We start from the raw sequence: 54,274 nt of genomic DNA on the forward strand, positions 1-54,274 counted from the left end.
ATCCGTGACCCGGATTCTCGGCGGGACGTTAGATCTGGGCGCCGGACCTTGTCCGGGCGAGGCGCGGAACCCCGTGCTCTGGGCACCTCGCCCCGTCCCCCATCAGGGCCTTTCCCTCTGGAGCCGCCGATGTCGCCGACTTCCGCCATGCCCGCGTCCCCGTCCGCCGAGCAGCGCGGCAAGCGCCGCCTCGCCCTCGTGGGAGGGTCGCTGGGCAATCTCGTCGAGTGGTACGACTGGTTCGTCTACGCCAGCTTCGCCCTCTACTTCGCCGACTCCTTCTTCCCCGGTGACAACCCGACCACCCAGCTGATGAACACCGCCGGCATCTTCGCGGTCGGCTTCCTCATGCGTCCCGTCGGGGGCTGGGTACTGGGGCGCGCCGCCGACCGGCACGGCCGCAAGAGCGCGCTGACCCTCACCGTCACCATGATGTCCGTCGCCGCCCTGCTGATCGCGATCGCCCCGACGTACGGTCAGGCCGGCTACGCCGGCGCACTCGTGCTGCTGCTCGCCCGGCTGCTGCAGGGCATGAGCATCGGCGGTGAGTACGCGGCCAGCGCGACCTACCTCACCGAGGCGTCGGCCCGCAACCGGCGCGGGCTCGGCTCGTCCTTCCAATACGTGTCGATGACGGCGGGACAGCTCCTGGGCCTGGCGATCCTGATCACGCTCCAGCACGTGCTGACCACGGACCAGTTGTACGACTGGGGCTGGCGCGTGCCCTTCCTGCTGGGCGCGGTCTTCGCCCTCGTCGTCTTCTGGATCCGGCGCAGGCTCCAGGAGACCGACGCCTTCGCCGAGGAGGCCGGCACCCAGGACGACGCCCGCGGCTCGCTCCGGCTGCTGTGGCAGCACCGGCGTCAGGCGCTGCTGGTCATGGCGCTCACCCTGGGCGGCACCGTCGCGTACTACACCTACACCACCTACCTCACCAAGTACCTCATCGGCAGCGCCGGCATGGCCAAGAACACCGCGACGCTGGTCAGTTTCACCGCGCTCTTCGTCTTCGCGCTGCTCCAGCCCCTGGCCGGTGCGCTGTCGGACCGGATCGGCCGCCGGCCGCTGCTGATCACCTTCGCCGTGGGATGCACCTTCGGCACCTACCCGATCATGACGGCGCTCGGCTCGGCCTCCTCGTACTGGCCCGCGCTCGGCCTCTCGCTGCTCGCGCTGGTGATCGTCACGGGCTACACCTCGATCAACGCCGCCGTGAAGGCCGAACTGTTCCCCACCCGGGTACGGGCGCTGGGCGTGGCGCTGCCGTACGCGATCGCCAACGCCCTGTTCGGCGGCACCGCGGAGTACGTGGCGCTGTGGTTCAAGGACGCCGGTCACGAGTCGGCCTTCTTCTGGTACGTCTCGGCGTGTGCGCTGGTCTCCCTCGTCACCTACGTCCTCATGCCCGACACCAGGAACGCCGCGCTCAGCCGTGCCGAGGAGGCGGCCGGCGACCCGGCGCCGCGGGCCGCGCGGTCGCCGGCCGAGGGTGTGGTGCCGCAGGCGTAGTACCGCCCCCACCGAGGTGTGCGGCTCCCGATCCCGGACACGGCGCCGGGATCGGGAGCGCGGCGGTCGGTCAGCGGCGGACGACCTGCGGGGCTATGTCCTCGGTGAACGTCCCGCCCTCGGAGGACTTGGCGGTGAGGGCCTTGGCGGGGGTGGTGCCGCAGAAGGCGGCTTCCAGCGTGCCGCCGAGGATGGTGTTGACGGTTCCGTTGTTGGAGGTGTTGGCCATGGACGTCATGCTGCGCTTGCCGTCGGCGGTGGTGAACGCGTAGGTGTAGAAGCCCTGGACGGTGCCGGTGTGGCCGTACACGGTGACGCCGCAGGACAGCTTCCTGGCGCGCAGGCCCAGCCCGTAGGACTGGGTGCCGTCGGCGTTGACCGGGACCATGGTCATCATCTGCTGCAGTTGGGCGGCGGGCACGAGCGTGCCGGAGACCAGCGCGGAGAAGAACCGGTTGAGGTCGTTGGCGTTGGAGATGACCGCGCCGGCGGACTGCGCCCAGGAGACGGTCTGTTCGGTGGAGTCCACCAGCGGCAGCGTGGTGTCGTCGGGGCGCAGGTAACCGTGGGCGTAGGAGCCGGAGATGGTGGTCTGCGGGTGGACGTAGGTGGTGTTCTTCAGGTTCAGGGGCTCGAAGATGCGCTGCTGGTACTGGGTGGCCATGGGCACGCCGGTGACGTGCTCGATGAGTTGCCCCAGGACGACGAAGTTGGTGTTGGAGTAGCTGTAGGCCGCGCCGGGCTCGTTGGTCGGCTGGTGGGCCGTCGACAGGTCGATCAGTTCCTGGTAGGTGAACACCTTGTTCCGTACCGATTCGAAGCCCGGGACGGTGAAGTAGAACATGTCGTTGGTGTAGTCCCACAGGCCGCTGCGGTGGCTGAGCAGATGCCGCACGGTGATCCGGTCGTCCGGCAGCGGCTGGGCCAGGTAGGTGTTCGCCGGTGCGTCCAGGTCGATACGCCCCTCGGCGACCAGTTGCATCAGCACCACCGTGGTGAAGGACTTGCTGACGCTGCCCACCCGGAACCGGCGGTCGGCGTCCATCGCGGTGTGGGCGACGGTGTCCGCCTGGCCGGAGGAGATGCGGTAGCTCGTGCTGCCGGAGTCGATACGGGTCAGCGCCCCCGGGGCGCCGTTGGCCATCGCCTGCTTCTGCACGGCCAGGACGGCGCCGACGGAAGGGGCGGGCAGGGATGAGGTGGCGGCGCCGGCGGGGGAGGCGGCCAGGACGGCCGTCGCGGTGCAGCCTGCGAGCACGATGCCCGCGTTCTTGATGCGCATGGTGGACTTTCTGGTCGGGGAACAGGTGACCGGTGGGGGGCGTCGCCTTATGCGGCGACTGCGGGCCCGGGAACGCGGGGACCCGGATCGTGCCGGGTCCCCCGCCGGTGGCCAGGCGTCAGCCGACGGCCAGGGTGGCGAGGGGGCGGTGGCCCGCGTCGAAGACGGTGACACTGCGTATGAAGGGGCTCCCCTGCTGCGGGAAGGACGAAGGGAGCGGGCTGGTGGCGTACCAGGCGCCCCAGCGGGGGTGTCCGGGCAGCCGGACGACGCTGCCGGTGACCGTGCCGAGGCCGGTGACGACCCTGACGGTGGCCGCGTCGGCGGCGTCGTCCGGGGTGACGTACACCCCGGACAGGAAGTACCGGTCGCCCACCGTCTCGGCTTGCAGGCTCACGCTGGGCCGAGTGGGATCGATGTTGCCGTCGACCACGCTGCGGAACTGGTCCGGCTGGTCGGGCGTGGACCAGTGCTTGCCCTCCTCGGTGAGCCACAGGACCACCCCGGGAGCCGCGTTGACGCGCTCACCGGGCGACACGACCCGCGCCCACCCGCCCCTCGTGGCGGGGGCGCGGGCGGCCGCGGTGGCCTGTGACGTTCCCGTGGGCGCCGTGGACGCCGTGGACGGCGCCACCGCGTAGGCCACTGCCGGCACCCCTGCCAGAAGGGCCGCCGTCATCGTGGCCGCCGCTAACTTCTTCATCCGGGTCATGGATGAGACTCCTTGCAGACTGTCAAACGAACGCACCGGGGGCTCACATGCCCCCTCCACCTCTCAGACCACGGTTCGGCGAAGATCGGTTGACAGAACGCGCAGACTTTCCGGGTCGGTGGTGGTGCGCCACCTGCCGCGTCGGAACCGCCACTGCATGGACAGGGGGAGATCCACGGATGCACGCGCTACCGGTCGAGGACGCCGACCGCATGGCCCACGCATCCGGCACGGCCCTCGCCGCCAGCGCGGCCATACGTGAGCAGGGTCGGCCGGGCCCTGGATGCCCTGCGGTTCGTGCACGAGGCGGAGTTCGACCTGCTCGACCTCGAACCGCCGGACCCGGACCGGCTGAAGCTGCGGCGAATGGCCCCCGGTCATCGGCCTGGTCGTCGCGGGTGTGGGGATCGCGTTGGCACCCGAGGGCCGGCACTTCCCGTCGAGTTCATGCTCCGCGGCCGCGCTCCCGTTGCGGCGCCGCGTCGACTCGTCTCTCCCGGGGCACACGCGGCCGGCCAGGCCGCCCGTCGCTTCCTCGAACACGTCCGCGGCAGCCTCCGTACCCCGGACGGTCGTTGGGGCGTCCCGCGGCGGTCAGCGGCAGAGTGCCCGCAGCACCATGTCCGCGTAGCGGTGCCAGACCGACGGTTCGCGTTCCTCGAGCCGCACCAGCTGCAGGGCCGCGCCGCACAGGAGCACCCGCAGATCCAGCGGCGTGGTGTCCTCGCGCAGCGTCCCCGCCGCACGCGCGGTCTCCATGGCCTCGGTCAGCGACTCCAGGACCGACACGGCGGCCGGGGACGCTCCGTCCGCCAGGCGCTCGGCGAGCAGACGGTCGTGGGCCAGGACGTCGAAGAGTGCGCACACATGGCGGCGGAAGACCTCGTCGGGGCCGGGCTCGTCCCGGGCCGCTGCGGTGCGCCGTTCGAGCTCCTCCAGGCTCAGCCGGGTGATCGTCTCCAGCAGGTCCTCCTTGGTGGGGAAGCTCCGGTAGACGGTCGCCTTGCCGACCTGGGCCCGCGCCGCGATCTGGGGGACGGTGGCCAGGGTGCCCCGTTCGCGGAAGACGTCGACCGCGGCGGCGACCACGCGTTCGTGGTTGCGGCGGGCGTCCGCCCGCCGCGGTGACGTGGACGTCTGCCGTTCCGGGTCGGGCGGGTGCGCAGGGCTCATGGGACGGCTGGCCTGTCTGGGTTCGATGAGGGGCTCGGCCCCCTGGGTCCGGTGGCCATGGTATCGGACCCGGGAGTCCGTTTCCTTGCGGTGAGTGTGTGCGTACGCAAGTACTGGGTGCCTCCATGGCGCGCGCCGACCTCCGCCGGCGGATGCGGGTGGTGCCGGTTCGCAGGCCCCGGTGGGGAACGACCGTGCAGGCAAGCCGCGCCGCTCGGCCTCGTGGGGCCGGTTCGCTGATGACGTCGATCCGGAAGCCGGCCGCGGTGAACGCGTCGGTGATCGCGTGCAGCGGTCGTCCCGGAAGGCCATCAGGTGCTTGGCGCCGCCGAGTTCCCTCATCCCGGACGAGCCCCGTCAGGGCGTTTCGGGCTTGCGGGCCAGGAGGCAGGCGTGCGGTCGGTTCACACGTCCGCCGGGCTGCTGTTCCAGTTTCGCGGTGACGACGAGTCCGGCCTGCTCCAGCAGGTCGACCATGCGGTCCAGGGGCAGGAGGTACGACTTGTAGGACACCGGACGGCCATAGCGGTGGGTCGGCTGCAGCCGCTCATCGCCGACGTAGTCTCCCCAGAGCAGGCAGCCGCCGGGCGCGAGCGTGCGGTGGAACTCGGCGAACACATCCGGCAGCCACTGCGGGGGCGTGTGATGGGTGGAGTACCAGGCCAGGATGCCGCCGAGCTCGTCGTCCCCCATCTCCAGCGCGGTCATCGAGCCCTCGGTGAACCGCAGGTCCGGGTAGGCGTGCCGGGCCAGCCCGACCATCTTCGGCGACAGATCGACGCCGAAGGCGGACACCCCCAGCCCGGCCAGGTGCGCCGTCACGCGCCCGGGGCCGCACCCCAGGTCCGCGACCGGCCCCAGACCGGCCGTCCGCACCAGTTCGGCAAATCCCGCCAGCATCGCGCGTGACAGCGGGTCCATGGCGTCTGGAGGCGGGACGCGTTCGACGTAATCGGCGGCGACCGTGTCGTACGACTCGCGGACGGAGGTCAGGAAGGAGGGCTCGGCCATGCGGGCGACCCTAGACCAGGCAACTGACAGACCATGGCACGACCTTCAGCTCGTCTGGGCGACATCCGCCGCGGTCGCCACCCAGCCGTCGCACCACGCCGCTGATCGTTCGCGGTCACGGCACCGTCGCCGGTGCGCCCACGCCGGCACCGCCATCCCGGACGGCTCCCGGTGCCGGACCGGGTCGCCCTGGCGGGCGTCGATACGCCCCAGGCGATCGCCGAAGGCGAGTCCCCACCGTGAACTCCCGCGGCCCCGACTGTCCTGGCAGCCCACCCGCTACCTTCCTCACATGGAACGGGCCATCATCCTGGGCAGCCTCGCCGCGGGCGGAACCGACACCGCCCCGCAGCGACTCGCCGAACTTGCCGCCGAACTCGACATACCGGCCGCCGACCTTCTCGTTGTCGCAGGCCGGCCGGTGCCGACGGAACTCCTGCCCCCGGAGCGCGACGCCAGGGTCATGAGGCAGTTCGCATACCGCGTCAGTCACTGCGACCACTCCCAGCTCGCCGCGCTGGAGGCATGCGTGCGCTCACTGCCCCGCGTCACCGCTCCAGGACCCTTCGTTCAGCCGGCGTGGCCGGGCCGCCGTCCCGCCGAGACCAGGTTCGCCGCCGTGTTCGGCGCGCTGATCCGCAATCGCGGCTTCGGCATCCGTGAACTGCCGTTCATGGGACTGTCCCTCAGCACGCTGTACCGGATGGTGTCGCGCTGGGACCCGAGTCCGCACCGCCGGCAGCAGCTATCGGCCGTAGCGGGTCCGCTGGGCTGGACCCTGCCCGATCTCTTCGCGGTCGCCGATGAGCCGTACTCGGAGGAACTCCGCCCGCTGCTGCACTGCCACCACCTCGGGCGGGTCTTCGCGGCGGCCGTCCCCTTGACCACCGCCCAGCTGATCAAGACCGCGGAGGAGGCGGATCGACTGAGCGTGCGTGAGGACCACGGCGCATGGCAGCCCGTCTCGCAAGGCTTCGCCGAGGAGTGCCCGGACTTCCCCTGACGGCAAGGGCCGCCTCGGTGCCTTGGCATGAGCGCTCGCTCGGACGCCTCCGTCGAGAGGCCCACCGCGGCCGCGACGCGGTCCCGCGAGACCGGTCCGGCCGTGACCGGCATCCTGTACACGCTGTCTTCGACGCAGAGGGCGTCATCTGTCCCGGGCAGGTGAATCCCTTCCGGGGAGCGCCGTGCATCGGGGTCTGACAACGTTGTCTAACCGAAGTGCCATGCGTGCGTTCGCAATCAAAGGGAAGGTGGGCGGCCGACAGGTCCAACCCTGTCGGCCGGGGGGTGTGGGGGATTCAGACCATGGGGCGGACCCTGCCGCTGCGGGACGCCGCTGTGGCGACCGCCGTCATGCAGGGGGTGCAGTACTCGTCGCGGTAGTCGTCGTCGGGTGCCGGAACGGGCCTGCCGGCGAGCGCACGGCCGCACAGGGTGCTTCCGTCAAGCCGGAGTACGTGCCACAACTGGGCGGATCCGGTTTCCGTCGCTATGGGTTCGGCGCGCATGTCGTACATCGGCGACCTCCCACTCGAACGCGTATGCGGTCACGCTCATGAGACGCCGCCCGCCCCGAAGCCGCGACCGAGAGGCCGCCGAACGGGTGAATCGCGCAGGGTGACGGGACGAGCGTGGGATCAGCCGCGCCGGACCAGCGCCAGCAGATCCGTGACGAGTTCGAGCGAGGCGTCGACGTGGGGGAGGGACATGGACTCCACCATGAAGTGCTGGATGCCCGTCCGGTCGGCGAGCGACTTGATGGCGTCGGCGACCCGGGTCAGCGGGGTCCCCTCCACGACGTTGACCCGCATGACCGTGTCCAGCAGCGAAGGGTCGCGTCCCGCCGCACCGGCGAACTCGTTGATCAGGGCGCGCTGCGCCAGCACCGTGTCGGCGTCCACGAAGACGGGCACGACGCACGCCGGCAGCCAGCCGTCCGCACGTTCACCGATGCGCTTGAGCGCGGCGGGGGCCCCGCTCGGCGCACCGAGGTAGAAGGGAGGGCGGGGCTTCTGCGCGGGCTTCAACGGCGCGTACTGCAGCGGAAGCTCCAGGTGGCGGCCGTGGTACTCCACCGGGTCCCGGGTCCAGAGCAGCTCGAGTGCGTCCAGCATCTCGTCGGTACGGGCGCCGCGCTTGGTGAAGTCCACGTTCGCCGCCGTGAATTCCTCGGGCGACCAGCCGACGCCGAAGCCGGGGATGAGCCGCCCGCCGCTGATCCGGTCGATCGTGGTCAGACTGCGGGCGAGCTGTGCGGGTGCGTAGACCGGCGCGATGAGGACGTTGGTGCCCAACTGCACCTGCTCGGTCGCGGCCGCCGCGACACCGAGCAGAACGAAGGGGTCGGCCGCGGTCCGGTACTCCACCGGGATCGTGGTGCCGGGGCCGGTGGCCCCGATCGTGGGGTTCAGGGCGGCGAAGTGCCGGTCGCCCGCCCACAGGCTTGCCGCACCGGCCTTCTCCGCCTCCCGGGCGAACTCGGCCGCCCGGTCGACCTGGTGGGCCACGTTGTGCAGGTACGGAAGCGCAAACCCGATCTTCATGGAAACCCTTCGTTCGCCTCGGGGGCATGCCGGACACGGCCGTTGCCCACGTCAGGAGCCCGCGACGAAGCCGTAGGCCGTGCCCAGCCTGCTGTCCCGCCGTCCGGGGGTGAAGGCACTGGTGTTCCTGGGAGTGCCGGGACCACCCGGCACCTTCATGACGAGGCGACTGGTCCCCCCGCTCCCAGGACCGCCGGGGCACTGCCACCGGGGGCCGGGGGCGTGCACAGTGGGGTTCCCCCAGGGAAGCGGTGTTCAGGCGGCCGGAACGGGCTCCAGGGTCTGCTCGGCCCAGATGGTCTTGCCGACCAGCGCGTACCGGGTGCCCCAGCGATGGGAGCACTGCGCCACCAGGAAGAGCCCGCGTCCGCCCTCGTCGGTGGTGGCCGCCCGGCGGATGTGGGGCGACGTGCTCGCCGCGTCGCTGACCTCGCAGATGAGCGTCCGGTCGAGGATCAGGCGCAGCCGGATCGGGTCGTGCCCGTGCCGGATGGCGTTGGTGATGAGTTCGCTGACGATGAGTTCGGTGGCGAAGGCCAGGTGTTCCAGCCCCCACAGGTCGAGCTGCCGCAGCACCAGCGAGCGCATGTCGCCGACGGCCGCGGGGACGGGGGGCACGGTCCACGTGGCCAGCTTCCCCGGGTCGAGGGGGCGGGTCCGGGCCAGCAGCAGGGCCAGGCCGTCCTCCATCGTGAGCTGGGCGGCGACCAGGTCGGAGATGGCACGGCACGTCTCCTCGATCGGGCGGGCCCGGTCGGCGACGACGGTGCTGAGGCGGGCGGCGAGCGTCTCGGACGTGTCCGTGGCGCGCTGGAGGCTGTGGCTGGAGAACACCAGGGTGCTGCCTTCGGCGAGTTCCAGATCCAGCGGCTCGAACACCGGGTCCCCCTGGCCGAGGGGGTTGTTGACCGGCACATCGGGGATCACCACGTCCCCGCTCCGGCCGACGACGGCCGGCGGGGGATGTCCGGCACTGGCCATCACGCACCGCCGCGAGACGGGGTCGTAGACGGCGTACAGGCAGGTCGAGCCCTTGAGCGCCTCCACCACGGGCGCGGACCCGGTGGCGTGTTCGCGCTCCAGGAGCCGCGGCACCATGTCGTCGATCTGGCCGAGCAACTCGTCCGGTGTGAGGTCCACTTGGGCCAGCGTGCGGATCGCGGAGCAGATGTGCCCCATGCACGCGGCCGCCTGGAACCCCGTGCCCGGCACCGCGCCCACGACCAGGGCGACCCTGGCACCGGACAGCGGGATCACGTCGAACCAGTCGCCGCTCACGCCTGCGTGCACCCGCGACGGCCGGTAGTGCTGCGCCACCTCGACCGCGCTCTGGTCCGGGACGCTGCGCGGCAGCATGCTCGCGTGGAGGGTGAGGGCGGCGGTGTGCTCGTTGGTGTAGCGGCGGGCGTTGTCCAGGCAGACGGCGGCGCGCGCGACGATGTCCTGGGCGAGGACGAGGTCGTCGGGTTCGAAGGGTTCCGTGCCGCGCCCCCGGTACAGGTGCACCAGGCCCAGGGTCGCGTCCCGCGCGCGCAGCGGTGCGAGGATCAAGGAGTCGATCCCGTACCTGAGCATCGCCTTGACCCGCTGGTCGGCGGTGTCCCGCAGCCAGGGGGCGCCGGGGTCGACGACGGGGATCAGCCGCGGCCGGCCGTCGGCGAGGCTCTGCACGTGCGGCGAGTCGGGGGGATAGTCCTGCAGCTCCCCGGGTTTCCGGAGCCCGCTGATGACGTCCGGGTCGACGGCCGTGCGGGCGAGGGAACGCAGCGCGACGGGCCCGGAGCCCATCGGCTCCGGTTCCGCACCCTCCATGACGTCGTCGAGGAGGTCGATCGTCGCCACGTCGGCGAGCCTCGGAACGAGCACGTCCACGAGTTCCTCCGCCGTGCGCCGCACGTCCAGCGTCGTGCCGATGCGCATCGCGGCCTCGTCGAGGAGCGCCAGACGCTCCCGGGTCCTGTGGCGGTCCGTGATGTCGATGATCAGATCGGTGACCCCGAGGACGTCGCCGTCCGGTGCCGTCAGGACGACGGAGGAGACGTGCCAGACGTGGTCCCGGTGCGGGTCGGCGGAGGTGCGCCCTTGGTGGACGGCGTTGACGACCGGCCGGCCGCTCTCCAGGACCCCCTTGAGCCTGCGCTCGATCGCCGCGGCGTCGAGTCCGGGGAGGACCTCGCTGACGGGCCGGCCCAGGGCCTTCTCCGCGGGGAACCCGTGGATGCGTTCCAGGGCGGCGTTGACCCGAACGAAGCGCAGGTTCCGGTCGTACACGGCGATGCCGATGGGCGCCTGGGTGAAGAGGGCCTCCAGGATCGCCTCGCCCTCCGCGAGGGCCGAAGAGATTGCCGGGACCGCGACGACCGCGGTGCCCCCGCCGTCGCGCCCTCCCGGCTCGAGCAAGGGCGACATGTGGAGGACGACGTCGGGGGGGCCGCCGTCACGGTGGCGCGTGAGCACGGCGCGACGGCCCGATGAGGACGGCCGCCCGGGTGCTCCGGCGGCAGGCCCCGGGGGCCCGGCGAACGCCTCCGGCCACAACTCGGCTGCCGGGCGTCCGACGACGTCCGCGGCGCGGCAGCCGAAGAGCCGTTCGGCGGCGGCGCTCCACGCGGAGACGAGGCCGTCGTCATCGAGGACGAATCCGGCGACGTCCTCGTCGCCGGACGATCCTGAGGGGCGGCGTCCGTATGGAGCCTCGGAGGGATTGCCCATTCTCATGTCCTGTCACGCAAGGTGACGATCCCGGCTGTCCCGGGACGCCCCGGGCGCCCGCGAGACGCCTGCCGCTCACGGCCGCACCACAACTCAGGCTACCGAGACCCACCGACACACGCCCGACCTGCTGCGGACGTCAACCTGCTACGGAGGGTGACGGCACCGCTGCCCCGGGGTGAACGCCTCGTGCGGGCCGTTCGGCCCGTCATGCCTGGTACCAAGGGGGCCAGGCACGTGCGCGCCGAACGGGGTTACGGTCCTCGGTATGGACGCTTCGAATGCGATGGGTGAGTTCCTGCGGGGGCGCAGGCGCCTGGTCCGGCCGGAGGACGTCGGCATCGGCACCCAAGGGACGCGTCGGGTCGAGGGTCTGCGACGGGAAGAGGTCGCGATGCTCGCCGGGATCAGCACGGACTACTACCTCCGGCTGGAACAGGGACGCGACCGCAATCCGTCACCACAGGTGCTCGACGCGGTAGCCCGGGCGCTGACCCTGGACCAGGACGCGGCCGACCACCTGATCGGCCTGACGCAGGCTCAGGGAGACCGCACGTCCGCCCGGAGACGGTCCCGCGGCCGGGCACCGCGACCGGAACAGGTGCCACAGAGCATCCGCGAACTGATCGACGGATGGAGCGGCAACCCCGCCTGGGTGCAGAACAGGTTCTTCGACGTGAACGGCGCAGGGACTGGGAGTCGATGACACACGAGGGTGCGGCCATCCTGCGGGCCCTGGCGAGGCCGGACGTCGACGACCCCCGGCTGACCGAGCTGGTCTGTGACCTGTCGCTGCGGAGCGACCGTTTCCGTGACCTGTGGGCCCGCCACGACGTGACGCCGCACACGGGCCGGGTCTCCCGCCTGAGGCACCCGCAGGCCGGCGACCTGGAACTGCGGTCGAACAAGCTGACCATCGCCGGGAGCGGCGGGCTCATCCTCGGGGTGTTCCATCCCGAGCCGGGCAGCCGCAGCGCGGAACTCCTGCAGATGTCGGCAGTCTCAGCGCCTCCGCCCGCCCCTCGGCGGGGGAGAACCGGGACCGGCTGACCGCGCCGGAGCGGTGAGCGAAGGACTCCGGTCCCCGGTCCCACGACGTCCGACAAAACGGGGTGCTCCGGCACACGGCACCCTGACGGTGAAAGCTACGAGGATGACAGACAGACGAATTCCGGCGGAGACGCCCGTGCCCGGGGACGGTGTGGACCTCACCCGGGTGACCGCCAACTTCCGCCAGTACCTGCTCGGATGGGGCGAGGCGGAACGCGGCGAGGGGGACCTCGACTACTACCGCAGCGGACTCGCGACCCCCCAGTTCAACGGCGTGGTCCGGACCCATTCCCCGGACGAGGCCGGGCGGGCGGCCGCCACGGTCCGGACCCGGCTCGCCGACGTCCCCTGGTGGTGGTGGGTGGGCCCCGACAGCCCCGACCCCGAGGGAACGGCGGCCGCGCTCGCCCGCCACGGACTCGCCGAAATCGGCTCCGTCCCGGTGATGGTCCGGTCGCTCGACCGGCTCGTCGAAGCCGGGGAGCGACCGGACGGCCTGCGGATCGAGACGGTCGAGGAGCCCGCCCGCCTCACGGAGTTCGTCCGCACCTACAGCGCCTCCATGGGCGTCCCGCCGGGCCTCGAGGCCGACATGGTGCGCATCGAGGCGCAGCGCCCCGACAACGCGGACATCGTGCGGATCGCCGCGGTGCTCGGCGGTCGTATCGTCGGCACGACCGTGGTGATCACGGCCCACGGCCACGCGGGGATCTTCCTCGTCCACGTCGCCGGGACCCACCGCCGTCGTGGAATCGGCGGCGCCCTCACGGCCGCCGCCCTCCGCGTGGGGCGCGACCGCGGGATGCATTCCGCCGCCCTCATGGCCAGCCCGGCCGGTGAGCCCCTCTACCGGCGCCTCGGCTTCACGACGGTGTCCGCGTACCGGCTCTTCACCCTGCCCGCGTGAGAGCGGCCCGTGCCCCGGCCCTGGTGAGGGCCGGGGCACGGGCCGGTCGGATCACTCTCCGGAGTGGACGGCGGGCCGGCGCAACTGCACCTCGGCGCCGGTCTGCTTGAAGGACTCCGCGGACACCGGGACGAGCACCGCGTCGCGGTGGAAGTCCCGCAGGTTCGTCGACCCGCAGCTGATCATCGTTGAGGTGAGCTTGGCCCGGGTCCGTTCCACGTTGTCGTACAGGCTGCCGGCGTAGGGCACGTAGCCGTCGACGCCCTCTTCGAAGACCATCTGGCCGCGGTGGCCGTAGCGGGCCGCGTTCTGCGCGCGCCGCGAGCCCTCACCCCAGTACTCCTTGTACCACTGGCCGCCGATCTGCAGCTTCGGCGACGGGCTCTCGTCGAGCCGGGCGAAGTAGCGGCCGAGCATGATGAAGTCCGCCCCCATCGCCAGCGCCATCGCCATGTGCGAGTCGTTGAGCAGGCCCCCGTCGCAGCACAGCGGCACGTACACCCCGGTCTCCTGGGCATAGGCGTCGCGCGCCTCGACCACGTCGAGCAGTGCGGAGGCCTGCCCGCGGCCGATGCCCTTCTGCGCGCGGGTGGTGCAGATGGCCCCGCCGCCGATCCCGACCTTCACGAATGCCGCGCCCGCATCGGCCAGGTAACGGAAGGCCCGGCCGTCGACGACGTTCCCCGCACCGACGAAAACGTCGTCACCGTACGTCTCCCGCGCGAATTCGAGGGTCCTCGCCTGGTACACGGAATAGCCGTCGGAGGAGTCCAGGCACAGCACATCCGCGCCGGCTTCCAGCAGGGCGGGAATACGGTCCTTGAAGTCACGGGAATTGATGCCGGCGCCCACCCGCAGACGCTTCTCGCCGTCCACGCTCGCGCGGTGGTACGTCTTGTGGGCCTGGTAGTCCCTCTTGAGCACCAAGGAGACGACCCGGCCGTCCTCGAGCAGCGGCAGCACGTCCAGGTGGTGATGCCAGATCAGCTCGTTCGCCTCGGACAGCGAAACCGAGGCCGGCGCGGTGACCAGATCGTCACGGCCCCGCATCCGGTTGCCGGCGGCCTCGGAGGTTCCGTGACGTTCCAGGTGGAAGTCGTCGAGGCTGATGATCCCCTGGAACTCGCCGTCCGGTTCCCCGTTCTCCGTCACCACGGCCACGCCCTGCTCGGTGTCGGCCAACGGCCGTGCCACCTCGCCGAGAGGCGTCTGCGACGCCACGGTGACGTCGCTGGTCCGGAAGCCGGCCTTGTGCCGCTTCACCGTCCGCACGTCCGCGGCCTGGTCCTCGACCTGCTGGTTCTGGTGGATGAACGACAACCCGCCGACCTGCGCCAGCGCCACCGCCAGCGTCGGTGACGACACCGCCTGCATGATGGCGCTCACCATGGGGGTGGCGACCCGGATCCCCGGCTCCTCGCCGACCCGGTGACGCACCAGGGGCGCCCCGAGGTCCACGTTGTCCGGCGTGCAGTCTTCCGTGGTCAGGCCCGGAATGAGGAGGTACTCACTCAGGGTGCGGGAAATCTCGGGGAGGATTTTCACGTCGTCTCCAAAAAGGGCCTGCGCACCGGTCGACGACCGATGGGCGAGGCTCGCGCCGGCAGTGCGGATCGACGCCGGCCGGTAGCGCACGGTCGGAAGAATGCGCTCTGGAGATCCTGGGAGCGGGCGCACCCGGCGGGTCGGTGCACACACGCGCGGCCGAATTGACAGCGAAGGCACGACAGACCGGAATCCGCACGGTGTTGCACAGGCGCTGACTTCCATGACGCCATGCGTGATCGTACCGCACCCGTCCTTTCCCGAGGTCAGATCGAAACGTTGGGGCGGCGTGCGAGGATCATTGCGCGACCGTTCCGGCACTGCTCACCCATACGGGTAGAGGCGCCGCCTCCCCCTCGCGCGACGGTGGTTCGGACCGGTCGCCCACGACGTCAAGGTCCGGCCAGGCGACCAGGCCGGGTTCCGGGTCGTTGAGGAAGTCCTTGACGATGGATTCGAGGTCGCCGGAGGGCGCGTAGGCACCGCCGAACGGCAGCTCGTCCGCGGCCACCGACCCGGTGGAGCAGCGGAGTTGCCCGGCCTGTTCGTCGTGCCACACGTAGAACGTGGCCGCCCCGGCGAAACCCGTGGCGTGGACGCGTCGCCGGATGCCTTCGGCGGTCCGCTCGAAGGCGTCGACCACCTCGGCCACCGAGACCGACCGCCGGTCGTCCACCTCCGCGGACAGGCACCAGGTGTTGGTCTCCCACTCGACCCGGCGGTCGGCCGGCTCCAGCAGGAGCGGCTCGTCGGCCATCTCGGCGATCGATGTCAGCAGCACGCCGCAAGTATCCCCGGGCGTGCACGGGGAATCGACGTCTCAGGCGCTGTCGGCGTCCGTCGGGGCATCCAGGACCTCGTCGCCGTAGACCTTGGTCACCTCGACGTCCAGAACGGTGGCGATCCGGCCGAACGACCAGTAGTAGCCTGCCACTTGAAGGACCTCGACCAACTCGCGCTCACTGAGGAAGGACCGCGCCAGGTCGAACACCTCGTCGCTGACGCGGGGCTGCCGCACGACTTCGGCGGTGAGGCGGAGCAGGGCGCGGTCGGGGAGGGGGATGGCGGGGTTGTCCAGGTCCCGGGCCCGGGTGAGCCGGCGGGTCGGCTCGTCGACTCCTGCGGCCTGCGCCATGGGTTCGTGCTGGGCCGCGACGAAGGCGCAGTCGGTGTACTCGGCGACCGTGAGGATCACGAGTTCGCGTGAACGGGCCGGGAGGCGCAGGGAGGTGAACTGGGCCCTGGCGAGCTCCACGAACGGTTTCACGGTGCCGGCCGAGTGGGACATCATCTTGACCATGGGGTCCGGCGGCAGCGCCGTCAGGTACTGACGGACGTCGTCGGGGAAGGACGCCGGGTCCGGGTCGGTCAGGCGGGGCATGGTGTGCTCCTGGGGTGCGTGGTCGGGGGCGTCAGCGGGCTTCGGCGGGGAGGTCGAAGCCGGTCTCGCTCAGGTGCGAGAAGCGGCCGTCCTCGGCGTGGGTGCCGAAGATCGCGATCTCGCGGTGCTGGGTGGAGCCGTCGGCCAGGGTGAGGTGGAAGACGTGCCGTTCGGCGTACGTCGTGCCGTCGCCGACCTCGTCGATGACGGTCACCGTGCCGCCGGTGATCCGGGGGCGGATGCCGGCGACCATGGCCGCGAACTCCTCGCGGGTCAGGACGTCGCCGTCGCTGCGGTGGGTGTAGTCGGGCGCGTAGTACCGGTCGAGGACCTCGTCCAGTGCGACGCCGGGCTCGGGCTCGAAGACCAGTGCCCGGAGGGCTTCGCTGATGCGGGCGCGTGTCATCCCAGGTGCTCCTTCGGGGGAGGGGCTATGTGGACCCTTGGGTCCGGATGCATCCGACCGTACCGGACTCGAGGGTCCGGTACGGCGTTCGGTGGCCTGTGGACCTCGTCACAGCCCGCGGACCGCGGCGCAAGCGGCGAGCAACCCGGTACCGCGAGTCCCAGGAAAACGAGACGACTCCCTGCCCGCCCCGCCCCGCCGCAATCTGGAGGCGTCGGAGAACGAACACCGAGACGGGAGCGACACCATGACGACGACACTGATCACCGGAGCCAACAAGGGGCTGGGGTACGAGACGGCGCGGCGCCTGATCGGGGAGGGCCACACCGTCTGGATCGGCGCCCGCGACGCCGAGCGGGGCCGACTGGCCGCCGAGCGGCTGGGGGCGTCCTTCGTCCGGCTCGACGTGACGGACGACGAGTCGGTCGCCGCCGCCGCGCGGACGATCGAGGCCGGCGGCAGCCTGGACGTGCTGATCAACAACGCCGGCATCGAGGTGCGCCGGCCGGACAACAGCGTCGTGCCCACCGTGGAGACCACCGCCGACGCGATGAGGACGACCTTCGACACCAACGTCTTCGGCGTCGTGCGGGTCCTCCACGCGTTCGTGCCGCTGCTCCGGAAGTCTCCAGCCCCGGTCGTGGTCAACGTCAGCAGCGGCCTGGCCTCGCTGCACCACGTCACGGACCCCGACCAGCCCGCCCACATGTTCCCGGGCCTGGACTACCCGGCGTCGAAGCTGGCCGTGAACATGATCACCGTCCAGTACGCGAAGGCGCTGCCGGACTTCCGGATCAACTCGGTGGAGCCGGGCTTCACCAAGACCGACCTGAACGGCAACACCGGGTTCCAGTCGGTCGAGGAGGGCGCCGAGGTCATCGTCCGCATGGCGCTCGTCGGCTCCGACGGCCCGACCGGCGGCTACTTCGACCGCAGCGGCGCGCTGCCCTGGTGACGGGAGGCTGTAGGCGGTATACCCGCGGGTCAAGCTGGCGCCATGACGGCAGATGCTCCCCTGGACGCAGACGAAGAGCGCTTCTGGCGTGCCCTGCAGCGCGTGATGACCGCGTTGCCGAAGGCTCTGGATGACGACCTTCTGAAGCCGACCGGGCTGACGCTGTCCGAGTACTCGGTGCTGATGTTCCTGTCGGAGGCCAGGGACGGCGAACTGCGGATGATCGACCTGGCCGAGCTCACCCGCCTGTCGGCCAGCCGTATCTCACGGGTCGTCGACTCCCCCAAGGCCCGCGGCTGGGTGGCCAAGCGACGGCACGAGCTGGACGCGCGAGGGGAGCGTGGCGACGTTGACGTCCGGTGGCCTGGAACGGCTGGAAGCCGCCTATCCGTCGCTCCTGGCCAGTGCGCGCAGGCGCGTCATGGACCACGTCGACTCCGCCTCCCTCTCGGGCATGGCCGTCCAGTTCGAAGGCGTCGCCGAGCACCTCGGCTGAGGGCCGGCGTCCGGCGTCCGGCGGCACAAACTCGGTGGCGGAAGCGGGCCGTCACGGACCACCATGCGGGGCATGAGCGACCAAGCGCCACGATGGACCCGGGCAACCGTCTACCCCGACATGTGGGTCGACCCGGACGACGACCCCCGCGACAGCGAAGGCCCCGGTCCGGAGGGTGAACTCGCCACCCTTCAGGACTACCTGACGAGCTACCGCATGACCCTGCGGATGAAGTGCCAGGACCTGGACCCGGAGCAACTGGCCCGTCGTTCGGTCCCACCGTCGACGATGTCGCTGCTCGGCCTCGTCCGGCACCTCGCCGAGGTGGAACGGGACTGGCGCAACTGGATCAGCGACGGCGAACCGCTGCCGAAGCTGTACGGCAGGCGGGACGCGGACTTCGACGACGCCGTCGCCGACCAGGCCGTGGTCGATGCCGCGTACCGCGATCTGGAACGCGAGCAGGCAGCGACCGACGCGGCGCTCGCGGCGCACCCGGACCTGGGCGAGCGCGTGGGGAAGGACGGGATCGCCGTCAGGGGGCTGCTGGTGCACCGGATCGAGGAGTACGCCCGGCACTGCGGGCACGCCGACCTGTTGCGCGAGTGCGTCGACGGCAGGGTGGGGCAGTGACGGGGGCCTGAGCCCTTCCTCCCCGGCACGCGGGTGATCACGCGGTGGCCGCCGTCCTTTTGGCCCGGGCCTGCCGGTCCCGGCCTGCCGCTCCCGTCCTACCGGGCCCGGACGGCCGCCCGGCTCGGTACGACCATCCTGGAGGTGTCGACCAGGGAGAGCCCGGCCAGTCCCAGCAGGGGAAGGACGCGCCACGGCGGGATCCTCAACACCTTTACCTCCGTGTGGTACGTGCTCGTGTCCACGTGCCACAGGATCCGGCCGCCCGCGGGGACGTGGTCGGCGAAGTACACGCCGTACAGGACGAGGGCCACGCCGATCGCCGTGGGCGACGAGGCGCTGCAGGAGCCGGTGCCGGCCGCCGATCGCCGGGACCACGGCGAACGCCTCGTTGAGGAAGCGCGTCGTACGGACCGGGACCAGGGCGAGGCAGAGGCCGAGCCCGATCATCGCGCACGCCGCCAGTACCGCGACCAGCGACGCCCCCGCGAACCCGCGCACCGCCCACTCCCCGCGCTCCTCCGGCGCCACCCCGGGCGTCGTCAACGCCAGCGACAGGGCGGATCCCCGGGAAGCGGCGTTGACGGGACCCGTACGCGGTACGGATCCCTGCGGCGACAGAAGATCCGCACAGCGCAGGGGAGACCCATGACCGTCTCACTGATCACCGGAGGCACCAGGGGCCTCGGCCGGGAGACCGCCCGCCGGCTGATCGAGCTGGGGCACACCGTGCACGTCGGCGGCCGCGACGCGAGCCACGGCCGCGCGGCCGCCGCCGAGCTCGGCGCCCACTTCGTCCCCCTCGACGTGACCGACGACGCCTCCGTCACTGCGGCTGCGGCCGACCTCACCCGCCGGGAGGGCCGGCTCGACGTCCTGGTCAACGGCGCCGGGGCGTTCGAGGGCGTGCGCGGGGCCGAGGAGGTCACCGCGGCCGTCATGCGCCACGTCTTCGAGACCAACGTCTTCGGAGCGGTGCGGATGACACACGCCTTCCTGCCCCTGCTGGCGGTCTCCGAGGCGCCCGTCATCGTCAACGTGAGCTCGGCGTTCGGCTCGTTCGGCCTGGTCACCGACCCGGGCCGCCCGGAGGCCCGCATCCTCCTGCCGGTGTTCGCGTCGTCGAAGGCGGCGCTGAACATGCTCACGGTGCAGTACGCCAAGGCCCTGCCCGGCCTGCGTGTCAACGCCGCCGAGCCCGGGCTGACCGGGGCGGACCTGTTCGGAACGGGCACCGGGACCGTGGGGGAGGGCGCCGAGGCGATCGTCCGGCTGGCGACCCTCGGCCCGGACGGCCCCACCGGCACCTTCTCCGGCCCGGACGGCGCACTGCCCTGGTGATCCCCGCGGTCGGCGCCGCGGTCAGCCAACGTTACGGTCCCGTCCCGCGAGCAGGCCCGCGGCCAGCTGCGCCACCATCAAGGCGGCCATGAGGACCAGCGGGACCCGCCAGCCGCCGGTGTGCTCGTAGAGCGCTCCGACCAGGAACGGGACGGGGATCGACAGCAGGTAGCCGGCGCTCTGCGCGAAGGCGGAGAGCCGCACCACCGTCGCGCTGTTCCGGCCGCGCAACCCGATCATCGTCAGGGCCAGTGGGAACGAGCAGTTGGCGACGCCCAGCAGCACGGCCCACACCCACGGCGCGGCAGCCGGTGCCGCCCACAGCCCCGCGTACCCGGCCAGCCCGAACACCCCGAGCACGACCGCGATGCCGCTCTGCCGCCGCAGCCTCCCCGCGAGGGCCGAGAGCGCGAAGGACAGCGGTACGCCCAGCAGTGAGGTGACGGCGAACAGCACGCCCGCGGTCCCGGCCGACAGCCCTGCGTCCCGGAACACCTGGGGCAGCCAGCCGATGACGACGTAGGCCGCCCCCGCCTGCAGGCCGAAGTACGCGGCCAGCGCCCATGCCGTGGGGGAGCGGGTCATCCGCACACCGAGTCCGGTCCCGGCGCCGGGTGGCCCGGGTGCGGGCTGCGGCGCCCGGTCCGCCGTACGGATGCGCGCCAGTACGAGCCACGGGGGCACGGCGGCGGCGGCGACCACGCCCCAGGCGCCCAGCCCCCACCGCCAGTCACCGCCGAAAGCCCCGGACAGCGGCACCGTGGCGGCCGCCGCGACCGAGGCGCCCAGGTTGAGGGCCATGGAGTACAGGCCGGTCATACGGCCGACCTGGTCGGGGAAGCGCTGCTTGACCACCACCGGCAGCAGCACGTTGGCCACGGCGATCCCGGCGAGCGCGAAGGCGCTGAGCGCCAGGAACAGCGCGGTGCCCCGGGCGAGGGGCCGCAGCACCAGCCCCACGGCGACCACGGCCGTGCCCGCCGCGACGACCGCCGAAGGTCCGTACCGGCGGGCGAGCCCGGGAGCGGCGAAGCCGACCAGGGCGAAGCAGAGCGCCGGCACGGAGGTGAGCAGCCCGGCGACGGCACCGCTCATCCCGAGGGCGGCGCGCGCTTCGGCCAGGACGGGCCCGAGGCTCGTGACGGCGGGGCGGAGGTTGAACGCCACCAGCAGCAGCGCCACCACCGCCAGGCCGCCGGTGCGGGCACCGGGCCGTGCCGGGTTCCGCCGTTCCGCGGACCGGTTCGGGACACTCCGGCGTATAATCATGGGATGAGTCTACGTCCCGTGCCGCGTCCTTCCGGTCTCTTCGAGCAGGTCGTGTCCGGACTGCGCCGCCAGATCACCTCCGGGGCCTGGCCGGTGGGCTCGCGCATCCCGACCGAGCCGGAACTCGTCCGGCAACTGGGGGTGGCCCGCAACACCGTCCGCGAGGCCGTCCGCGCGCTCGCCCACAACGGGCTGCTGGACATACGCCACGGCTCGGGCACGTACGTCGCGGCGACCAGCGAGCTCGCCGGGGTGATGCAGCGCCGCTTCGAGGACGCCGGGCAGCGGGACGTGACCGAGGTGCGCGGCGCCCTGGAGTCGGCCGCCGCCGGCCTGGCCGCGACGCGCCGCACGGAGGACGACCTCGCCCGCCTCGGCACGCTGCTGGACCAGCGGGAACGCGCCTGGGCCTCGGGTGACCGGGACGCCTTCGTAGACGCGGACAGCGCCTTCCATCTCGCCGTGGTGGCCGCCTCGCACAACGAGGTGCTGGCCGAGCTCTACGCGGACCTGGGCCAGGTCGTCAGGGACTCGCTGAAGGAGCACTTCGGCGGCCGCGCGTTGCGCCCGGAGGACTACATGGACCACGCGCGTCTGCTGGACGCCGTCCGCGCGGGCGACGCGGCCGCGGCGGCCGGTGAGGCCGCCTCCCACACCTCGGGCTGCCGGTTCGGCGGCTGAGCCCGCCGGGCCTGCGGCCCGTCAGGCCGGCAACGCGCCCGTCCGGGTGGCTTCCTCCCTGAGCCGCGCGGCGGTCCTGGTGACGTCGTAGCCGGGTCCGACGCCGTCGACGAGGATGACCTCGCCGTCGAGATGGCGGGTGCGGAGCGGAAGGATCTCCTGGTAGGGGTTCGACCCGTACCAGGCCCGCGCCCGGTCCATGTCCGGGAACTCGATCAGGACGATCGTCCCGGGCCACCGCCCCTCGACGACCTCCACGGTCGCGCCATGGACGATGAAGCGGCCGCCGAAGGGGTCCAGGGTGTCCTGGATGCGCTCCATGTAGGTGAAGACCTCCTCGTGGGGCTGCGCGGGACGAAGGTGGCCGACGGCGTAGGCGGTCATGGCTGCTCCCTGGGGTCGTGGTGAGTGGTGTCCCGTGTCCGTCCTGCCGGACGTCCTTGATCCTGCCGGGCCCGTGCGGGCCGGTCGATGACGCCGGAGGTAATGGCGTCACGGGCGGCGATCTCGTCGACCCGGCGGCGTGCCACGGCTCGACCTCCGCCATCGCCGTCATGTGTGTCTTCATCCGACTTGTTTGTCATTGGATGACGCGACCCTGATATCGCTCACCGGCCGGCAGCTCGGCCGCGCCTCCACCCGGGCCGACGGCGGCTACACGCTGACCGCGCCCGGCGCCGGCTCGTACGTGCTCGTCGCCGCCGCCGACGGCCACCAGCCGCAGGCGTCCACCGTGGTGGTCGGCGAGGAGCCCGTCCCCTACGACGTGGTCCTGGCCACCGGCGGCACCGGCCAGGACGGCACCTTCGGCTTCCAGGACCTGCCCGCGGGCGACTTCACCCTGGCCGTCAACGCCACCGGCTACCGGCCGGCCGCACTGCCGGTCGAGGTCGCCGGCAACGGCCCCACCCACGTCGAGGTCCCGCTCCGCACCGGAGCCCGCCTGCAGGGCACCGTCCTCGGCGGCACCGCCCGCACACCACTGCCGGAGGCCCGCGTCACCCTGATCGACGCGGCCGGGAACCTGCTGGCCACCGCCACCGCCACCGCCACCACCGGCACCGACGGGGCCTACGCCTTCGGCGACCTGGACGCCGGCGAGTACGCGCTGGTCGCCAGCGGCTACCCGCCGGTGGCCACCCAGGTCACCGTCGGCAACGACGCCACGGCCGGCCACCAGGACGGCTTCGACGTCGAACTCAACCACCCCGAGGGATGACGCGGTCGTCCCTCTGTGCGGACGGGTGCGAACTTCATCACATCCAGGTCATATCGGTACGGTTCGGGCGGGGCCGCGAGGCCCGATGCGGGACCGCCCCCAGGAGGCCGTCCGCGACCAGAGTGGCGGTCGCCCTCCCGGGTGGCGGCAACGGCCTGCAACGGTCGCCTCCGCCTGGCCGGCCGGCCGACAACGGCGCGTCGCGTCACCGCACTTGGGGCATCGGGCACGCCAAGACCGCGGTGCGGAACGGCGTCGCGTCACGGCCGCGCGACGGTCCCCGAAGGCTTCCCCGTGAACCGTCCGGCCACGCGGGGACGTGGCCGCGCAGCGCCTGCCGAGGTCCTCGCCGCCCCGGCCGGACGTAGCCGACGTCACATCCCGTCCTGCCCAACCGTCCGCCCACACTGGGCAGTCAGCCCGGCCGGCAGCAACCCGATGGACGGAGTGACATGGGTCATACCCGAATATCCCGGCGCGCCCTGGCCGCCGCGGTCCTCGCAGGCGTGGCGGTCCCCGTGGCGGCAGGAGCCGCGACGGCGGAGGCCGCCGCCGCGACGCCCCAGGTGAGCTGCAGCTCGGCGGCGCCCGGACTGGCCGCGAAACTGCAGCGGGACATCACGTCGGCGCTGGAGGGCGGCACCGCCCGTACGGCCGTGTCCGTGCACGACCGCGCGACCGGCACGTCGTGCACCCTCCGCGCGGACCAGCACTTCGACTCCGCCAGTACGGTCAAGGTCACCGTCCTGGCGACCCTGCTGCGGGACGTGCAGCAGCACCACCGCCACCTCACCTCCCGTGAGGCCGGGCTCGCCACCGCCATGATCACGAAGTCGGACAACGACGCCACGACCGCGCTGTGGAAGCAGCTCGGCGTCGCCAAGGTCAACGACTTCCTGTCCGCCGCGGGGATGAGCCACACGGTGCCGGGCGGCGCCGGGGCCTGGGGTCTCACCCAGATCACCGCCGGGGATGAGCAGAAGCTGATGGACCTGCTCACGGCACCGAACGCCGTGCTCGGCGACAACGTGCGCGCCTACGCCCTCAAGCTGATGAACGAGGTCGTCCCCTCCCAGCGCTGGGGCACCCCCGCGGGCGCTCCGGACTCCGCGGTCGTCCACGTCAAGAACGGTTGGCTCTCCCGCGCCACCCACGGTTGGCGGGTGCACAGCCTGGGCGCCTTCACCGGCGGTGGGCACGACTACAGCATCACCGTCCTCACCGACGGCGACGCGACGATGGCCTCCGGCATCGCCACCGTCGAGGGCGTCTCCCGCGCGATCCACCAGGACCTCGACGCGGCCTAGGCAAGGCCGTGTCGTGCGCCCCTCCGCGCAGGGGCTGGACTGAATGTCCAGGATGGACGTACAGTCCAGCCATGGAGAAGGCGCGACTCGACGAGAACGACCCCCGGGTACGGCAGTGGGCCCCGGTCTGCCAGGCCGTGGCCCTGCTGCTGAGCCCGTACGCCGAGGTGGTCCTGCACGACGTCGCCGACGACCGCGTGCTGGGCATCTGGAACCCCATGTCGCGGCGTACCGCCGGCGACCCCTCGCTGCTGGGCGAGCTGGAGCGGCTGGACCCGTCGGCGCACGACGTGTACGGCCCGTACGAGAAGCTGCTCGCCGACGGGCGCCGGCTCTCGTCCGTCAGCGCGGTCCTGCGGGACGGCGACGGCCGGCCCTCCGCGGTGCTGTGCGTCAACCTCGACCGGACCCCGCTGGAGCAGGCGGCCTCGGTGCTCTCCGCCTTCGCCGCGCCCACCGTGCCGCACCCGGAGCCGCTCTTCGAGCAGGACTGGACCGAGCACGTGCAGCGGACCGTCGGCACCTACACCCGTGACCGGGGCTGCCCGGTGGACCGCCTGGGCCGCGAGGACCGCCTCGCGATCCTCGAGGAGCTCGACCGGGCCGGGGTGTTCACGATGCGCCGCGCCGTGCCCGTCGTGGCCGGCGCCCTGCAGGCGTCCCGCTCCACCGTCTACGCCCTGCTCGCCGACCTCAAAGCGCAGAGGAAGCGCCCGTGAGCCGACTTCCCGACTTCCGGCTGGAAACGTACTTCTCCCGCTGGGAGTTCACCGTCCGTCATCACCTGACCGCCTCGGACGCGCAGACCATGACCCTCCCCGAACTGCTGGAACTCGCAGACGCCGAGGACCGGCACGCCTGGCAGACGCTCTCCCTCGGCTACACCCGGACCTTCGGCGACCCCGGGTTGCGCGAGGCGATCGCCGCAACGTACGAACGGGCGGGCGCCGACGACGTGATCTGCTTCGCAGGCGCGGAGGAGGCGCTCTACCTCGCGATGCAGGTGCTCCTCGGCCCCGGCGACCACGCCGTCGTCGTCACCCCCAACTACCAGGCCGCGGAGACCGTGCCGCTCTCCCTGTGCGAGGTGACGGGCGTGCCGCTCGACCCCGAGCGGGACTGGGCCCTGGACGTGGACCGGGTGGCCGCGGCGCTCCGCCCCACCACCCGCGTCGTGTCCGTCAACTTCCCCAACAACCCGACCGGCAAGGTCATCGACGCCGCCGACTTCGCGCGCCTGGCCGAGCTCTGCGACGAGCGCGGCATCCACCTGTTCAGCGACGAGGTCTACCGCGGCCTCGAACGCGACCCGGCCCGCACCCTGCCCCAGGCCGCCGACCTGTCGGAACGGGCGCTGTCGCTGAACGTCACGTCCAAGGCGCTCGGCCTGCCCGGGCTGCGGATCGGCTGGATCGCCTGCCGGGACCGGGAGTTGCGCTCGCGCCTGGAGCGGGCCAAGCACTACACCACGATCTGCAACGCCGCGCCCAGCGAGGTGCTCGCCCGGATCGCCCTCAAGGCCCGCGACCGGATCCTGGACCGCAACCGCGCCCTGATCGCCGCCAACCTCCCGCTCTTCGACGCCTTCTTCGCCGAGTTCGACGACCTGTTCAGCTGGCGCGCCCCGGACGGCGGCTGCGTCGCCTACCCCCGCTACCTCGGCGCCGACGGCGTGGAACGCTTCTGCACCGAACTCGTCGAGCAGGCCGGGGTCCTGCTGCTGCCCGCGAGCATCTTCCGCTCCGAGCTCACCGATACGCCCGCCGACCGCTTCCGTGTCGGCGTCGGGCGCCGCGACCCGGCCCCCGGACTCGACGCCCTCGCCGGCTGGCTGCGAGCGCGCCGATGACCGTCCCCGTCCTGGGCCCCGAGGAGATCGAGGCCGCCGCGCGGCCCGCGCTGGTGCTGGACGCGGTCCGTGCCGCGCTGATCGCCCACGCGGCCGGCCGCACCACCGTGCCGCCGCCCACCCATCTCACGTTCCCCGCCGCGGACGGCGACTGCCACGTGAAGACGGGCTGGATCGACGGGTCCGACGACTTCACCGTGAAGATCGCCTCCGGCTTCTACCGCAACCCGGAGCGCGGCGCACCCGTCAACCACGGCCTGGTCTGCGTCATCAGCGCCCACACCGGCCGGGTCCGCGCCGTCCTCGACGACGGCGGATGCCTCACGGCCTGGCGCACGGCAGCCGCCGGAGCCCTCGCCGGCCACGCCCTGGCCCGCCCCGAAGCCCGCAGCGTGGGGGTGTTCGGCACCGGCGAGCAGGCCCGGCTGCAGGTGCGGTGGCTGGCGATGCTGCGCCCCGTCGGCCGGGTCCTCGTCCACGGCCGCGACGGGGGCCGGGCGGCCGCCCTCTGCGAGCACCTGGCGGCCCACGGGCTGAGCGCCGGCCCCGCCTCCGCCGCGGAGGCCGCGGGCGCCGACATCGTCGTCACCGCCACGCCCGCCACCTCCCCGGTGCTGGACGCCGACGCGGTCCGCCCCGGCGCGCACGTCACCGCCGTCGGCGCGGACATGCCGCACAAGAACGAGCTGCCGCCCGCGCTCTTCGCCCGTGCCGCCGTCATCGCCACGGACGACCACGAACAGTGCCTCCACCACGGCGACCTCGCGCACGCCGTCCGAGCGGGCGCGGTCCCGCACGACGCCGACGTCCCCCTCGGGGCCCTGCTCCGCACCCCTCCGGACCGCAGGGACCGCACGGACGCCACTGTGACGATCGCCGACCTCACAGGCGTCGGGGCCCTCGACGCCGCCGTCGCCTCGGCGGTGGTCCGGGAGCTCCTCGGCTGACGTCCCGTCGGACGACCGCTTCCCCGGGGCGGGGTCAGGCCGAGGCGCCGCGACGCGGGGCGACGAACAGGCTCTGCACGCTGCGGCCGATGGGGCCCTGTTCGTCGTGGAGGGAGGCCTCGGCCATGCCCACGCCGTACGGGTCGACGGTGGTGCGGGCATCGAGGCAGACCCACTCGCCGGCGGGGTGGCGGTGGAGGTGGACGGTGAGGTCGGGGTTGACGAAGAGGTGCTCGGAGAAGTCCAGCACGTTGCTCACGCCGTTGCCGGAGTCCGCCGCGACCAGGACACGGTCCAGGGGAGCGGTCTTCTCTCCCGCTACGAGCGGGACGCGCATCCGCAGCCAGCAGGTGGCGGGGCCGCGGTCGAGGAAGGAACCGGCGGCGAAGCGGGTCTCCATGGCCGTGTGGTAGCCGGTGTCCCACGGCACGGGGAAGAACGGCTCGGGGCGGGCCTGCGCGGGTCCGGGAACGGCGGGTTCCGCGGCGGCGCCGGGATCCGTGGTGGGGCCCGCGGCGGGGACGGTGCCGGGCGCGGTGCGGATGCGCAGGGCCCGCGCCCGCATGATCTGAGCGCCCCCGTCGGGCGACAGGGAGGCCTCGACCAGTTCCACACTGCGCCCCTCGCGCAGCACGCGGGTGGTCACGGTGAGCGGGGCGAGCGGCACCGGGCTGTGGATCTCGAAGGTGATCCGGACCAGGCGCATGTCCTCGCGGGCGCCCGGACGCGTCTGCACCGCGCGGCCGAGCAGGGCCGCGGGCGGCCCGGCGTGCTGGCTCGCGGCGTCCCAGGGGCCGCGCGTGTACCCGGTCGGGACGAAGCGTTCGTCCGCCACCCGCTCGAAGAAGGCCTCGACATCACTATGGTCCGGCATGCTCACCGCTGCTCTCCCGCCCGCTGACGACGCAGTAGAGGCTACTGGTGGGTAAGTCCGGTGTCACGGCACTGGTGGGAGGGGGCTTCGCGGGCGTCCTGCCAGGCGGCGGCCGGCGACAGTTCGAACCACGTCGTCTTGCCGGTCGCCGTCAGGTCCGAGCCCCAGGCGTCGCTGAGCAGGTCCAGGATCTCCATGCCGCGCCCGCCCTCCGCATCGGTGTCGGTGACGCGCCGGACCGCGGCCCGGGAGCTGATGTCCTCGACCTCGCACCGCAGGTGCCCCTCCGCGACGCGCAGGTTCATCCGCACCGGACCGCGTGCGTGCCGCAGGGCGTTGGTGACCAGTTCGCTGACCAGGAGTTCCGCCGTATCCGCGAGGTTGCCAAGGCCCCATGAACGCACCTGAGCCGTGGCCAGCCTGCGGGCGCGGCCCACCGAGGCCAGCTCGTGCTCCAGCGGCCAGGAGGCGTCCCGGGCGGAGGCGCGTCCGGCCGGAGCGTGCAGGGGGCGCACGGGCTCCAGGGTGCGTGACCACAGCCTGAGCTGCCGGGCGAGCCAGGACGCTGAGGTGCGCGTCCCGTCTGTGCCGATGGCCTGGGCGGCGGCCATGGTGATCATTCCCTTCCGCTGTCGGGAGTGTGAGGCGCGAGAGTCTTTCCTGTAGCACCCGCTACGTCTATCAAATATACATGTAGCGGGTGCTACGGTAAATACGCTGGCAAAAGTGATAAATGCGGACTTCGGGAGAGTGTCATGCCGCGACGGGCCGATGCCGACAAGCGGCGGGAACTCCTCGACCGTGTGCGGGAGTACGTGGTCGCGCACGGCCTGGCGGATCTTTCCCTGCGGCCGATGGCCAAGGCGCTGGGCACCAGCGACCGGATGCTCCTCTACTACTTCGGCAGCAAGGAACGCCTGGTCGCCGAGGCACTCGCCCTGGACGCGAGCCGGCCGATCCTGCGCTTCCGCGAGGTCCTCGCGGTGGCCGGCACGCCCCGGGACGCGGAGGGGATGCGACGCCTGGCGGAGGCGCTGTGGCGGGAGATCCGCAGCCCCGAGCGCCTTGCGCTGTTGCCCCTGTACTTCGAGATGATGGCCGCCGCCATGCTGAGACCCGAGCGCCACGGCCCCCACATGTACGGACTGGTCACCGAGTGGACCGAGCTCATCGCCCCTGTCTTCGAGGGCCTGGGTATGGCAGGGGAGCGTGCGCGCATCGAGGCATCCCTCCTGGTGGACGCCGTCTTCGGACTCCTGCTCGCATTCCTCGCGGACGGTGAGGAGGAGCGTGTGGACCCCACGTTCCGCACGCTCCTGGACCGCCTCGAAGCCGGCTGGCGTGCCCCGGACCGCGCCCCGGGGGCCGCCGCCGTCCCGTGACCCCGGGCCGGGTTCACGCCCCGGCCAGTGCCTCCTCCGCCGCCTGCAGCGCCGTCTCGCGGTCGGCCGGGACGAGGCCCACGCGGGTGCGCCGGTCGAGGAGGTCGCCGGTGTCGAGGGCCCCCTCGTGGCGTACGGCCCACACCAACTCCGCGCGCGTGACGGGGTGACCGGGCACGACCGGCTCCCGCAGGGCGGGATCGGCGGCCCCGAGGGCGTGCACGGCGGGGGCCTCGGTTCCGTAGCGCTGCACCAGGCGGCGCGGGGCCCGCAGGCCGGTGAGCACGTGCGGCGCTGCGGCGCCCACGAGCGGCAGCGACGTGGTGCGGCAGGGGGCGGTGCCGAGCCCGCGGGCCGTGACGGCGGCGTCGACCGCGTCCTGGGCCATGCGGCGGTAGGTCGTCAGCTTGCCGCCGACGACGGTCACCACGCCCTCGGCGGAGGTGAGCACCGCGTGCTTGCGCGAGATGTCGGCGGTACGGCCCGAGCCATCGGCGGAGGTGTCGAGCAGCGGGCGCAGTCCGGCGAACGCCCCCACCACGTCGTCGCGGTGGACGGGGACGTCGAGCGCCGTGCCGAGCACGTCGAGCAGGAAGCCGATGTCCGTCTCGGGCACCTCCGGCACGTCGGGGACGGCTCCGTCGACCGGCTCGTCGGTGAGCCCCACGTACACCCGGCCGTCGCCCTGCGGCAGGACGAGCACGAACCGGTTGGACTCCCCGGGGATCGGTATGTGCAGGCCTGCGGGCAGGCCGCCGAGGCCCTCCGAGCGCAGCACGAGGTGCGTGCCCCGGGACGGACGCAGCCGTACGCCGTCGACCAGGCGGCCCGCCCACACGCCGGAGGCGTTGACCACCGCACGGGCCCGGATCGTGTGCTCCTCGCCGGTCAGCTCGTCGCGTACGACGGCGCCCGAGCCGCTGAGCGAGACCGCGCGCACCCGCGTCAGGACACGCGCCCCGTGCGCCGCGGCGGTCCGGGCGATCGCGGTCACCAGGCGGGCGTCGTCGGCGAGTTGGCCGTCCCAGGACAGCAGGCCGCCGCGCAGCCCCGCGGTGCGCAGGGCGGGGGCGAGGTGCCGGGTCTCCACCGCGGACAGCCGGCGCGGCGCCGGGAGAGTGGCCCGCGCCGTCCGCGCCGACAGGCGCAGCGCGTCGCCGGCCCGGAAACCGGACCAGGCCAGTGCGGCCTGCCCGCGCGAGACCAGCGGGGTCAGCGGCAGCACGAAGGGCTGGGCGCGGACGAGGTGGGGGGCGGTGCGCTCCATCAGCACGCCGCGCTCCACCGCGCTCTCGTACGCGACGTCCAACTGGCCGGAAGCCAGGTAGCGCAGGCCGCCGTGGATCAGCTTGGAGCTCCACCGGGAGGTGCCGAAGGCCAGGTCGTGGGCGTCGATCGCGGCGACCGACAGCCCGCGGGACGCCGCGTCGAGGGCCGCGCCCGCGCCGGTGGCGCCGAGGCCCACGACCAGGACGTCCACCTGCTCGCCGGCGGCCAGTTCCGCCAGTTCGCGGGCGCGCCGCGCGGCGCTGAGCGAGGACGCGGGGGAGGGGGCCGGGCTGTTCATGGAACTCATGGGGCTCGTGGAACTCATGGGGCGAGGGTCCTCTCCAGGATGTCCCGCAACTCCCCGAGGAAGGCCGCGGAGGTCAGGTCGGGGTCGTCCTCGTCGGTCATGGTGCGCAACGAGAGCGTGAACGACTGGACGACCAGCAGCACGGAACGGGCCTGCCGGGTGACGTGACCGGCGCGGACCGAGCCGTCGGCGTGGCCCTCCTCCAGGGCGCCGGCGATCCGTTCCAGCAGTGCGTCCTGGCTGGCGCCGCGGCGGTCCAGCACATAGGGGAGGAGCAGTTCAGGGTCGACGTCGAGGATCTTGACGAACAGCGGGTGGCGGCGGAAGGCGCGCACCCCCGCCACCAATCCCTCGACCATGTACGTCCGGATGCTCGTGCCCTCGTGCCGCTCGGGCATCGCGTCCACCGCGACCGAGACCCACTCACGGGTCATCAGGTCGCCGACGAGCGTGCGCACGTCGGGCCACCGCCGGTAGAGCGTCATGCGGGACACGCCGGCCCGGCGGGCCACGTCGGTCAGGGTCGTGCGGCGGACGCCGACGGCCAGGACGCAGTCGCGGACCGCGTCGAGCACCGGGTCGCTGTCCGAGCTGTTGTGACGAATAGGCGCCATGTGTCACAGTGTAACGCCCTGTGGGGGACGCAGGAGACGGCACCCCCAGAAACGACCGGTGAGGACGAGCCCGTGGACATGTTGTGGAGCGGCTGGGGCGACCCGGCCAAAGCGGCCCCGCTGCCCGACACCGTGATCGGCCTGCTGCGCGATCTGCTGGGCGTCAAACCCCGCGGCGCGGAACCCGCCGCCCTGGAGGACGTCGCCGTACCCGGGTCCCCCCTCACCGACGAGGCCCGGCAGGACCTCGCCGACTGCGTGGGCGACCCGGCCCACGTGCGCACGGACGCCGAGACCCGGATCCGCCACACGCGCGGCAAGTCCACCCCCGACCTGCTGCGCATCCGCGGCGGCGACGTCGACGACACCCCGGCGGCCGTCGTGCTGCCCGCCGGCCACGACGAGGTCCTGGCCGTCCTCGCCGTCTGCGCCGAACACGGCCTCGCCGTCGTCCCCTTCGGCGGCGGCACCTCCGTCGTCGGGGGCCTCGCCCCGCAGGGGCGGCGCCCCTTCGTCGCCCTGGACCTGCGCCGCATGAACCGTCTGCTGTCGCTGGACCCCGTCTCGCGGACAGCGATCCTGCAGCCGGGGCTGCGCGCCCCCGACGCGGAGGCGCTCCTGGCCGAACAAGGCTTCACCCTGGGCCACTTCCCCCAGTCCTACGAGTGGGCCACCATCGGCGGATTCGCCGCCGCCCGCTCCAGCGGCCAGGCCTCCGCGGGCTACGGCCGCTTCGACGAGATGGTGCTGGGTCTGACCGTCGCCACCCCGCGGGGCACCCTCGACGCCGGCCGCGCCCCCCGCTCCGCGGCCGGCCCCGACCTGCGCCAGCTGATCCTCGGCTCCGAGGGCGCGCTGGGCGTCATCACCTCCGTGACGGTGCGGATCCGCCCGCTTCCCCAGGTCAAGGTCTACGAGGGTTGGCGCTTCGCCTCCTTCGCCGAGGGCGCCGCGGCCCTGCGCCGGCTCGCCCAGGACGGCCCCCGCCCCACGGTGCTGCGCCTGTCCGACGAGACCGAGACGATGGTCGGCCTCGCCCAGCCCGACGCGATCGGCTCGGACGGGGCCGCGTCCGCGGGCTGCACGGCGATCGCCGGTTACGAGGGCACCGCGGAGGACACCGCCCTGCGCCGGGAGCAGGCCGCGGCCGTACTGCGCGAGTGCGGCGGCGCGTACCTGGGCGAGGAGCCCGGCGAGCGCTGGGCCCACGGCCGGTACTCCGCCCCCTACCTGCGGGACTCGCTGCTCGACGCGGGCGCCTTCGCCGAGACCCTGGAGACCGCCACCTTCTGGTCCCGGATCCCCGAGCTGTACGACTCCGTGCGCGATGCGCTCACCGCGACGCTGGCCGCGGCCGGCACCCCGCCGCTGGTCATGTGCCACATCTCGCACGTCTACGAGAACGGCGCCTCGCTCTACTTCACGGTCGTCTCGGCGCAGGGCGAGGACCCCGTGGCGCACTGGACCCCCGCCAAGGAGGCCGCCAACGAGGCCGTCCTCGCCGCGGGCGGCACCATCACCCACCACCACGGCGTGGGCACCGACCACCGCGACTGGTACGTCCGGGAAGCGGGTCCGCTCGGCATCGAGGCCCTGCGCGCCGTCAAGGACGCGCTCGACCCCGACGGGCTCCTCAACCCCGGCATCCTGCTGCCCACCCGCTGACCCCGTCCCGCCGTCCCGCCGTCCCGCCGATCCGCCGTCCCCGGAGGCACACCCATGCGACAGTTCACGGCCGTCGTCAACCCCACCGCCGGGGGATCCACCGGGGCGGCAGCCGTCCTCCCACTGGCGAAGCTGCTGCGGGAGGCGGGCGCGGAGCTGGAGACCGTGTGCAGCGACAGCCTCCGGCACGCCCAGGACCTGGCGCGCCGGGCCGGCGAGCGCGGCCGCGTCGTCCTGGCCGTCGGCGGTGACGGCATCGTGGGCGGCATCGGCGGCGCCCTCAGCGGGACCGGCACCGTCCTCGGCCTCGTCCCCGCAGGCCGCGGCAACGACTTCGCGCGCGCCCTCGGCCTGCCCTCCGGGCCCGCCGAACTCGCCAGGATCCTGCTCCGCGACGAGCCGCGCGCCGTCGACACCATCGAGGTCGAGTCGGCGGTCCACGACCGGACCGTCGTCCTCGGCAGCGTCTACGCAGGCGTCGACGCGGTCGCCAACCACCACGCCAACACCGCCCGGCTGCTGCGCGGCCCGGCCTCCTACTACGCCGGCGGGCTGCGCGCGGTGGCCGGCTGGCGTGCCGCCGCCTACCGCGTCACCGTCGACGGAGTCGTCCACGAACGCCGCGGCTACACCGTCGTCGCCGCCAACTCCGGCTACTACGGATCCGGCCGGGCCATCGCGCCCGGCGCCCGGGTCGACGACGGGCTGCTCGACGTCGTCATGATCCACGACGCGCCGCGCCGCCTCTTCTTCGCGCTGATGAACGAACTCAAGACCGGTGCGCACGTGGAGCGCCCCGAGGTCGAGATCGTGCGCGGCAAGGAGATCCGCATCGAGGCCGACCGCGCGATCCCGTACGGCGCGGACGGCGAGGTGGAGGCCGCCCTCCCGGTCACCGCGCGGATCCGCCCGGGCGCACTCCGCGTGCTGTGCTGATCCCCGCCGTGGGTAGGCTCGCCCGGTGCCCGAAGACGCCTACCTCGCCGCGGTCCGGGAGTCGTACGACACCGTCGCCGCCGACTACGCCGCACAGGTCAGCACCCCGGACGGACTCGACCCGCTCTCCCGCGCCATGCTGGCAGCCTTCGCCGAGACCGTGCGCACGGCCGGCCGGGGCCCGCTGGCGGACCTGGGGTGCGGCCCCGGCTACGTGACGGCGCACCTCGCCGGGCTGGGGGTGCGCGCGTACGGGGTCGACCTGTCGCCGCGCATGGTCGAGCTGGCCCGGCGGGCCCACCCGCACCTGCGCTTCACCGTGGGGTCCATGACCGCGCTCGACATCGGCGACGGCGAACTGGGCGGCGTCCTCGCCTACTACTCCACCCACCACACGCCGCCCGAGCTGCTGCCCGTCGTCTTCGCCGAGTTCCGCCGCGTCCTGGCACCCGGCGGCCACCTGATGCTCGCCGGCTGGGTGGGCGAGGACGAGCACCTGTGCCCGGAGCACGCGTACGGCGGCCACCCGGTCTCGTACGGGCTCCACATGCTGCCGGCCCCGCGGATCGCCGCGCTGCTCGAGGAGGCCGGTCTCACCGTCACGGCACGCCTGGTGCAGGAGCCCGGTGCGGGCACGAAGCGCGCCGTCGCCACGTTCCTCGCGGAGAAACCCGAACGCCCCTGACGGCCGGGCCCCTTCCTGCGTCACCCCGCGGGCGGACCGATGTCCAGTCCGTTCTCGTCCAGGGCGTCGGAAGGCGGCGCGGGTCGACGCTGTTCCACGTCAGCGAGAGCTCGTCCGGCTCGTTGTGGTCGGCCTCGACCTGCTCGCCGGCGAAGCCGACCACCGCGTCATCCTGCCAGAGCCCGCGCGGCGGGCTTGAACCGGCCGTAACGGGAGGTCATAGCGTTGTCGGCGTGATCGGGAACGACGACGACCGGCGTCTGTGGAGCATCGGCGAGGTGGCCCGCGCCACCGGCACGACCATCCGCACGCTGCGCCACTACGACGAGATCGGCCTGCTCGGGGCGAGTGCACGCACCGCCGCCGGACACCGCCGCTACACCGAGCGGGACGTGCGCCGGCTCTACCGGGTGCGGGCACTGCGCGCGCTCGGGCTCCCGCTGGACGAGATCCAGCGCGTCCTCGCGGACAGCGGGGAGGACCTGGGGTCGATGCGCGACCTGCTGACCGCACAGCTGTCCGCTCTGGAGGCGCACGCCGCGCGGATCCGCCAGCTCACCGCGCAGCTCCGCGGGCTCCTCGGGCGAATCGAGGGGACGTCGATGCCCGATCCCGAACAGTTCATGACGACCTTGGAGTTGATGTCCGTGTTCGAGACCCACTTCACCGCCGGGCAGCGGGAGCAACTGGCCGCACGACGGGCCGAGATCGGCCCGGAGGGCGTCGAGGCCGCGAGGACCGAGTGGACCGGGCTCGTGGAGGCGCTGCTGTCGCACGTCGAGGCGGGCACGCCCGCCGACGACCCGGAGGTCAGGACCCTGGTCGGTCGCTGGGACGCCGTGGGGAGCGGCTTCCACGCCGCGGGTGAGGACGGCGAGGCGACCCGGGCCGCCGCGCGGCGGCTGTGGGACGAGCGCGGGGAGGAACTCGCGCGGAACCTGCCGTGGCCCCCGGACCGGATGCGGGCCCTGCTGCGGTACGTGGAGGAGGTTCGCGAGGCCGACTGGGGCGTGTCTGACAAATAGCGCCGTCCGCCCGGAGGGCGGGGCTCGTGGCGGCTGGTGCGTGCTATCGCAAGGCGGAGGATCGGCCTCGTACTGGACGTACGTGGACGACTCCGACAACGCAGCGAGGTGCCCCCACCGCCCGAAGGGCGGGCCCAGCGGCTCCCCCAGCTCCGCTGGGAGGTGCCCCCAGGTGCGGTCCATCCAGGCGATCCGGTGCAGGCCGTGCCGGGTCAGGATCCGGTGCACTGTCGAGGCCGGCATCCCGAGAATCGGCCCGATCCGTGCCGGACCGAACTTACGAGTGGTCCGCAGGTGACAGACCTGGGCCTCCATGGCGGCCGGTGTGCGGTGGGGGACGGTGTGAGGCCTGCTCGTACGGTCGTGCAGGCCGGCGTCGCCCTCGACCCGCCAGCGGCGGACCCACTTGTGAGCCGTGGCGCGCGATATCCCCATCTCAGCCGCGACATGAGCGACCGGTCGGCCCGAGCAGACACGCTCGACCAGCAGCCGCCTGCCATGAACGGTCAGCCGGGCATTACGGTGGGACACGAAGACCTCCGGTGTGGTGCGGTCCTAGACAGCTCCACCACACCGGAGGTCTTCGCCTTGATCAAGCCCGGACCGGTGTCAACAACGCTCGTGATCAATACACCTAGGCTGGAACGTCGGCCGGTTGCGGGAGGGAGACCGATGGACGGGATGTCGCGAGGGCCGGACGGCCCGCTCTCACGCGGTCCGGGCGGGGCGGCCGGAGCGCCGCGGGGACGGCTGCACCGGCCCGGTGATCTCAGCGTCTCCCCGGGACCCGACCGGCACCACTACTGGGCCCTGCTGCCCGCATACGTCCGCGCGCGCATGGCGCACGGGACGGGCACCGTCCTGGAGTGGTGGGCGCACGCGGCGGTCGGCGGCGGGGTCCAGGCCGTGGTGCTCGGCACCGAGGGCCTCGGCGTGGCGGAGCCCGCCGAGGGCCCGGGCCTCTCGGTGCGCACCCTGCGGCTCGACCCGGACTCCTTCGTCACCCGGCCCTTCCGGAGCGGCCCGGCGACCCCCACGGCACGCGCCGCCGGTCTCGGGGCCGCCGCCTCGCTGCTCTCAGGACGGGCGGCGCCCACGCCTTCCCCCGCGGCACCCGACGCCGAGGGCGCCGAACCCGAGCTGACCAGGGAGGCCCGGGACTTCCTCGGCAACCTGCCCCCGGGCGCCCAGCGCTTCCTGCAGCAGCCCTTCCTCGGCGAGGACCGGCACGTCACCACCCGGTGGTACTTCTACGAGCAGCCCGTGGCCGGAGGCCCGTCGGAGATGTCCGTCTGGTGCCACCTGGAGGGCCGGCGCACGGTGACCTTCCTCTCCGGAACCCGCCGGCTGCCGCAGGGCGCCGATCCCGCACAGGCCACCTGGTCGGTCGTGTGCCGCCGTGCGGCGGTGCTTCCCCCGGCGGGCCCCTGAGGCCTCCCGTGCGGAGGCGTTTCCGGATGGCCGCGGTGACGCCGTAACATCCGCTGGAGAGGGATGAACGCCGGAAGGGACGCGATGGGCCTGGACGAATCCGTGGCAGCCCGTGCCGAGGACGTGGCGCTCACCCGGGCCGCGCAGGCGGGTGACGTCACGGCGCTCGGTCTCCTCCTGGAGCGTCACCGGGCCGGCATGCGCGCCGTCGCCCTGAGCGTCCTGGGCCCGGGGCCCGACGTGGACGACGTGCTGCAGGACGCGGCGCTGACGGCGTTGCGCCGCGTGGGCGACGTCCGTGATCCCGCCGCGGTGGGGCCGTGGCTGCGGATGATCGTCCGCAACAACGCCCGCTCCCTGCTGCGCGGCACGGCCCCCACCAGCCCGGTCGACGACCTCGTCCTGCGCGCGGCGGACTCAGGACCCGAGCGGTGGCTGGAGTCCGCCGCGCTGCGGGACTGGATCTGGGAGGCCATCGAGCAGCTCTCCCCGACGCTGCGGCTGCCGCTGGTACTGCGCCACTTCACCACCGGCGTCAGCTCGTACGAACAGATCGCCTCGGCCTGCGGGCTTCCCGTCGGCACCGTCCGCAGCCGGCTCAGCCAGGCCCGGGCCAAGCTCGCCCAGGCACTCGCCGAGACCGCGGACGGCGCCCACGACGACAGCACCCGGCGCACCAGGGCCAGCAGGACCGAGGCCCACGAGACCCTGGCCGCGGCCGAACGCGGCCACTTCGCCGGCTTCCTGCGGGAACGCTGGTCACCCGAGGTCGGCCTGTTCAGCGGGAGGGAGCGGGTGGGGGGCAGGGGCCTGCTGATCCGCGGCATGGACTCCGACCTGACCGCCGGGGTCCGCCAGCGCCTCGTGCACGCCGTCGCCGGGCGCTCGCTGACCGTCTGGGAGATGGACATCGTCAACCCGCCGGACAACCCGGGGCACTGCCCACCCGCCGTCGCCTGGCTGATGACCCACGACGCCACGGGCCGGGTCAACGGCCTGCGCCTGCACCACCCCCGCCCCGTGCCCGTACCCGGCGCCGCGGCCGCGTGAGCCGGGCCGGGGCGGGCGTCCGGGGCGGGGTGGCCGCGCCTCAGCTGTGGAAGCGGATGTAGCCGTCGCCGTCCGCGTCGGAGCCGCGCTTGGTGTACGCGTGGACGTCGGAGCGGCTGCCGGAGGGCTTGTAGAGGTAGATCGTGTCGCCGTCGTTGTTCCACATGAAGTTGCAATTGGCGCGGTAGACCACGTTGTTCTTGTCGGAGTCCGTTCCGCGGCCGCCGCGCAGCTTCACGTAGTCGCCGGGCTGGAGGTAGTGGTTCGCCGTGAAGACGAAGCGGTTGCCCGTGGCGTCCTTGACGACGTAGCCCTTGAGGTTGACCGCCGCCGCGGCCGAGTAGTTCTTGATCGTCAGGTACTCCGCGCGGGTGTTGCCGGAGGAGCAGTTGTTGGAGTCCCGGCCGGGCGCGTCGTACTGCGCACCGCGGATCTTGAGGGCGGAGCTGTACTCCGCGGCGTGCGCCTGGACCGGTGTGAGGACGGCGGTCCCACAGGCCGCGGCGAACGCGGCCACGCGGATACGGACGTGCTTGGTCATGGGAATCCCCCCTGTTGGGACGGGGCCGCGCGCGCTCCGCCCCGCCGGGAGCGCGAACCATGCGCGCCGCCCCGCCTGCCTGCGCCGGGTCTCCGGCCCCCGTCGGCGCGTCTTGCGAGGTATCAAACCATTCCAGGTGAACCCGGAGCGGGGCTTTCCGTGACGTGGCGTCCGAAGCGAAGCAACCGGTCGACAACGGGCGTATTCCTTCAGGCAGTCGCTGGTGCCGGGGTCGTGCACCGCCGCGGCGCGGGGCTGCCAGGATGTGCGCATGAACGAGAACGATCACGGGCGGGACGAACTGCTGGCCGCCGCGGTGGGGCTGCGCGAGCGCGGGGAGGCGGAGGCGGCGAGGGAGCGGCTGGTCGCCCTCGCGGAGCGGTTCCCGGGGGACGCGGAGGTGGCCTACCAGGCGGCGTGGGCGCACGACGTACTGGGCCTGGAGGCGGAGGCGGTGCCCTTCTACGAGCAGGCCCTGCGCGGAACGGGGCTGTCGGAGGACGACCGGCGCGGCGCGCTGCTGGGCCTGGGCAGCACCTACCGGATCCTCGGGCGGTACGACGAGGCCGTCCGCCTGCTGCGCGTGGCCCTCATCGACTTCCCCCACGACGGCGCGCTGCGGACCTTCCTGGCGATGGCCCTGTACAACACCGGCGGACACCGCGAGGCGATGCGGCTCCTGCTGACGCTGCTGGCGGACAGCAGCTCCGATCCGGACATCGCACGCTACCGGCAGGCCGTCGCCTACTACGCCGAGGATCTCGACGCCACCTTGTGAACCCTGGGCGGGCGCGGCTCCCTCGTGCCGCATGCCGGAACGGACGTCCGCCACCGGCACGTCGTTGAAGGCCCCCGTCGACGTGGGGTGGTGATGCCGTGCCACAGGGCGAGGCCGACGGTTCTGATCGGCTCCTGTTCGTCGATGCTCACGGGAGCGGCGCCGAGACACCGGCCAACCCGGCGCCGGGCGGCGGAAACAGCGCAGCAGGCGGCGATGATGCCGGTCATAGCATCCGCCGATGGGCACCCCGGAGTCGCCGGTGTTCTCCCCGTGCTCTTCCAGGCGATCGCAACGTGCCTCGATGCGCGACGTGATCATCCGGAATTCGGCACGGCGCATAGAGCGCTCGGTGAAGAGAACAGGGTTGGAACATGACTTCAGCAGACCTGGGCGGCGACGTCGCCCTCGTGACCGGGGCGACCAGCGGGATCGGCGCGGCGACCGCGGTGACGCTCGCCGGGCGGGGCGCGCACGTACTGGTCGCCGGCCGTGACGGCGGACGGGGCGAGGCCGTGGTCGCCGAGATCAGGGGGCGCGGCGGGAAGGCCGACTTCGTCGCGGGCGACCTGGGGGACGCCCGGTCGGTCCGAGCGCTCACCCGCGAGGCGGTGGCGCTCGGCGGGGGCAGGGTCGACATCCTGGTGAACAACGCGGGCGTCTACCCGTTCGGGCCGACGGAGCGGACACCGGAGAGCGACGTCGACACCGTCTACGCCCTCAACGTCAAGGCGCCGTTCTACCTGGTCGCCGAACTCGCGCCCGCGATGGCCGGCCGCGGCCGCGGCCGCGGCGCGATCGTCAACGTCAGCACCATGGTCGCCGACTACGGCGCCGCGGGCATGGCGCTGTACGGGTCGAGCAAGGCGGCCCTGAACCTGCTCACCAAGTCGTGGACGGCCGAGTATGGACCGCGCCGGGTCCGGGTGAACGCGGTGGAGCCGGGGCCGACCCGGACCGAGGGCACCTCCGGGATGGCGGATGACCTCGCGGCGCTCGCCTCCGGTGCCGCAGGCCGGGCGGCCTGCGGCACCGGAGGAGATCGCGAGGCCATCGCCTATCTGGCCAGCCACGCGGCGAGCTTCGCGCACGGCGTGGTGCTGCCCGTGGACGGCGGGCGCACGGCGGTCTGACCTCCGTCCGCGGCATCGCCGCACCCTGAGGCCGTGCCCCCGCGCGCGGCCCTCAGGCCCCCGCGGGCTGTTCGAACGCGGCGATCAGCCGTCCCACGTCGCGCCGCCGGGAGGTGGCCGGCCACACCGCCCAGGTCCGCCGGATCAGCGGGTGGCCCACCAGGGGCGACCAGGCGACGTTCTCCGGGATCGGCTGCGCCCAGTCCGGCGGCGCCAGCGCGAAGGCGTGGCCCGCGCTGACGGCGGCGAGCTTCACCTCGGCGATCAGCTTCTGCCCCTCGGGGGCGTCGGGGCCCAGGTCGAGACCGTGACTGCGCAGGATCGCCGTCAGCTCGTCGTACCAGGCGGGGCTGCCGGAACGCGGGAAGCCCACCCACGGCAGGCCCGCGAGGGCTTCCAGCGCGATGCCGTCCGGGCCGGTCAGCTCCGCGGCCTGTTCGGCCGCGAGCAGGACGCCCAGCCGCTCGCGGACGACGAGCTGGGCGTCGAACTCGGGCCCGGCGGGCCGCTCCCGCAGCAGCGCCACGTCCAGCTCCCCGGCCTGCAGCGCGGCGAGCTGCTCCGCCGTGGACAGGTGCCGGGCCTGCACCAGGGTCTCCGGGAAATCCTCGGCCAGTTCCGCGAGCGGGGCGACGAGCAGTCCCGTCGGCAGTTCGAGCGGGATGCCGATCCGGAGCACCCCGCCGCCCACGGCCGTGTGGCGCGCCATCGCCCGCACCGCCTGGTCGTGCCGGGCGATCACGGCCCGCGCCTCCCCGAGGAGGGTCGCCCCCGCGTCCGTCGGCCGTACCCCGGTGCTGCTGCGCACGAGCAGCTTCACTCCGAGGTGCCGTTCCAGTCCGCCGATGGTCTGGGACAGGGCCGGCTGGCTCAGGTGCAGCCGACGTGCCGCCGCCGACCATGCCCCCTCCTCGACCACCGCGATGTACGCGCGCAGCTCCCGCATGTCCATGAGCCCATCGCACCATGCCGTCCGCGCCCCTGCCACGAACCGGCAGAAGCGCTGCTTATGGCGTCCTTCGGGGGCGCGCATGGCCACCCGCTTGGGACCGGGGGGCGCGCGAGGTTGCCTGGGGGGAAGGGGGCGCACGACCTCCCGGCCGTACGGAGCGACCTCGTGAGGAGGCAGTCCATGGACACCGGCGACGTCCGACTGGCGGCGATGCACACGGTCTCGCGGCGCCTGGGCGCCACGGTCGGCGGCCTCACCGGTGAGGAACTGCTCCGGCCCTCGTTCGCCGAAGGCTGGAGCATCGCCCAGGTGCTGGTCCACCTGGGCACGGGGGCCGAGTTGTGCACCGCGGCCGTGCGCCGCAGTCTCACCGGGGACCCCACCAGACCCTCACGGGAGGACATCACCGACGTGTACGAGCGGTGGATCCCCCTGAGGCCGGTCGCGCAGCGCGACGCATGGCACGAGGCGGAATCCGGCTTGCTGCGGCTGCTGGACTCCTTCGACGCCGGGGTGCGCGCGTCGGTGACGGTGCCGTACTTCACCGGTCCGGTCGGCTTCACGGACTTCACCGGCTACTGGCTGTCCGAGCAGTCCGTGCACACCTGGGACGTGGAGGTGGGTCTGGACGAGGCCGCCGCCATCCCGGCATCCGAGGTGGCGCTGCTGTGGGACCGGGTCGACATGGTCGCCTCGCGCAGCCGCGACGGGGACACCCTCACCCGGCTCGGTCCGCGCCAGATCGCGGTGGAACTCACCGACCCCGCGCGCACCCTGTGCCTGGCCCTCGGCTCCGAGCTGCACATCCTCCCCTGTGAGGGGGCCGAACCCTCGGGCGCGGTGTCCGGACCGTCCGAGGCCGTGCTCCGCCTCGTCTACGGCCGCAACCGCCCCCGGGACGCAGTGACCGCCCGCGACGGCGTCACCCTGGACGACCTGCGCGCGCTCTTCCCGGGTTACTGACCGCTGCGCGGCGAAGGCGGGACGCGGGACAGCCGGTCGACTGCGGGCTCTGATCGCCGAAACCCTCATGGGCGAGAAGGGGACGAGCTTCGTCGCGGTCTGACCTCGGAGACGTACGGACGATGCGAGTGCGGCCGGCAACAGTTCGATGTCCACCGGGTCTGCGACGGCTCCGTCGTCGACGACGCGAAGTGGGTCACTCCGGCGACAGCGAACGGTCCCGCACCTGGTGGCGGGTCGGCCCCGGCGACCGGGCGGGCTCCCGCATCTCCGCGGGGCCCACCGGCCGCTCCCGGCGGTCCTCAGCGGCGCAGGAGGCGGCGGCTGACGATCGCGCAGATCGCGATCAGCACGGCGGCGAAGCCGAGGAGCGCCAGCCGCTGCGAGACGTACAGCGTGCCCACGCCGAGCCCGAGGACGGGCACCGCCAGGCCGATGTACGCGGCCAGGAACAGGCCCGCGAGGGCCTCGCCGCGGCGCTGCGGCTCCGCCAGGGAGACGACCGTGGACACGGTGCCCTTGAAGAGCACCCCGGCACCGGCGCCGGCGGCCATGCCGCCGGCCAGGAACAGACCGAAGCTCGGCAGCCACACGGCCGCGGTCACCGCGGCCAGTCCGCCCACCATCGAGGTGAGGCCGGTCGCCAGTTGGCGCCGGGCGCTGACCCGCAGCAGCAGCGCCTGAGCGCCGGCCGCGCAACCGAAGTCCAGGAACGGCACCAGACCGGCCAGCGCGCGCGACGGGTGGTGCAGCGTACCGGCGACGAACGAGGGCCCCACCGACGTGAACAGGCCCAGCACCGCGAAGGCCGCCAGGGTCGCCCCGCAGGCGGCGAAGAACGCCGGGCGGGCCGCCGGGGGGACCGTGACGCGCTGCGGCCGGTAGGCGGGTCGCTCCTCGGCCCGTTCCACGGTCTCCGGTACGAGCGCCACACCCGCGGCGGCGAGCAGCAGCAGCCCGAGGAAGACCAGGTACGGGGTGCGCAGCGGCGCGCCCGCGTACCCGGCCGGAGCCGGATCCGCGGTGGACCTCGCCGACCTGGTGGGGGAGCCCTTCATCGACTCGCCCGTGGGCTTCGGGAACCGCCTGGTCGTCGACCGGGCGTTCGCCGCCGCGGGCCTGGAGCGCTTCGTGGTCATCGAGGTCACCGACATCACCATGACCGCCGACTACGTCCGGCAGGGCCTCGGCGTGGCCATCATGCCGTCCTTCGCGGTCGCCGCGGACGACCCGGGCGTGTGCGTGCGCCCCGTCGCGGGCGGACCCCTCGAGTGGTCGCTGGGGGTCGCCTACTCCTCGGTGCGCCGGCCCGGCGCCGCGCTCACGGCGCTGCTGGCGCTCATCGGCCGGTTCGTACGCGTCCCGCCCGGAGCCCCGTGAGGACGGCCGTGGTGACCAGGGCGTACGCCACGTGCGGCACGAGGTCGGAGATCCAGTCCGACCGCGACCAGGTGCGCGGATCGGTCACGCGCAGCACGGTCATCGGGCCGTTGGTGCCGATCAGCGCTCCCACGGTCGCCGTCGCCGTCAGCACGGCCGTCGCCGGGCGCCAGCCGCAGCCCACGGCCAGCCCGAGCGTCGCGCCCATGCCCGCCCCGGCCGCGATGCCCGTGAGGGCGCCCAGCGAGGAGATGCGGTTGCGGCGGGCGGCGTCGTCGCCGGGGATCGGTACGTGCGTGGTCTCGGACAGTCGCTCGACGGTGGTCGCCGGGGCCGAGCTGGCGGCACGGCCGCGCAGCAGCATGTCCAGGTAGCCCACGGTGTTGAGCGCCGTCGTGCCCGCCGCGCCCGCGGCCGCCCCGCACAGCACCCCGTGCACGGGTCCGAAACCGTTGCGGCCCGTCACCGGATCACCGCGCCACGGTCGGGCGCGCCGTCGCGCCGGGGGAAGGGAGTGCCGGTTGTCGCGTGCATACCTTCCAGTAAGGCGCCGGACCCCGCACCGCGCCACCGGAGCCGGGGCACGCCCGCCGCCCGGAACGCCGCCCGCCCGGGCAGAGGTTCCCTCTTCCGGAACCGGCTGCATGAACCCGCCCCACCCGGGAACCCGAGCAGTACGGCCGCGCCGCGACCACCCACCCCCCCCTGGTCGCCGGCGCGGCCCATCGCGTCTGGCGGATCAGCCCGCCGCCTGGAAGGCGCGGCCCGCAGGGGTCGTGTGGGTGCCGTCGGTGAACAGGCCGCTGCTGGGTTCGGCCGGGTCGGCGCCGAGGCCGAACCAGGCGTAGCGCTGGACGTAGGGCAGCGCCTCCAGGGCCTTGGTGGAGGCGGTGACGAAGGCGGCCTGCTGGTCCGGGGTGGGGAAACGGGTGCCGTGGGAGAAGTCGATCAGGGCGTACTCGGTCAGCCAGATCGGCTTGTGGTAGCGCTGGTGGACCGCCTCCAGATAGGACGTCAGCTGCGACACGGCCTCCGCGGTGCGGAAGTCGCCGCCGTACCAGTGCAGGGTGATGAAGTCGACGCGGTAGCCCTTGGCCTGGGCGCCCGACATGAAGCGGTCGAGCCATCCGCCGGGGGTGGCGCCGTTCGTGGCGACGGCCGGGCTGCCCAGGATCCGGCCGGCGTCCATCAGCCGCGGCCACAGGGTCAGGGCCTGCTCCACCGACATGTTCGACTGCTGGGCCATGTCGGGCTCGTTGAAGCCCAGCAGGTACGGGCCCTGCGCCTTCGCCTGGGCCAGGGAGTCCGCGGTGACGGAGGCGGGCCCCCAGATCATGGGGACGAAGCGGCCCGACGGCGGCGAGGCGACGCCCTGGTGGCCCGTGGACCAGGTGTAGTACCAACTCGCACCGGACAAAGTGAGGGCCCTGCCCACGCCGGGGAAGGTCCACACACCGACGCCCTTCTTGCCGGACGAGGCGACCCGCACCACGGGTGCCTGCCGGGTCGGCTTCGGTGACGGGGCCTTCTTCGTGGGCTTCTTGGAGGGGCGCGGCGAGGGCGACGGGCTGGGGGAGCGGGGCGAGGCCGTGGCCGTCTCCGTGGCGGCCGGGGCGGAGGCCGCCGGGAGCGCGTCCGCCTGCGGCGCCGGCGACGGACCGGTCAGGAGCCGGGTGGCGACGAGCGTCGCGGCCACCGCCGCCGCGACGGCCGCCCCGCCGAGGACGGGGGTCCGCAGCCCGCGCGACGCGGCCCGGCCGGTGGCCCGGTGGGCGCCGCGGGCGGCCGGACGGGGCACGGGTGCGGGCCCGGTCCCGGCCTGCCCGGTCACCGCGGCGACCACCCGCCCCGGGTCCAGCGCCGGCGGCACCGCGAGCAGCGGCAGCCCACTGAGCAGCCGGTCCATGGGGAGCAGCCCCTCCTCCATCCCGCCGCAGACACCGCACCCGCGGATGTGCCGGGCGAACCGCTTGCGCCACAGCGGGCTCGGCACGCCGTCCCAGGTGGCGGTCGCCCGCAACTCGCCGCAGCCGGGCGCCGCGGCCAGCGCCCGGACGACCACGCGGGAGGCCTCCATCTGCTTCTTCATGCGCTGCACCCGTACCGCCGCGTGCCGGTCCGACAGGCCCAGCGCGGCGGCGAGGTCGGCCCGCTCCAGCTCCCCGGTCTCCTCCAGCCACCACAGCGACAGCAGCTCCCGGTCGTCCTCGTCCAGCCACCGGGTGGCCTCGGCGACCTCACGGCGCTGCTCGGTGAGCCCGAGGCGCAGGATCGTCAACCCCGCGAAGTCCAGGGCCGGGTCCGGTATGCGCTCGGCGTCCTCCAGGCCGGCGCTGCGGTGCCGGGCCACGGCACGGTCCCGCTCACGGTCGCGGACCTGCCGGATCGTGATCGCCACCAGCCAGGACCGGAACGCCGCCGGGTCCCGCAGCTCCGACAGCCCCCGCACCATGCGCAACAGCGTCTCCTGTACGACGTCGTCGACGTCGGCATGGCCGTCCAGCGCCCGTCCGACGATGTTGTAGACCAGCGGCAGGCACTCCGCCACCAGCCGGTCGAGGGCCTGCCGGTCGCCCGAGCGTGCCGCCACCACCACCCCGGCGCCGGGTCCGCTCCGGTGCGTCTTGCGCATGTGGCCCCACTCTTCCCTACTTGGTCTCGCCGTCCACGACCGCGCGGCCGTCCGGCGACCGCGATGCCTCCACCTACAGGAGACGGGCTGCGCGTGCCCGGACAACACAAATCCCGCAGGGTCCGTCAGCGGATTTGTGTTGTCCGCCGGTGGCCCCGGCGGTCCCCGATACGTGCGTACGCACCAGGCGAGGACGAGGAAGGCACAAGAATGGCACGACACAGCCGGCACGGAACCGGATCCAGGACCGGGCGCGGACGGTGGGCGGCCGTCGCGGTGCTCGCGGCGGCCGGGATCGCGGTCACGGCGCTGATCGCCGGGGGCGCGCTGTCACCGTTCCGGCCCGGCGGGGCGACGGCCGAAGGCGGGCGCGGCGCCACCACGGCCCACGGCACGTCCGCCGCCCCCTCCCGCGGGACGCCTCCGTCCGTGTCACCCTCGCCCTCGGCCACGCTCCCCTCACCGAGCGCCCGTCCTTCGGGAACGCCCGGCCCCACGGCTGCCACCGCCACGAAGACCCCCGGGACACGACGGACGTCCGCCGCCACCCCGCCCGGCACGCGGCTGATCACCCTGGTCAACCGCACCCAGGAAACCGTCTGGGCGGTCGTCACCGACTCGCCGGCCTATCCGCGGGGACGCCGGCTCGCCCCCGGGCAGGGCACCGCGCTCACGGTGCCGGACGGCTGGGGCGGCCGCATCTGGGGCCGGACGGGCTGCGACTCCACGGCCGCGGGGCCCTGCCGTACCGGGGACTGCACATCGGTGTGCACCGGGCCCAACCCGCCCACCACGCTGGGGGAGTTCAGCTTCGACGCCTACGCGGGGATGGACTTCTACGACGTCAGCATGGTCGACGGCGCCAACCTGCCCATGTACATCAACATCTCCCGCACCACCACCCGCGACCCGGTCAGCCCCGACGGCTGCTACCGCGGGGCGTGCACCGAGCCGGTCGACTGCCCGGCCGCCATGCAGGCGAAGGCCGGCGGGCAGGTGATCGGCTGCAAGCCGCCCTGCGCGGCCTTCGGCGGCGACGCCTACTGCTGCCGCGGTGCCTGGGCGGGCCGCGAGCACTGCGTGGCGTCGAAATGGCCCGTCGACTACACCCGGGTCTTCAAGGACGCCGCGCCGTACGCCTACTCGTACGCCTTCGACGACGCGGCGACCATGGCGTGCAAGGGCCGGTGCGCCTACCGGGTGACCTTCGGCACCACGGGGTAGCCCGCGGCACGCTACGCGGCGGAGGGCACGGCGCAGCTCGGCGAGGCCCGCCGGGCTGCCCGGGTCCTCCCAGCCCCGGGCGCGCTTGTCCGGAGTAGCTGCTAAGGTCGAAGTCATAACTTCTGTTCTAGCAGTCACCCGGAGTGCAGTGTGAGCGTCGCCCAGAACGAATCCCTCGCCGGCCGTCGTGCCCTGGTCACCGGAGGCACCAAAGGCGTCGGCGCGGCCGTCGCCCGCCGGCTGGCCCAGGCCGGTGCGACCGTCTTGGTGACGGCCCGCCACGAGCCCGCGGACGCCGACCCGAAGACCTTCATCGCGGCGGACCTGACCACCCCCGAGGGGGCCGCGGCCGTCGTTCGCGAAGTGATCGACCGGGTGGGTGGGGTGGACGTCCTCGTCAACAACCTCGGCCACTCCGAGGCGCCCGCCGGGGGCTTCGCGGCGCTGGACGAGGACGACTGGGCGAAGGAGCTGAACACCAACCTCCTCGCCGCCGTCCGACTCGACCGCGGCCTGCTCCCCGGCATGATCGAGTCCGGTGGGGGCGCCGTCGTCCACGTCACCTCGATCCAGCGCCGCATGCCGTTGTGGAACGGCACCCTCGCCTATGCCGCGGCCAAGGCCGCCCTGGCGACCTACAGCAAGGGCCTGGCGAACGAGGTCGCGCCCTACGGCGTCCGTGTCAATACCGTTTCGCCGGGCTTCGTCCGGACGGCGGCCGCCGACGCCCTCGTCGACCGCATCGCCCGCGAGGCGGGCATCTCGGCCGAGGCCGCCCTCGGGCGCCTGATGGACTCCCTCGGCGGCATCCCCCTCGGCCGGCCCAACGAACCCGCGGAGGTCGCCGAGCTGGTGGCCTTCCTCGTCTCCGACCGCGCGTCGGCCATCGTCGGCGCCGAACACGTCATCGACGGCGGCACCGTCCCCACCCTCTGACCGGCCCCCTCCCCTGGAAGGACCACGATGAACACCACCGGCCCGCAGCCCATCCCCACCACCGGCCTCCCCGAGGTGATCACCCGTTACCTGGCCGCCCACCGCGTCCGCGACACCGCCACCGCCCTCTCGGCCTTCACCGGCGACGCGGTCGTGACGGACGAGGGCGCGACACGGCACGGCACGGCGGCGATCCGGGAATGGCTGGAGACCGCGGCGAGCGAGTACACCTACACCACGGAACTGACCGGCGCCGAGCGCGCCGGCGCCCACCACTACGTCGCAGTCCAGCACCTCGAGGGGAACTTCCCCGGCGGCACCGTCGACCTGCGCTACCGGTTCGCCCTGCGCGACGGCCTCATCGAACGCCTGGAGATCGGGGCCTGACCCCCGGATCCGTCCTCGACGGGGGGTACCAGGGTTGCTGCTAACATGAAAGCCACAGCCTGCGCCGACCCTGGCACCAACCGCACGGAGGTGGTCGACATGGTGAGCCGCATCCGGCTGGAGGACCGTGAGTGCCCGCTGTCGACGACCGTCGGGCACGTCGGTGAGTGGTGGACGCTGCTCATCCTGCACGACGCCTTCGACGGGTACACCCGCTTCGACCAGTTCCAGGAGAACCTCGGCATCTCGTCGAGCATGCTCACCACCCGCCTGAAGACCCTCGTCGAGGACGGGCTGCTCGAACGGCGGCCGTACCAGACCCACCCGACCCGCTACGAGTACCTCCTCACCGACCTCGGCCGCTCGCTGCGCCCGGTCGTCGTGGCCCTCGCCGCATGGGGCAACTCCCGTCTGGCGCCGGAGCAGCGCAGCATGATCCTGGTCGACGCGGAGACCGGCGAGGAGGTCGAGCCGGTCGTGGTCGACGCCGCCACGGGCCGGCGGCTCGACGACAGCGAGGCCTTCGTCTACGCCGCGGGCCCCGCCGCGAGCGAGATCATGCGCGCCCGCTACGCGGGCCGCGACCGTACCTGACCCACCGGAGGAAGAGGTCCCGTGCCCACCGCGGACGAACTGCTCGGCCCCGCCGCTGTGGCCGGGCTCGCCGACTGCCTGACGGCGGCCGGCCAGGCACCGATGGCCGCCGCGGTGCGCGACGCCCTTCCGGCGCTCGACGGCCTGGCACTGCGTGAACGCAGCGACCTCGTCCGGGACGCGATGCTCGCCTCCGGCCCGACGGATCCCGCGGCCCTGGAGGCCGTCGTCCGGGCCGCGCTGCCCGACCCGCGCTTCACCGGCTGGATGATCTGGCCGGTCACCGAGGCGGTCGCCGCCCTCGCCTCCGGCACCCCCGAGGGCACGGCCTTCGAGGACGGACTCCACCTGCTGGCGGACCTGACCCCGCGCCTGACCGCCGAGTTCGCCATCCGCCGCCTGCTCAACGCCGACCTCGACCGGGCGCTCGCCGTCGTCACCCGATGGACCGAACACCCCGACGAGCACGTACGCCGCCTGGCCAGCGAGGGAACCCGCCCCCGCCTGCCGTGGGCGGTGCGCGTACCGGCGATCCTCGCCCGGCCCGAGGCGACCCTGCCGATCCTGGGCGCTCTCTACAAGGACCCCTCGGAGTACGTCCGCAGGTCCGTCGCCAACCACGTCAACGACATCAGCCACGTCCGGGTGGAACTGGCCGTGGAGACGGCCCGGCGGTGGTCGGTGGCCCCCGACACCCACACGCCCCGGCTCGTCCGCCACGCGCTGCGCACCGCCGTCAAGCGCGGCGACCAAGGAGCCCTGGCACTGCTGGGGTTCGAGCCCGCCAGGGGCCTGACCGTCGAAGGGCCCTCCGTGGCCCGGCCCGTCGTCGAGGTGGGCGGGGAACTGCGCTTCGCCTTCACCCTGGAGAACCACGGCGACACGCCGCTCCGCCTCGTCGTCGACTACGTCGTGCACTACCGCAAGGCCAACGGCACCACGGCGCCCAAGGTCTACAAGCTGACGACCCGCACCCTCCAGCCGGGGGAGCGGAGCGAGCACACCGGCACCCGCTCCTTCAAGCCGATCAGCACCCGGGTCTTCCACCCCGGGGAGCACTCCCTCGAACTGCAGGTCAACGGCGAGCCGCGCGGCAAGGTGCCCTTCGACGTCGTCACCGTCTGACACACCGCTCGATACGCTGTCGCGTGTGAAGAGGAAGCAGGCGGCCGCCGAGCAGCCGACGCTGGACGCCGTGGCGCAGACGGCGCTCGCCGTCATCGACGAGGACGGGCCCGCCGGGCTCAGTTTCCGCGCCGTGGCCACGCGCCTCGGCGTCTCGCACGCCACGGTCTTCCGGCGCTGCGGCGATTTCGACGGGCTGCTGAGCGCCTGCGCCGACCATGTCGCCGCGTCGCTGGCCCTGGTGCCCCTGGAGGGCGACTGGGCCGCCGCGACGGAGACCCGCTTCACCGGCCTGTACCGCCTGCTCACCCGGCACCCGGGACTGGTGGCGCTGCGCGCCGGCCGTTCCTGGCTGGGCCCGCAGATGCTGGGCCGGCTCGTCGAGCCGCAGATGGCCCACAGCGTCGCCGCCGGCATGGACGCCGGGACGGCCATCCGCGTCTACCGCCGGCTCTACCTGCTCACCCTCGGTGCCGTCGCCTTCGGCGACCAGCGCGACGAGAAGAAGGTCGTCGCTTCCGCCCGCACGGCCCTGGCCGCGCTCGACCCCGAGGACTTCCCCACGCTGACCGGTGCGATGAACGTCGTCCTCCCCGCCCTGGTCGACCACGAGGTCTACTACGAGGCGCTGCGCGCCCTCATCCACGCCGCCAGCGCCGAGCACCTCCCGGCCGGGCACCGCTGACGGCGCGCGGCCGTGGGCCGAGGTGCCGGGTCACGATCGTGCGCAGCCCTTCCACCTCCGGTCCGCCGCCCAGGCCCCACTTCGGCAGCAGGCTCATGCTGCTGAAGCCGTCGCCGTGGACCAGCAGGAAGAGCCGCGGCGTCTCGACGTAGTGGGTGAGCGACGTCCAGGCCACCTTGAACTCGGTGAAGGCGGAGGCGGTGCGGATGCCGTCGTCGTCCACGCTGATGGTGCATTCGCCCTGAGAGCGGGCGTACGCGGTCGCCTTCCGCAGTTGGCGGCGCCGGTCGAACACTCCGGCCATGAGCCAGGTCAGCGTTCCCAGGCCGCCGCCGACGGTCAGACCGGTGATGTCGGCCGCATCGGGAGCGAACACCCGCAGTCCGGCGATCACCGCGACCATGACGGCGGCGAAGAACAGCGGGCCACGCCAGAGCTCGAGGCGGCGCCTCTGCGCGCCGAGCACCTCGGCGATGTCGTCCGTGCCCGGCAGCCAGGTGAACTCGACGGCTCGTACTCCGTCGCTGGGCGATCCCGTGGAGGACTGTTCCCGCATGTCGTTCGTCACCGCGGCATTCAACCGCCCCGAGGGCTGCGGGCGCCAGGCCCGTGGCGTTCCGTCGGATGAACCCTCAGGAGACGCGCACCAGGTCGGACGGATCCGTGTTCGCCCCGCAGACGATGACGGCGACGCGCTCGCCGGGGGCGGGGCGGTGGGCGCCGGAGGTGAGGGCGGCGAGGGCGGTCGCGGCGCCGTGCTCGACGGCGAGGCGGCGGTGGTCCCACAGCGTGCGGCGGGCCGCGACGATCGCCTCGTCGGGGACGAGGACGGAGCGCACGCCGTCCTTCAGCGCCCACTCCAGGGCCGTGCGGGAGGCCCGGCGCGCGCCCAGGGAGTCCGCCGCGACGGACCGGACGGGTACGTCCACCACCTCGCCGGCCGCGACGGCCGCGTGCAGCGCGCACGACCCCTCGGGCTCCACCGCCACCACCCGCACCCCGTGCTCCAGCGCGGACGCCGCGACCCCGGCGAACAGTCCGCCGCCCCCGACCGCGACGACCACCGTGTCCAGGCCGGGGAGCGCCGCGACGATCTCCTCCATCAAGGTCCCCGCCCCGGCCGCGATGAGCGGATGGTCGTAGGCGTGGGACTCCAGCGCGCCGCTCTCGGCGGCGTACTTCTGCGAGGCCTCCAGGGCCTCGGCGTACTCGCTGCCGACTTGGCGCACGTCCGCGCCAAGGTCGCGCAGCTTCCCGACCTTGACCGCGGGCGCCGTCTCGGGGACGAAGACCGTGGCGGGCACGCCGTGCCGGGCCGCGGCCCAGGCACATGCCAGGCCCGCGTTGCCCCCGGAGGCGATGACCACGCCGGCCTCGGGCATGGCGTCCCGCTCGACGTGGCGGCGGAGGAAGTTGAACGCACCGCGCGCCTTGAACGACCCCGTGTGCTGCATGGACTCCAGCGCCAGCCAGCCCTGTACGGCGGCGCCGAACGCCCCCTGGTCCACCGGGGCGAGCGTGACCGGGCGGATGTGCCCGGAGATGCGGGCGGCCGCGGCCCGTACGTCGGCGTGGGTGATGGTCACGGTTCTCTCCGGGCGGGTGATGGAGTCGTCGTCCGGAGAAACAGTGTAACAACCACTGTTCCGGCAGGTCGGGCCGCGGGTGGGACGATCAGCGGAGGACGAGCCGGTGCTCACCGGCCGGCACCAGCTCCCCGATGACCGGGGCACCGGGCAGTTCCCCGGCCACCAGAAGGCCGCCGGAGGTCTGGGCGTCGGCCAGCAGCAACCGGGTCACCTCGTCGGCGCCGCCGAAGTCGGTGTGCGGGGCGACCCAGTCCAGGTTGCGGCGCGTGCCGCCGCTGACGTAGCCGTCCGTGGCGGCCTCCCGCGCGCCGTCGAGGTACGGAACCGCCGAGGCGTGGACGACGGCGCTCACCCCGGAGGCGCGGGCAAGCTTGTACAGGTGGCCCAGGAGCCCGAAGCCGGTCACGTCGGTCGCGCACACCGCGCCCGCCGCCAGTGCCTGCGCGGCGGCGTCCCGGTTGAGCGTGGTCATGGTCTGCACGGCCTGCGGGAAGACCTCGCCGGTCGTCTTGTGGCGGTTGTTGAGGACGCCCAGTCCCAGGGGCTTGGTCAGCGACAGCGGCACACCGGGCCGGCCGGCGTCGTTACGCAGCAGGCGGTCCGGGTCGGCGGTGCCGGTGACGGCCATGCCGTACTTCGGCTCCGGGTCGTCGACGCTGTGGCCGCCGCCCACGGCGCAGCCCGCCTCGGCCGCGACGTCCAGCCCCCCGCGCAGCACCTCCCGGGCCAGTTCCAGCGGCAGGACGTCCCGCGGCCAGCACAAGAGGTTGACGGCCACCAGCGGGGTGCCGCCCATGGCGTAGACGTCGGAAAGGGCGTTGGCGGCGGCGATCCGCCCCCAGTCGTACGGATCGTCGACCACCGGGGTGAAGAAGTCGGCGGTGCTCACCACCGCCCGTGCGCCGGTTCCGCCGGATCCGCCGGATCCGCCGGGCAGCCGGACGACGGCGGCGTCGTCGCCGGTGTCCAGGCCCACGAGCAGGTCGGCCCCGAGGGCGCCCGCCATGCCTTCGGGCGTCAGCCCCGCCACCATCTGCTCCAGTTCCCCTGGGGGGATCTTGCAGGCGCAGCCGCCGCCGTGGGCGTACTGCGTCAGTCGCACGCTGTCCTGCCGGACGCCGGTTCCCGTCATGGCTGCTGTGGTCCTTCCGCTGTGGGGCCGGGCGTGGTTGCGCGGGCCCGGGTG

Annotated in this window: 55 protein-coding genes and 4 pseudogenes; 32 read left to right on the top strand and 27 right to left on the bottom strand. The window is 73.2% G+C overall.

Going from position 1 to position 54,274, the window contains the following annotated elements:
• Positions 1-147 precede the first annotated feature (147 nt).
• Complete coding sequence (locus ABZ312_RS12330) at positions 148-1,509, top strand: MFS transporter (RefSeq protein ID WP_500329413.1); 1,362 nt, start codon at positions 148-150, stop codon at positions 1,507-1,509.
• Positions 1,510-1,579: 70 nt separating this feature from the next.
• On the opposite strand, the gene ABZ312_RS12335 is transcribed toward ABZ312_RS12330, so the two are convergent.
• The 4 genes from ABZ312_RS12335 to ABZ312_RS12350 form a co-directional block, all read right to left on the bottom strand.
• Positions 1,580-2,791 (bottom strand): serine hydrolase domain-containing protein, encoded by a 1,212-nt coding sequence (locus tag ABZ312_RS12335; RefSeq protein ID WP_500437521.1) that lies wholly within the window; start codon positions 2,789-2,791, stop codon positions 1,580-1,582.
• A 118-nt stretch (positions 2,792-2,909) separates the two neighbouring features.
• Positions 2,910-3,494, bottom strand: coding sequence for a hypothetical protein (locus ABZ312_RS12340; RefSeq protein WP_500437523.1), 585 nt, complete (start codon positions 3,492-3,494; stop codon positions 2,910-2,912).
• A gap of 603 nt (positions 3,495-4,097) precedes the next feature.
• A complete protein-coding gene (locus ABZ312_RS12345) occupies positions 4,098-4,676 on the bottom strand; it encodes a TetR/AcrR family transcriptional regulator (protein WP_500437525.1) in 579 nt (192 codons plus the stop codon).
• A 357-nt stretch (positions 4,677-5,033) separates the two neighbouring features.
• A complete protein-coding gene (locus ABZ312_RS12350) occupies positions 5,034-5,687 on the bottom strand; it encodes a class I SAM-dependent methyltransferase (protein ID WP_500329387.1) in 654 nt (217 codons plus the stop codon).
• Positions 5,688-5,979: 292 nt separating this feature from the next.
• On the opposite strand from ABZ312_RS12350, the gene ABZ312_RS12355 reads away from it, so the two are divergent.
• Positions 5,980-6,690: a hypothetical protein gene (locus ABZ312_RS12355; protein WP_500437527.1), complete on the top strand. Its 711-nt coding sequence runs from the start codon at positions 5,980-5,982 to the stop codon at positions 6,688-6,690.
• Between the two features lie 298 nt (positions 6,691-6,988).
• Here the strand turns inward: ABZ312_RS12355 and ABZ312_RS12360 are convergent, their stop codons facing one another.
• The 3 genes from ABZ312_RS12360 to ABZ312_RS12370 form a co-directional block, all read right to left on the bottom strand.
• The gene (locus ABZ312_RS12360; RefSeq protein WP_500329389.1) at positions 6,989-7,207 is read right to left on the bottom strand and encodes a hypothetical protein; all 219 of its coding nucleotides are present in this window, start codon (positions 7,205-7,207) and stop codon (positions 6,989-6,991) included.
• A gap of 120 nt (positions 7,208-7,327) precedes the next feature.
• Positions 7,328-8,233, bottom strand: coding sequence for a TIGR03619 family F420-dependent LLM class oxidoreductase (locus tag ABZ312_RS12365; protein ID WP_500437529.1), 906 nt, complete (start codon positions 8,231-8,233; stop codon positions 7,328-7,330).
• 255 nt (positions 8,234-8,488) lie between these two features.
• Positions 8,489-10,945, bottom strand: coding sequence for a SpoIIE family protein phosphatase (locus ABZ312_RS12370; protein ID WP_500437531.1), 2,457 nt, complete (start codon positions 10,943-10,945; stop codon positions 8,489-8,491).
• 268 nt (positions 10,946-11,213) lie between these two features.
• On the opposite strand from ABZ312_RS12370, the pseudogene ABZ312_RS12375 reads away from it, so the two are divergent.
• Together ABZ312_RS12375 and ABZ312_RS12380 are read left to right on the top strand one after the other, a co-directional pair.
• A pseudogene (locus tag ABZ312_RS12375) lies at positions 11,214-12,012 on the top strand (helix-turn-helix transcriptional regulator).
• Between the two features lie 86 nt (positions 12,013-12,098).
• Positions 12,099-12,902, top strand: coding sequence for a GNAT family N-acetyltransferase (locus ABZ312_RS12380; protein ID WP_500329394.1), 804 nt, complete (start codon positions 12,099-12,101; stop codon positions 12,900-12,902).
• Between the two features lie 51 nt (positions 12,903-12,953).
• Here ABZ312_RS12380 and ABZ312_RS12385 read toward each other — a convergent pair whose 3' ends face one another.
• The 4 genes from ABZ312_RS12385 to ABZ312_RS12400 form a co-directional block, all read right to left on the bottom strand.
• Positions 12,954-14,672, bottom strand: coding sequence for an IMP dehydrogenase (locus ABZ312_RS12385; RefSeq protein ID WP_500437533.1), 1,719 nt, complete (start codon positions 14,670-14,672; stop codon positions 12,954-12,956).
• Positions 14,673-14,745: 73 nt separating this feature from the next.
• Complete coding sequence (locus tag ABZ312_RS12390) at positions 14,746-15,228, bottom strand: hypothetical protein (RefSeq protein WP_500437535.1); 483 nt, start codon at positions 15,226-15,228, stop codon at positions 14,746-14,748.
• A gap of 39 nt (positions 15,229-15,267) precedes the next feature.
• Positions 15,268-15,828, bottom strand: coding sequence for a carboxymuconolactone decarboxylase family protein (locus ABZ312_RS12395; RefSeq protein WP_500437536.1), 561 nt, complete (start codon positions 15,826-15,828; stop codon positions 15,268-15,270).
• Positions 15,829-15,859: 31 nt separating this feature from the next.
• Complete coding sequence (locus ABZ312_RS12400) at positions 15,860-16,234, bottom strand: nuclear transport factor 2 family protein (RefSeq protein WP_500356447.1); 375 nt, start codon at positions 16,232-16,234, stop codon at positions 15,860-15,862.
• Between the two features lie 247 nt (positions 16,235-16,481).
• On the opposite strand from ABZ312_RS12400, the gene ABZ312_RS12405 reads away from it, so the two are divergent.
• From ABZ312_RS12405 to ABZ312_RS12420, 4 genes and pseudogenes are all read left to right on the top strand, one after another.
• Positions 16,482-17,189 carry an SDR family NAD(P)-dependent oxidoreductase gene (locus tag ABZ312_RS12405; RefSeq protein WP_500356445.1) on the top strand — a complete coding sequence of 236 codons (708 nt, stop codon included), beginning with the start codon at positions 16,482-16,484 and terminating at the stop codon, positions 17,187-17,189.
• Positions 17,190-17,372: 183 nt separating this feature from the next.
• Positions 17,373-17,462 (top strand): annotated as a pseudogene (locus tag ABZ312_RS12410) (MarR family transcriptional regulator); the annotation flags it as partial.
• A gap of 67 nt (positions 17,463-17,529) precedes the next feature.
• Positions 17,530-17,685, top strand: a complete 156-nt coding sequence (locus tag ABZ312_RS12415) for a hypothetical protein (RefSeq protein ID WP_500329414.1) — start codon at positions 17,530-17,532, stop codon at positions 17,683-17,685.
• A gap of 72 nt (positions 17,686-17,757) precedes the next feature.
• Positions 17,758-18,318 (top strand): mycothiol transferase, encoded by a 561-nt coding sequence (locus ABZ312_RS12420; RefSeq protein WP_500329400.1) that lies wholly within the window; start codon positions 17,758-17,760, stop codon positions 18,316-18,318.
• Positions 18,319-18,416: 98 nt separating this feature from the next.
• On the opposite strand, the gene ABZ312_RS12425 is transcribed toward ABZ312_RS12420, so the two are convergent.
• Complete coding sequence (locus ABZ312_RS12425; protein ID WP_500437538.1) at positions 18,417-18,632, bottom strand: hypothetical protein; 216 nt, start codon at positions 18,630-18,632, stop codon at positions 18,417-18,419.
• Between the two features lie 334 nt (positions 18,633-18,966).
• Here ABZ312_RS12425 and ABZ312_RS12430 point away from each other — a divergent pair, with 334 nt between their 5' ends.
• Entirely contained in the window at positions 18,967-19,659 is a 693-nt protein-coding gene (locus ABZ312_RS12430) for an SDR family NAD(P)-dependent oxidoreductase (RefSeq protein ID WP_500437540.1), read from the top strand.
• Positions 19,660-19,680: 21 nt separating this feature from the next.
• On the opposite strand, the gene ABZ312_RS12435 is transcribed toward ABZ312_RS12430, so the two are convergent.
• Positions 19,681-20,928, bottom strand: a complete 1,248-nt coding sequence (locus ABZ312_RS12435; RefSeq protein WP_500437541.1) for an MFS transporter — start codon at positions 20,926-20,928, stop codon at positions 19,681-19,683.
• 3 nt (positions 20,929-20,931) lie between these two features.
• Here ABZ312_RS12435 and ABZ312_RS12440 point away from each other — a divergent pair, with 3 nt between their 5' ends.
• Entirely contained in the window at positions 20,932-21,609 is a 678-nt protein-coding gene (locus ABZ312_RS12440) for a FadR/GntR family transcriptional regulator (RefSeq protein WP_500329404.1), read from the top strand.
• Between the two features lie 21 nt (positions 21,610-21,630).
• On the opposite strand, the gene ABZ312_RS12445 is transcribed toward ABZ312_RS12440, so the two are convergent.
• Positions 21,631-21,993, bottom strand: coding sequence for a DUF1330 domain-containing protein (locus ABZ312_RS12445; RefSeq protein ID WP_500329405.1), 363 nt, complete (start codon positions 21,991-21,993; stop codon positions 21,631-21,633).
• Positions 21,994-22,204: 211 nt separating this feature from the next.
• Between ABZ312_RS12445 and ABZ312_RS12450 the strand changes: the two are divergent.
• The 5 genes and pseudogenes from ABZ312_RS12450 to ABZ312_RS12470 all read left to right on the top strand — a co-directional run.
• Positions 22,205-22,828: pseudogene (locus tag ABZ312_RS12450) on the top strand (carboxypeptidase regulatory-like domain-containing protein); the annotation flags it as partial.
• A gap of 452 nt (positions 22,829-23,280) precedes the next feature.
• On the top strand, positions 23,281-24,135 hold the full coding sequence (locus tag ABZ312_RS12455; protein WP_500437543.1) for a serine hydrolase: 855 nt from the start codon (positions 23,281-23,283) through the stop codon (positions 24,133-24,135).
• 71 nt (positions 24,136-24,206) lie between these two features.
• On the top strand, positions 24,207-24,854 hold the full coding sequence (locus ABZ312_RS12460) for a helix-turn-helix transcriptional regulator (protein ID WP_500437545.1): 648 nt from the start codon (positions 24,207-24,209) through the stop codon (positions 24,852-24,854).
• Positions 24,851-25,984 carry an aminotransferase class I/II-fold pyridoxal phosphate-dependent enzyme gene (locus ABZ312_RS12465; RefSeq protein WP_500332291.1) on the top strand — a complete coding sequence of 378 codons (1,134 nt, stop codon included), beginning with the start codon at positions 24,851-24,853 and terminating at the stop codon, positions 25,982-25,984. The genes ABZ312_RS12460 and ABZ312_RS12465 overlap by 4 nt, the downstream gene beginning before the upstream one ends.
• Complete coding sequence (locus ABZ312_RS12470) at positions 25,981-26,931, top strand: ornithine cyclodeaminase family protein (protein ID WP_500332290.1); 951 nt, start codon at positions 25,981-25,983, stop codon at positions 26,929-26,931. Before ABZ312_RS12465 ends, ABZ312_RS12470 begins: the two co-directional genes overlap by 4 nt.
• Before the next feature lie 34 nt (positions 26,932-26,965).
• On the opposite strand, the gene ABZ312_RS12475 is transcribed toward ABZ312_RS12470, so the two are convergent.
• Together ABZ312_RS12475 and ABZ312_RS12480 are read right to left on the bottom strand one after the other, a co-directional pair.
• The gene (locus ABZ312_RS12475) at positions 26,966-27,805 is read right to left on the bottom strand and encodes a thioesterase family protein (protein WP_500332294.1); all 840 of its coding nucleotides are present in this window, start codon (positions 27,803-27,805) and stop codon (positions 26,966-26,968) included.
• A gap of 41 nt (positions 27,806-27,846) precedes the next feature.
• Positions 27,847-28,425: an ATP-binding protein gene (locus ABZ312_RS12480; protein ID WP_500332289.1), complete on the bottom strand. Its 579-nt coding sequence runs from the start codon at positions 28,423-28,425 to the stop codon at positions 27,847-27,849.
• Positions 28,426-28,560: 135 nt separating this feature from the next.
• On the opposite strand from ABZ312_RS12480, the gene ABZ312_RS12485 reads away from it, so the two are divergent.
• Positions 28,561-29,187, top strand: a complete 627-nt coding sequence (locus ABZ312_RS12485) for a TetR family transcriptional regulator (protein ID WP_500332288.1) — start codon at positions 28,561-28,563, stop codon at positions 29,185-29,187.
• A gap of 13 nt (positions 29,188-29,200) precedes the next feature.
• Here ABZ312_RS12485 and ABZ312_RS12490 read toward each other — a convergent pair whose 3' ends face one another.
• Together ABZ312_RS12490 and ABZ312_RS12495 are read right to left on the bottom strand one after the other, a co-directional pair.
• Positions 29,201-30,781: a glycerol-3-phosphate dehydrogenase/oxidase gene (locus tag ABZ312_RS12490; RefSeq protein ID WP_500437548.1), complete on the bottom strand. Its 1,581-nt coding sequence runs from the start codon at positions 30,779-30,781 to the stop codon at positions 29,201-29,203.
• Positions 30,778-31,377: a TetR/AcrR family transcriptional regulator gene (locus ABZ312_RS12495; protein ID WP_500332287.1), complete on the bottom strand. Its 600-nt coding sequence runs from the start codon at positions 31,375-31,377 to the stop codon at positions 30,778-30,780. Before ABZ312_RS12495 ends, ABZ312_RS12490 begins: the two co-directional genes overlap by 4 nt.
• 72 nt (positions 31,378-31,449) lie before the next feature.
• Between ABZ312_RS12495 and ABZ312_RS12500 the strand changes: the two genes are divergently transcribed.
• From ABZ312_RS12500 to ABZ312_RS12515, 4 genes are all read left to right on the top strand, one after another.
• Positions 31,450-33,042, top strand: a complete 1,593-nt coding sequence (locus tag ABZ312_RS12500; protein ID WP_500332286.1) for an FAD-binding oxidoreductase — start codon at positions 31,450-31,452, stop codon at positions 33,040-33,042.
• Between the two features lie 54 nt (positions 33,043-33,096).
• The gene (locus tag ABZ312_RS12505) at positions 33,097-33,978 is read left to right on the top strand and encodes a diacylglycerol kinase family protein (protein WP_500332285.1); all 882 of its coding nucleotides are present in this window, start codon (positions 33,097-33,099) and stop codon (positions 33,976-33,978) included.
• A 25-nt stretch (positions 33,979-34,003) separates the two neighbouring features.
• On the top strand, positions 34,004-34,663 hold the full coding sequence (locus ABZ312_RS12510) for a class I SAM-dependent methyltransferase (RefSeq protein WP_500437550.1): 660 nt from the start codon (positions 34,004-34,006) through the stop codon (positions 34,661-34,663).
• A 233-nt stretch (positions 34,664-34,896) separates the two neighbouring features.
• Positions 34,897-35,688 carry a MerR family transcriptional regulator gene (locus ABZ312_RS12515; protein ID WP_500437551.1) on the top strand — a complete coding sequence of 264 codons (792 nt, stop codon included), beginning with the start codon at positions 34,897-34,899 and terminating at the stop codon, positions 35,686-35,688.
• A gap of 159 nt (positions 35,689-35,847) precedes the next feature.
• Here ABZ312_RS12515 and ABZ312_RS12520 read toward each other — a convergent pair.
• Positions 35,848-36,219 (bottom strand): annotated as a pseudogene (locus tag ABZ312_RS12520) (leucine zipper domain-containing protein); the annotation flags it as partial.
• Positions 36,220-36,360: 141 nt separating this feature from the next.
• Here ABZ312_RS12520 and ABZ312_RS12525 point away from each other — a divergent pair.
• Positions 36,361-37,119: a hypothetical protein gene (locus ABZ312_RS12525; protein ID WP_500437553.1), complete on the top strand. Its 759-nt coding sequence runs from the start codon at positions 36,361-36,363 to the stop codon at positions 37,117-37,119.
• A 63-nt stretch (positions 37,120-37,182) separates the two neighbouring features.
• Entirely contained in the window at positions 37,183-38,169 is a 987-nt protein-coding gene (locus ABZ312_RS12530) for an RNA polymerase sigma factor (RefSeq protein ID WP_500437555.1), read from the top strand.
• A 40-nt stretch (positions 38,170-38,209) separates the two neighbouring features.
• On the opposite strand, the gene ABZ312_RS12535 is transcribed toward ABZ312_RS12530, so the two are convergent.
• Positions 38,210-38,710: a lamin tail domain-containing protein gene (locus ABZ312_RS12535; RefSeq protein WP_500437557.1), complete on the bottom strand. Its 501-nt coding sequence runs from the start codon at positions 38,708-38,710 to the stop codon at positions 38,210-38,212.
• Between the two features lie 271 nt (positions 38,711-38,981).
• Here ABZ312_RS12535 and ABZ312_RS12540 point away from each other — a divergent pair, with 271 nt between their 5' ends.
• Both ABZ312_RS12540 and ABZ312_RS12545 read left to right on the top strand, forming a co-directional pair.
• Positions 38,982-39,488: a tetratricopeptide repeat protein gene (locus ABZ312_RS12540; protein ID WP_499509355.1), complete on the top strand. Its 507-nt coding sequence runs from the start codon at positions 38,982-38,984 to the stop codon at positions 39,486-39,488.
• A gap of 374 nt (positions 39,489-39,862) precedes the next feature.
• Positions 39,863-40,621, top strand: coding sequence for an SDR family NAD(P)-dependent oxidoreductase (locus tag ABZ312_RS12545; RefSeq protein WP_500437558.1), 759 nt, complete (start codon positions 39,863-39,865; stop codon positions 40,619-40,621).
• 52 nt (positions 40,622-40,673) lie between these two features.
• On the opposite strand, the gene ABZ312_RS12550 is transcribed toward ABZ312_RS12545, so the two are convergent.
• Positions 40,674-41,573, bottom strand: coding sequence for a LysR family transcriptional regulator (locus tag ABZ312_RS12550; RefSeq protein WP_500437560.1), 900 nt, complete (start codon positions 41,571-41,573; stop codon positions 40,674-40,676).
• Positions 41,574-41,753: 180 nt separating this feature from the next.
• On the opposite strand from ABZ312_RS12550, the gene ABZ312_RS12555 reads away from it, so the two are divergent.
• Positions 41,754-42,536 (top strand): maleylpyruvate isomerase N-terminal domain-containing protein, encoded by a 783-nt coding sequence (locus ABZ312_RS12555; RefSeq protein ID WP_500358862.1) that lies wholly within the window; start codon positions 41,754-41,756, stop codon positions 42,534-42,536.
• A gap of 302 nt (positions 42,537-42,838) precedes the next feature.
• Here the strand turns inward: ABZ312_RS12555 and ABZ312_RS12560 are convergent, their stop codons facing one another.
• A complete protein-coding gene (locus ABZ312_RS12560; protein ID WP_500358864.1) occupies positions 42,839-43,594 on the bottom strand; it encodes a hypothetical protein in 756 nt (251 codons plus the stop codon).
• Between ABZ312_RS12560 and ABZ312_RS12565 the strand changes: the two genes are divergently transcribed.
• Positions 43,560-43,916, top strand: coding sequence for a LysR substrate-binding domain-containing protein (locus ABZ312_RS12565; protein WP_500358865.1), 357 nt, complete (start codon positions 43,560-43,562; stop codon positions 43,914-43,916). The genes ABZ312_RS12560 and ABZ312_RS12565 overlap by 35 nt on opposite strands.
• On the opposite strand, the gene ABZ312_RS12570 is transcribed toward ABZ312_RS12565, so the two are convergent.
• Both ABZ312_RS12570 and ABZ312_RS12575 read right to left on the bottom strand, forming a co-directional pair.
• Positions 43,876-44,382 carry a hypothetical protein gene (locus ABZ312_RS12570; RefSeq protein WP_500332275.1) on the bottom strand — a complete coding sequence of 169 codons (507 nt, stop codon included), beginning with the start codon at positions 44,380-44,382 and terminating at the stop codon, positions 43,876-43,878. The two genes, ABZ312_RS12565 and ABZ312_RS12570, sit on opposite strands and share 41 nt — an antisense overlap.
• A 273-nt stretch (positions 44,383-44,655) precedes the next feature.
• A complete protein-coding gene (locus ABZ312_RS12575; RefSeq protein WP_500358866.1) occupies positions 44,656-46,548 on the bottom strand; it encodes a sigma-70 family RNA polymerase sigma factor in 1,893 nt (630 codons plus the stop codon).
• Between the two features lie 210 nt (positions 46,549-46,758).
• On the opposite strand from ABZ312_RS12575, the gene ABZ312_RS12580 reads away from it, so the two are divergent.
• From ABZ312_RS12580 to ABZ312_RS12605, 6 genes are all read left to right on the top strand, one after another.
• Positions 46,759-47,772, top strand: coding sequence for a thaumatin family protein (locus ABZ312_RS12580; RefSeq protein ID WP_500437562.1), 1,014 nt, complete (start codon positions 46,759-46,761; stop codon positions 47,770-47,772).
• A gap of 150 nt (positions 47,773-47,922) precedes the next feature.
• The gene (locus tag ABZ312_RS12585) at positions 47,923-48,708 is read left to right on the top strand and encodes an SDR family oxidoreductase (protein ID WP_500437564.1); all 786 of its coding nucleotides are present in this window, start codon (positions 47,923-47,925) and stop codon (positions 48,706-48,708) included.
• A 27-nt stretch (positions 48,709-48,735) separates the two neighbouring features.
• Complete coding sequence (locus ABZ312_RS12590) at positions 48,736-49,095, top strand: nuclear transport factor 2 family protein (RefSeq protein ID WP_500331835.1); 360 nt, start codon at positions 48,736-48,738, stop codon at positions 49,093-49,095.
• Between the two features lie 99 nt (positions 49,096-49,194).
• Positions 49,195-49,689, top strand: coding sequence for a winged helix-turn-helix transcriptional regulator (locus ABZ312_RS12595; protein ID WP_500331847.1), 495 nt, complete (start codon positions 49,195-49,197; stop codon positions 49,687-49,689).
• A 21-nt stretch (positions 49,690-49,710) separates the two neighbouring features.
• On the top strand, positions 49,711-50,814 hold the full coding sequence (locus ABZ312_RS12600; protein WP_500437566.1) for a DNA alkylation repair protein: 1,104 nt from the start codon (positions 49,711-49,713) through the stop codon (positions 50,812-50,814).
• A 25-nt stretch (positions 50,815-50,839) separates the two neighbouring features.
• Entirely contained in the window at positions 50,840-51,499 is a 660-nt protein-coding gene (locus tag ABZ312_RS12605; protein ID WP_500331831.1) for a TetR/AcrR family transcriptional regulator, read from the top strand.
• Here the strand turns inward: ABZ312_RS12605 and ABZ312_RS12610 are convergent.
• The 3 genes from ABZ312_RS12610 to selD all read right to left on the bottom strand — a co-directional run bounded on the left by ABZ312_RS12610 (position 51,453) and on the right by selD (position 54,220).
• Positions 51,453-52,067, bottom strand: coding sequence for a YcxB family protein (locus ABZ312_RS12610; protein WP_500437568.1), 615 nt, complete (start codon positions 52,065-52,067; stop codon positions 51,453-51,455). The two genes, ABZ312_RS12605 and ABZ312_RS12610, sit on opposite strands and share 47 nt — an antisense overlap.
• Positions 52,068-52,131: 64 nt before the next feature.
• Entirely contained in the window at positions 52,132-53,085 is a 954-nt protein-coding gene (locus ABZ312_RS12615) for a threonine/serine dehydratase (protein WP_500331827.1), read from the bottom strand.
• An 88-nt stretch (positions 53,086-53,173) separates the two neighbouring features.
• On the bottom strand, positions 53,174-54,220 hold the full coding sequence (gene selD, locus ABZ312_RS12620; protein WP_500437570.1) for a selenide, water dikinase SelD: 1,047 nt from the start codon (positions 54,218-54,220) through the stop codon (positions 53,174-53,176).
• Positions 54,221-54,274 lie beyond the last annotated feature (54 nt).

The sequence above is a fragment of the Streptomyces sp. NPDC006207 genome (genome assembly GCF_040613835.1).
Lineage (GTDB): Bacteria > Actinomycetota > Actinomycetes > Streptomycetales > Streptomycetaceae > Actinacidiphila.

What these genes read in the sequence shown, in the direction of transcription:
- ABZ312_RS12330 (WP_500329413.1), top strand. Translation starts at nt 148, where the DNA reads ATGCCCGCGTCCCCGTCCGCCGAGCAGCGCGGCAAGCGCCGCCTCGCC.
- ABZ312_RS12335 (WP_500437521.1), bottom strand. Translation starts at nt 2,791, where the DNA reads ATGCGCATCAAGAACGCGGGCATCGTGCTCGCAGGCTGCACCGCGACG.
- ABZ312_RS12340 (WP_500437523.1), bottom strand. Translation starts at nt 3,494, where the DNA reads ATGAAGAAGTTAGCGGCGGCCACGATGACGGCGGCCCTTCTGGCAGGG.
- ABZ312_RS12345 (WP_500437525.1), bottom strand. Translation starts at nt 4,676, where the DNA reads ATGAGCCCTGCGCACCCGCCCGACCCGGAACGGCAGACGTCCACGTCA.
- ABZ312_RS12350 (WP_500329387.1), bottom strand. Translation starts at nt 5,687, where the DNA reads ATGGCCGAGCCCTCCTTCCTGACCTCCGTCCGCGAGTCGTACGACACG.
- ABZ312_RS12355 (WP_500437527.1), top strand. Translation starts at nt 5,980, where the DNA reads ATGGAACGGGCCATCATCCTGGGCAGCCTCGCCGCGGGCGGAACCGAC.
- ABZ312_RS12360 (WP_500329389.1), bottom strand. Translation starts at nt 7,207, where the DNA reads ATGTACGACATGCGCGCCGAACCCATAGCGACGGAAACCGGATCCGCC.
- ABZ312_RS12365 (WP_500437529.1), bottom strand. Translation starts at nt 8,233, where the DNA reads ATGAAGATCGGGTTTGCGCTTCCGTACCTGCACAACGTGGCCCACCAG.
- ABZ312_RS12370 (WP_500437531.1), bottom strand. Translation starts at nt 10,945, where the DNA reads ATGGGCAATCCCTCCGAGGCTCCATACGGACGCCGCCCCTCAGGATCG.
- ABZ312_RS12380 (WP_500329394.1), top strand. Translation starts at nt 12,099, where the DNA reads ATGACAGACAGACGAATTCCGGCGGAGACGCCCGTGCCCGGGGACGGT.
- ABZ312_RS12385 (WP_500437533.1), bottom strand. Translation starts at nt 14,672, where the DNA reads ATGGAAGTCAGCGCCTGTGCAACACCGTGCGGATTCCGGTCTGTCGTG.
- ABZ312_RS12395 (WP_500437536.1), bottom strand. Translation starts at nt 15,828, where the DNA reads ATGCCCCGCCTGACCGACCCGGACCCGGCGTCCTTCCCCGACGACGTC.
- ABZ312_RS12400 (WP_500356447.1), bottom strand. Translation starts at nt 16,234, where the DNA reads ATGACACGCGCCCGCATCAGCGAAGCCCTCCGGGCACTGGTCTTCGAG.
- ABZ312_RS12405 (WP_500356445.1), top strand. Translation starts at nt 16,482, where the DNA reads ATGACGACGACACTGATCACCGGAGCCAACAAGGGGCTGGGGTACGAG.
- ABZ312_RS12420 (WP_500329400.1), top strand. Translation starts at nt 17,758, where the DNA reads ATGAGCGACCAAGCGCCACGATGGACCCGGGCAACCGTCTACCCCGAC.
- ABZ312_RS12430 (WP_500437540.1), top strand. Translation starts at nt 18,967, where the DNA reads ATGACCGTCTCACTGATCACCGGAGGCACCAGGGGCCTCGGCCGGGAG.
- ABZ312_RS12435 (WP_500437541.1), bottom strand. Translation starts at nt 20,928, where the DNA reads ATGATTATACGCCGGAGTGTCCCGAACCGGTCCGCGGAACGGCGGAAC.
- ABZ312_RS12440 (WP_500329404.1), top strand. Translation starts at nt 20,932, where the DNA reads ATGAGTCTACGTCCCGTGCCGCGTCCTTCCGGTCTCTTCGAGCAGGTC.
- ABZ312_RS12445 (WP_500329405.1), bottom strand. Translation starts at nt 21,993, where the DNA reads ATGACCGCCTACGCCGTCGGCCACCTTCGTCCCGCGCAGCCCCACGAG.
- ABZ312_RS12455 (WP_500437543.1), top strand. Translation starts at nt 23,281, where the DNA reads ATGGGTCATACCCGAATATCCCGGCGCGCCCTGGCCGCCGCGGTCCTC.
- ABZ312_RS12460 (WP_500437545.1), top strand. Translation starts at nt 24,207, where the DNA reads ATGGAGAAGGCGCGACTCGACGAGAACGACCCCCGGGTACGGCAGTGG.
- ABZ312_RS12470 (WP_500332290.1), top strand. Translation starts at nt 25,981, where the DNA reads ATGACCGTCCCCGTCCTGGGCCCCGAGGAGATCGAGGCCGCCGCGCGG.
- ABZ312_RS12475 (WP_500332294.1), bottom strand. Translation starts at nt 27,805, where the DNA reads ATGCCGGACCATAGTGATGTCGAGGCCTTCTTCGAGCGGGTGGCGGAC.
- ABZ312_RS12480 (WP_500332289.1), bottom strand. Translation starts at nt 28,425, where the DNA reads ATGATCACCATGGCCGCCGCCCAGGCCATCGGCACAGACGGGACGCGC.
- ABZ312_RS12485 (WP_500332288.1), top strand. Translation starts at nt 28,561, where the DNA reads ATGCCGCGACGGGCCGATGCCGACAAGCGGCGGGAACTCCTCGACCGT.
- ABZ312_RS12490 (WP_500437548.1), bottom strand. Translation starts at nt 30,781, where the DNA reads ATGAGTTCCACGAGCCCCATGAGTTCCATGAACAGCCCGGCCCCCTCC.
- ABZ312_RS12495 (WP_500332287.1), bottom strand. Translation starts at nt 31,377, where the DNA reads ATGGCGCCTATTCGTCACAACAGCTCGGACAGCGACCCGGTGCTCGAC.
- ABZ312_RS12505 (WP_500332285.1), top strand. Translation starts at nt 33,097, where the DNA reads ATGCGACAGTTCACGGCCGTCGTCAACCCCACCGCCGGGGGATCCACC.
- ABZ312_RS12525 (WP_500437553.1), top strand. Translation starts at nt 36,361, where the DNA reads ATGGACGGGATGTCGCGAGGGCCGGACGGCCCGCTCTCACGCGGTCCG.
- ABZ312_RS12530 (WP_500437555.1), top strand. Translation starts at nt 37,183, where the DNA reads ATGAACGCCGGAAGGGACGCGATGGGCCTGGACGAATCCGTGGCAGCC.
- ABZ312_RS12535 (WP_500437557.1), bottom strand. Translation starts at nt 38,710, where the DNA reads ATGACCAAGCACGTCCGTATCCGCGTGGCCGCGTTCGCCGCGGCCTGT.
- ABZ312_RS12540 (WP_499509355.1), top strand. Translation starts at nt 38,982, where the DNA reads ATGAACGAGAACGATCACGGGCGGGACGAACTGCTGGCCGCCGCGGTG.
- ABZ312_RS12545 (WP_500437558.1), top strand. Translation starts at nt 39,863, where the DNA reads ATGACTTCAGCAGACCTGGGCGGCGACGTCGCCCTCGTGACCGGGGCG.
- ABZ312_RS12550 (WP_500437560.1), bottom strand. Translation starts at nt 41,573, where the DNA reads ATGGACATGCGGGAGCTGCGCGCGTACATCGCGGTGGTCGAGGAGGGG.
- ABZ312_RS12555 (WP_500358862.1), top strand. Translation starts at nt 41,754, where the DNA reads ATGGACACCGGCGACGTCCGACTGGCGGCGATGCACACGGTCTCGCGG.
- ABZ312_RS12560 (WP_500358864.1), bottom strand. Translation starts at nt 43,594, where the DNA reads ATGAAGGGCTCCCCCACCAGGTCGGCGAGGTCCACCGCGGATCCGGCT.
- ABZ312_RS12575 (WP_500358866.1), bottom strand. Translation starts at nt 46,548, where the DNA reads ATGCGCAAGACGCACCGGAGCGGACCCGGCGCCGGGGTGGTGGTGGCG.
- ABZ312_RS12580 (WP_500437562.1), top strand. Translation starts at nt 46,759, where the DNA reads ATGGCACGACACAGCCGGCACGGAACCGGATCCAGGACCGGGCGCGGA.
- ABZ312_RS12590 (WP_500331835.1), top strand. Translation starts at nt 48,736, where the DNA reads ATGAACACCACCGGCCCGCAGCCCATCCCCACCACCGGCCTCCCCGAG.
- ABZ312_RS12595 (WP_500331847.1), top strand. Translation starts at nt 49,195, where the DNA reads ATGGTGAGCCGCATCCGGCTGGAGGACCGTGAGTGCCCGCTGTCGACG.
- selD (WP_500437570.1), bottom strand. Translation starts at nt 54,220, where the DNA reads ATGACGGGAACCGGCGTCCGGCAGGACAGCGTGCGACTGACGCAGTAC.